At 67.8% G+C, this 56,372-nt stretch carries 54 protein-coding genes and 1 pseudogene (2 of these 55 running past the window's edge); 28 read left to right on the top strand and 27 right to left on the bottom strand.

Annotated elements, in window-relative coordinates; translation table 11 throughout:
* The 5 genes from tpiA to BBJ41_RS17670 all read right to left on the bottom strand — a co-directional run.
* Positions 1-269: the 5' portion of a triose-phosphate isomerase gene (gene tpiA / locus BBJ41_RS17690; protein WP_069747460.1), read on the bottom strand. The gene continues 487 nt to the left of window position 1, outside the view; only the first 269 of its 756 coding nucleotides appear in the window; the start codon lies at positions 267-269; the stop codon falls past the left edge of the window.
* A 141-nt stretch (positions 270-410) separates the two neighbouring features.
* Complete coding sequence (locus BBJ41_RS17685; protein ID WP_069747459.1) at positions 411-1,430, bottom strand: NAD(P)H-quinone oxidoreductase; 1,020 nt, start codon at positions 1,428-1,430, stop codon at positions 411-413.
* A 148-nt stretch (positions 1,431-1,578) separates the two neighbouring features.
* Positions 1,579-3,726: a polyribonucleotide nucleotidyltransferase gene (gene pnp, locus BBJ41_RS17680; RefSeq protein ID WP_069747458.1), complete on the bottom strand. Its 2,148-nt coding sequence runs from the start codon at positions 3,724-3,726 to the stop codon at positions 1,579-1,581.
* A 291-nt stretch (positions 3,727-4,017) separates the two neighbouring features.
* Positions 4,018-4,287: a 30S ribosomal protein S15 gene (rpsO, locus tag BBJ41_RS17675; protein ID WP_043188860.1), complete on the bottom strand. Its 270-nt coding sequence runs from the start codon at positions 4,285-4,287 to the stop codon at positions 4,018-4,020.
* Positions 4,288-4,394: 107 nt separating this feature from the next.
* Complete coding sequence (locus tag BBJ41_RS17670) at positions 4,395-5,654, bottom strand: branched-chain amino acid ABC transporter substrate-binding protein (RefSeq protein ID WP_069747457.1); 1,260 nt, start codon at positions 5,652-5,654, stop codon at positions 4,395-4,397.
* A gap of 169 nt (positions 5,655-5,823) precedes the next feature.
* On the opposite strand from BBJ41_RS17670, the gene BBJ41_RS17665 reads away from it, so the two are divergent.
* From BBJ41_RS17665 to BBJ41_RS17655, 3 genes are all read left to right on the top strand, one after another.
* Positions 5,824-6,336: a hypothetical protein gene (locus tag BBJ41_RS17665; protein WP_069747456.1), complete on the top strand. Its 513-nt coding sequence runs from the start codon at positions 5,824-5,826 to the stop codon at positions 6,334-6,336.
* Between the two features lie 382 nt (positions 6,337-6,718).
* The gene (locus tag BBJ41_RS42110) at positions 6,719-7,357 is read left to right on the top strand and encodes a carbonic anhydrase (protein ID WP_069747455.1); all 639 of its coding nucleotides are present in this window, start codon (positions 6,719-6,721) and stop codon (positions 7,355-7,357) included.
* 35 nt (positions 7,358-7,392) lie between these two features.
* Positions 7,393-8,943, top strand: coding sequence for a SulP family inorganic anion transporter (locus BBJ41_RS17655; RefSeq protein ID WP_069747454.1), 1,551 nt, complete (start codon positions 7,393-7,395; stop codon positions 8,941-8,943).
* A gap of 71 nt (positions 8,944-9,014) precedes the next feature.
* On the opposite strand, the gene BBJ41_RS17650 is transcribed toward BBJ41_RS17655, so the two are convergent.
* The 6 genes from BBJ41_RS17650 to BBJ41_RS17625 all read right to left on the bottom strand — a co-directional run bounded on the left by BBJ41_RS17650 (position 9,015) and on the right by BBJ41_RS17625 (position 16,019).
* Positions 9,015-10,559, bottom strand: coding sequence for a 2-isopropylmalate synthase (locus tag BBJ41_RS17650; protein WP_069747453.1), 1,545 nt, complete (start codon positions 10,557-10,559; stop codon positions 9,015-9,017).
* A 312-nt stretch (positions 10,560-10,871) separates the two neighbouring features.
* Positions 10,872-11,744, bottom strand: a complete 873-nt coding sequence (gene pssA, locus BBJ41_RS17645; RefSeq protein ID WP_069747452.1) for a CDP-diacylglycerol--serine O-phosphatidyltransferase — start codon at positions 11,742-11,744, stop codon at positions 10,872-10,874.
* Between the two features lie 14 nt (positions 11,745-11,758).
* Positions 11,759-12,403: a phosphatidylserine decarboxylase gene (locus BBJ41_RS17640; protein ID WP_031401923.1), complete on the bottom strand. Its 645-nt coding sequence runs from the start codon at positions 12,401-12,403 to the stop codon at positions 11,759-11,761.
* Positions 12,404-12,530: 127 nt separating this feature from the next.
* Positions 12,531-13,547, bottom strand: coding sequence for a ketol-acid reductoisomerase (gene ilvC, locus BBJ41_RS17635; RefSeq protein ID WP_047898620.1), 1,017 nt, complete (start codon positions 13,545-13,547; stop codon positions 12,531-12,533).
* 105 nt (positions 13,548-13,652) lie between these two features.
* A complete protein-coding gene (ilvN, locus tag BBJ41_RS17630; protein WP_006750445.1) occupies positions 13,653-14,144 on the bottom strand; it encodes an acetolactate synthase small subunit in 492 nt (163 codons plus the stop codon).
* A gap of 111 nt (positions 14,145-14,255) precedes the next feature.
* Positions 14,256-16,019 carry an acetolactate synthase 3 catalytic subunit gene (locus BBJ41_RS17625; protein ID WP_069747451.1) on the bottom strand — a complete coding sequence of 588 codons (1,764 nt, stop codon included), beginning with the start codon at positions 16,017-16,019 and terminating at the stop codon, positions 14,256-14,258.
* Between the two features lie 352 nt (positions 16,020-16,371).
* Here BBJ41_RS17625 and BBJ41_RS17620 point away from each other — a divergent pair, with 352 nt between their 5' ends.
* The 11 genes from BBJ41_RS17620 to BBJ41_RS17570 all read left to right on the top strand — a co-directional run bounded on the left by BBJ41_RS17620 (position 16,372) and on the right by BBJ41_RS17570 (position 25,861).
* Positions 16,372-16,935: an RNA polymerase sigma factor gene (locus tag BBJ41_RS17620; protein ID WP_069747450.1), complete on the top strand. Its 564-nt coding sequence runs from the start codon at positions 16,372-16,374 to the stop codon at positions 16,933-16,935.
* Positions 16,932-17,357 carry a DUF3619 family protein gene (locus tag BBJ41_RS17615; RefSeq protein ID WP_069747449.1) on the top strand — a complete coding sequence of 142 codons (426 nt, stop codon included), beginning with the start codon at positions 16,932-16,934 and terminating at the stop codon, positions 17,355-17,357. Before BBJ41_RS17620 ends, BBJ41_RS17615 begins: the two co-directional genes overlap by 4 nt.
* Positions 17,358-17,383: 26 nt before the next feature.
* A complete protein-coding gene (locus tag BBJ41_RS17610; RefSeq protein WP_069747448.1) occupies positions 17,384-18,145 on the top strand; it encodes a DUF3106 domain-containing protein in 762 nt (253 codons plus the stop codon).
* A gap of 6 nt (positions 18,146-18,151) precedes the next feature.
* On the top strand, positions 18,152-18,658 hold the full coding sequence (locus BBJ41_RS17605) for an RDD family protein (RefSeq protein ID WP_069747447.1): 507 nt from the start codon (positions 18,152-18,154) through the stop codon (positions 18,656-18,658).
* 224 nt (positions 18,659-18,882) lie between these two features.
* Positions 18,883-19,821 (top strand): UDP-2,3-diacylglucosamine diphosphatase, encoded by a 939-nt coding sequence (locus BBJ41_RS17600; protein ID WP_069747446.1) that lies wholly within the window; start codon positions 18,883-18,885, stop codon positions 19,819-19,821.
* 29 nt (positions 19,822-19,850) lie between these two features.
* Positions 19,851-20,885, top strand: a complete 1,035-nt coding sequence (locus BBJ41_RS17595) for a glycosyltransferase family 4 protein (protein WP_069747445.1) — start codon at positions 19,851-19,853, stop codon at positions 20,883-20,885.
* Complete coding sequence (locus tag BBJ41_RS17590) at positions 20,882-21,412, top strand: diacylglycerol kinase (protein WP_069747444.1); 531 nt, start codon at positions 20,882-20,884, stop codon at positions 21,410-21,412. The genes BBJ41_RS17595 and BBJ41_RS17590 overlap by 4 nt, the downstream gene beginning before the upstream one ends.
* Positions 21,413-21,618: 206 nt before the next feature.
* Positions 21,619-22,377 carry a TetR/AcrR family transcriptional regulator gene (locus BBJ41_RS17585; RefSeq protein WP_069747443.1) on the top strand — a complete coding sequence of 253 codons (759 nt, stop codon included), beginning with the start codon at positions 21,619-21,621 and terminating at the stop codon, positions 22,375-22,377.
* A complete protein-coding gene (locus BBJ41_RS17580; RefSeq protein WP_011352722.1) occupies positions 22,374-22,955 on the top strand; it encodes an LOG family protein in 582 nt (193 codons plus the stop codon). The genes BBJ41_RS17585 and BBJ41_RS17580 overlap by 4 nt, the downstream gene beginning before the upstream one ends.
* Before the next feature lie 23 nt (positions 22,956-22,978).
* Entirely contained in the window at positions 22,979-23,740 is a 762-nt protein-coding gene (locus BBJ41_RS17575; RefSeq protein WP_069747442.1) for an SDR family oxidoreductase, read from the top strand.
* A 228-nt stretch (positions 23,741-23,968) separates the two neighbouring features.
* On the top strand, positions 23,969-25,861 hold the full coding sequence (locus BBJ41_RS17570) for an ArnT family glycosyltransferase (RefSeq protein WP_069747441.1): 1,893 nt from the start codon (positions 23,969-23,971) through the stop codon (positions 25,859-25,861).
* A 169-nt stretch (positions 25,862-26,030) separates the two neighbouring features.
* Here the strand turns inward: BBJ41_RS17570 and BBJ41_RS17565 are convergent, their stop codons facing one another.
* The 16 genes and pseudogenes from BBJ41_RS17565 to BBJ41_RS17490 form a co-directional block, all read right to left on the bottom strand.
* Positions 26,031-26,648, bottom strand: coding sequence for a DUF924 family protein (locus BBJ41_RS17565; protein WP_069747440.1), 618 nt, complete (start codon positions 26,646-26,648; stop codon positions 26,031-26,033).
* Positions 26,645-27,375: pseudogene (locus tag BBJ41_RS17560) on the bottom strand (alanyl-tRNA editing protein). The gene BBJ41_RS17565 and the pseudogene BBJ41_RS17560 overlap by 4 nt, the downstream one beginning before the upstream one ends.
* Positions 27,376-27,479: 104 nt before the next feature.
* The gene (locus BBJ41_RS17555) at positions 27,480-27,890 is read right to left on the bottom strand and encodes a group II truncated hemoglobin (RefSeq protein ID WP_069747439.1); all 411 of its coding nucleotides are present in this window, start codon (positions 27,888-27,890) and stop codon (positions 27,480-27,482) included.
* Positions 27,891-27,932: 42 nt separating this feature from the next.
* Positions 27,933-30,548, bottom strand: coding sequence for an ABC transporter permease (locus BBJ41_RS17550; RefSeq protein WP_069747438.1), 2,616 nt, complete (start codon positions 30,546-30,548; stop codon positions 27,933-27,935).
* Positions 30,545-31,162, bottom strand: a complete 618-nt coding sequence (locus BBJ41_RS17545; RefSeq protein ID WP_069747750.1) for a DUF4126 domain-containing protein — start codon at positions 31,160-31,162, stop codon at positions 30,545-30,547. Before BBJ41_RS17545 ends, BBJ41_RS17550 begins: the two co-directional genes overlap by 4 nt.
* Positions 31,163-31,375: 213 nt before the next feature.
* Positions 31,376-31,696 carry a quaternary ammonium compound efflux SMR transporter SugE gene (sugE, locus tag BBJ41_RS17540; RefSeq protein ID WP_069747437.1) on the bottom strand — a complete coding sequence of 107 codons (321 nt, stop codon included), beginning with the start codon at positions 31,694-31,696 and terminating at the stop codon, positions 31,376-31,378.
* A 165-nt stretch (positions 31,697-31,861) separates the two neighbouring features.
* On the bottom strand, positions 31,862-32,143 hold the full coding sequence (locus BBJ41_RS17535) for a putative hemolysin (protein ID WP_069747436.1): 282 nt from the start codon (positions 32,141-32,143) through the stop codon (positions 31,862-31,864).
* Between the two features lie 158 nt (positions 32,144-32,301).
* On the bottom strand, positions 32,302-33,000 hold the full coding sequence (kdpE, locus tag BBJ41_RS17530; RefSeq protein ID WP_069747435.1) for a two-component system response regulator KdpE: 699 nt from the start codon (positions 32,998-33,000) through the stop codon (positions 32,302-32,304).
* A complete protein-coding gene (locus BBJ41_RS17525) occupies positions 32,993-35,833 on the bottom strand; it encodes a DUF4118 domain-containing protein (protein WP_069747434.1) in 2,841 nt (946 codons plus the stop codon). Before BBJ41_RS17525 ends, kdpE begins: the two co-directional genes overlap by 8 nt.
* 147 nt (positions 35,834-35,980) lie before the next feature.
* Positions 35,981-36,562, bottom strand: a complete 582-nt coding sequence (gene kdpC / locus BBJ41_RS17520; protein WP_069747433.1) for a potassium-transporting ATPase subunit KdpC — start codon at positions 36,560-36,562, stop codon at positions 35,981-35,983.
* Positions 36,563-36,580: 18 nt separating this feature from the next.
* Positions 36,581-38,665: a potassium-transporting ATPase subunit KdpB gene (kdpB, locus tag BBJ41_RS17515; RefSeq protein ID WP_069747432.1), complete on the bottom strand. Its 2,085-nt coding sequence runs from the start codon at positions 38,663-38,665 to the stop codon at positions 36,581-36,583.
* 54 nt (positions 38,666-38,719) lie between these two features.
* Positions 38,720-40,525 carry a potassium-transporting ATPase subunit KdpA gene (kdpA, locus tag BBJ41_RS17510; RefSeq protein ID WP_069747431.1) on the bottom strand — a complete coding sequence of 602 codons (1,806 nt, stop codon included), beginning with the start codon at positions 40,523-40,525 and terminating at the stop codon, positions 38,720-38,722.
* Complete coding sequence (kdpF, locus tag BBJ41_RS17505) at positions 40,522-40,614, bottom strand: K(+)-transporting ATPase subunit F (protein WP_006752209.1); 93 nt, start codon at positions 40,612-40,614, stop codon at positions 40,522-40,524. Before kdpF ends, kdpA begins: the two co-directional genes overlap by 4 nt.
* Before the next feature lie 309 nt (positions 40,615-40,923).
* Complete coding sequence (locus BBJ41_RS17500; RefSeq protein WP_069747430.1) at positions 40,924-41,898, bottom strand: quinone oxidoreductase family protein; 975 nt, start codon at positions 41,896-41,898, stop codon at positions 40,924-40,926.
* A 189-nt stretch (positions 41,899-42,087) separates the two neighbouring features.
* A complete protein-coding gene (locus tag BBJ41_RS17495) occupies positions 42,088-42,480 on the bottom strand; it encodes a methylglyoxal synthase (protein ID WP_042976092.1) in 393 nt (130 codons plus the stop codon).
* Between the two features lie 50 nt (positions 42,481-42,530).
* Positions 42,531-43,310: an SDR family oxidoreductase gene (locus tag BBJ41_RS17490; protein ID WP_069747749.1), complete on the bottom strand. Its 780-nt coding sequence runs from the start codon at positions 43,308-43,310 to the stop codon at positions 42,531-42,533.
* Between the two features lie 209 nt (positions 43,311-43,519).
* Here BBJ41_RS17490 and upp point away from each other — a divergent pair, with 209 nt between their 5' ends.
* The 14 genes from upp to BBJ41_RS17420 all read left to right on the top strand — a co-directional run.
* Positions 43,520-44,170 carry a uracil phosphoribosyltransferase gene (upp, locus tag BBJ41_RS17485; protein ID WP_006481871.1) on the top strand — a complete coding sequence of 217 codons (651 nt, stop codon included), beginning with the start codon at positions 43,520-43,522 and terminating at the stop codon, positions 44,168-44,170.
* A 187-nt stretch (positions 44,171-44,357) separates the two neighbouring features.
* A complete protein-coding gene (locus BBJ41_RS17480; RefSeq protein WP_006478227.1) occupies positions 44,358-45,086 on the top strand; it encodes a YebC/PmpR family DNA-binding transcriptional regulator in 729 nt (242 codons plus the stop codon).
* 104 nt (positions 45,087-45,190) lie between these two features.
* Positions 45,191-46,471, top strand: coding sequence for a phosphoribosylamine--glycine ligase (purD, locus tag BBJ41_RS17475; RefSeq protein WP_069747429.1), 1,281 nt, complete (start codon positions 45,191-45,193; stop codon positions 46,469-46,471).
* Between the two features lie 119 nt (positions 46,472-46,590).
* A complete protein-coding gene (gene hemF, locus BBJ41_RS17470) occupies positions 46,591-47,514 on the top strand; it encodes an oxygen-dependent coproporphyrinogen oxidase (protein ID WP_069747428.1) in 924 nt (307 codons plus the stop codon).
* A gap of 14 nt (positions 47,515-47,528) precedes the next feature.
* Entirely contained in the window at positions 47,529-48,254 is a 726-nt protein-coding gene (locus BBJ41_RS17465; RefSeq protein WP_175972723.1) for a nicotinate-nucleotide adenylyltransferase, read from the top strand.
* Positions 48,255-48,258: 4 nt separating this feature from the next.
* A complete protein-coding gene (rsfS, locus tag BBJ41_RS17460; RefSeq protein WP_069747427.1) occupies positions 48,259-48,705 on the top strand; it encodes a ribosome silencing factor in 447 nt (148 codons plus the stop codon).
* Between the two features lie 19 nt (positions 48,706-48,724).
* Complete coding sequence (gene rlmH, locus BBJ41_RS17455; RefSeq protein ID WP_059468149.1) at positions 48,725-49,195, top strand: 23S rRNA (pseudouridine(1915)-N(3))-methyltransferase RlmH; 471 nt, start codon at positions 48,725-48,727, stop codon at positions 49,193-49,195.
* 51 nt (positions 49,196-49,246) lie between these two features.
* Positions 49,247-49,879: a Maf family protein gene (locus BBJ41_RS17450; protein WP_069747426.1), complete on the top strand. Its 633-nt coding sequence runs from the start codon at positions 49,247-49,249 to the stop codon at positions 49,877-49,879.
* A gap of 8 nt (positions 49,880-49,887) precedes the next feature.
* Positions 49,888-51,357, top strand: a complete 1,470-nt coding sequence (gene rng / locus BBJ41_RS17445; protein WP_069747425.1) for a ribonuclease G — start codon at positions 49,888-49,890, stop codon at positions 51,355-51,357.
* Between the two features lie 126 nt (positions 51,358-51,483).
* Entirely contained in the window at positions 51,484-51,819 is a 336-nt protein-coding gene (locus tag BBJ41_RS17440) for a YggL 50S ribosome-binding family protein (protein WP_069747424.1), read from the top strand.
* Between the two features lie 478 nt (positions 51,820-52,297).
* Positions 52,298-53,566, top strand: coding sequence for a collagen-like triple helix repeat-containing protein (locus BBJ41_RS17435; protein ID WP_069747423.1), 1,269 nt, complete (start codon positions 52,298-52,300; stop codon positions 53,564-53,566).
* A 245-nt stretch (positions 53,567-53,811) separates the two neighbouring features.
* Positions 53,812-54,777: a PRC-barrel domain-containing protein gene (locus BBJ41_RS17430; protein WP_069747422.1), complete on the top strand. Its 966-nt coding sequence runs from the start codon at positions 53,812-53,814 to the stop codon at positions 54,775-54,777.
* Positions 54,774-56,042 carry an MFS transporter gene (locus tag BBJ41_RS17425; protein ID WP_069747421.1) on the top strand — a complete coding sequence of 423 codons (1,269 nt, stop codon included), beginning with the start codon at positions 54,774-54,776 and terminating at the stop codon, positions 56,040-56,042. Before BBJ41_RS17430 ends, BBJ41_RS17425 begins: the two co-directional genes overlap by 4 nt.
* Positions 56,043-56,087: 45 nt before the next feature.
* A protein-coding gene (locus BBJ41_RS17420; RefSeq protein ID WP_069747420.1) for an FUSC family protein crosses the window boundary here: on the top strand, positions 56,088-56,372 show its 5' portion. The gene runs 282 nt beyond the window's last position; the window shows 285 of its 567 coding nt (coding positions 1-285); the start codon lies at positions 56,088-56,090; the stop codon falls past the right edge of the window.

Raw genomic sequence — 56,372 nt, 5'->3', positions numbered from 1 at the left:
AACTCCGCAACCATCGCGGCCGCCACTTCGCCGGTGAACGCACCTTGTTCGTGCGCGGACACGTCCTGCGCGCCGAACGCGACACGGCCGCCGTCAAGCTGCGCCTGAACCTGCGCGAGATACGGGAACGGCACGCACACGCCGATCGACGTTTCGGCCGCCACCGCGCCCGCGCCCTGCACCACTTCGTTCAGCAACGCCTGGTTGCCGGCCAGCCGGCCGTGCATCTTCCAGTTGCCGATCACCCGCTTTGTTCTCTGTTTCGACATCGTGTCTGTCTCGTCACCGCTGTGTCATTAACGCGCCGGAAACCGGCCGTCAGGTTTGATCTGGCGAAGCAAACCCGCGATTTTACTGCGCACGGCTTGACCCGGTCAAACCGCGCATGTCAAGTCCGGCCGCACGGGCCGTCAGGCGTTCGTACCCCAATCGAGCACGATCTTGCCGGTATGCTCGCTGCTTTCCATCAGCGCGTGCGCCTGCGCAGCCTCCGCAGCCGGCAGCACGCGGTAGATCACCGGCTTGATGCGGCCGTCGGCGATCAGCGGCCACACGCGCGCCTTCAGCTGCGCAGCGATGCGCGCCTTGAACTCGACCGGGCGCGGCCGCAGCGTCGAACCGGTCACCGTCAGCCGGCGACGCAGGATCTCGCCCAGGTTGACCTCGGCCTTCGCGCCGCCGAGCAGCGCGATCAGCACGAGACGACCGCCGTCCGCGAGCGCGGACAGTTCGCGCGGCACGTACGAACCCGCCACCATGTCGAGGATCACGTCGACGCCGCGATCGTGCGTCAGCGACTTCACGACCTCGACGAAATCCTCGGTCTTGTAGTTGATCGCGCGTTCGGCGCCGAGCGCCTCGCACGCACGGCATTTGTCGGCAGTGCCGGCCGTCGCGAACACGCGAAAGCCGAGCGCATGCGCGATCTGGATCGCCGTCACGCCGATGCCGCTCGAGCCACCCTGCACGAGCAGCGTCTCCTGCTCGCCACCCTCGCCCGCGCCGAGTTGCGCACGGTCGAACACGTTGCTCCACACGGTGAAAAACGTTTCCGGCAGCGATGCGGCCTCGATATCGGTCAACCCGTCGGGCACCGGCAGGCACTGCGGCAGCGGCACGACCGCGTACTCGGCATAACCGCCACCCGCGAGCAACGCGCACACGCGATCGCCGAGCTTCAGGCCGAACGGGTTCAGCGCGGCATCGGACAGGTCGCCGCCGACGATCTCGCCCGCAACCTCGAGGCCCGGCAGATCCGACGCGCCCGGCGGCGGCGCATAGGCGCCCTTGCGCTGAAACACGTCGGGCCGGTTCACGCCGGAAGCCGCCACCTTGATCAGCACTTCGCCGCGCTTCGGTTCGGGGCGCGGACGCTCCGCAAGCTTCAGCACGTCGGGGGCGCCGAATTCGGTGATTTCGATGGCTTTCATGGTGAGGGTCGCTCCAGGATCGGAATCGGATGGCGCGCCCGCGCACGCGGCACGGGCGCCTCGCCGGCGCTGCTGCGCCGCACAACGATGCTACAGAAAAAACGGCCGGCACGCTTTCGCACTGCCGGCCGTTGGTCCGCCTACCCGCTTACTGCTGCGGCGGCGTGTCCGACTGCGACGCCGCCGCTGCTTCATTCAGCAGCGCCTTTGCCGACAGACGCACGCGACCCTTCTCGTCCGTCTGGATTACCTTGACCTTAACTTGCTGGCCTTCCTTCAGGTAGTCGTTGATGTCCTTCACGCGCTCGTTGACGATTTCCGAGATGTGCAGCAGGCCGTCCTTGCCCGGCAGCAGGTTCACGATCGCGCCGAAATCGAGCAGCTTGAGCACCGTACCTTCGTACACCTGGCCGACTTCGATCTCGGCCGTGATTTGCTCGATGCGCTTCTTCGCTTCGGCCATGCCGTCGCTGTTCGTGCTCGCGATCGTCACGACACCGTCATCCGAGATGTCGATGGTCGTGCCCGTTTCTTCCGTCAGCGCGCGGATCACCGAACCACCCTTGCCGATCACGTCGCGGATCTTTTCCGGGTTGATCTTGATCGTGATCATGCGCGGCGCGAATTCCGACAGTTGCGTGTTCGCACCCGAAACCGCCGACGTCATCTTGCCGAGGATGTGCATGCGGCCTTCCTTCGCCTGTGCGAGCGCGACCTGCATGATTTCCTTCGTGATGCCCTGGATCTTGATGTCCATCTGCAGCGCCGTCACGCCTTGCTCCGTGCCGGCCACCTTGAAGTCCATGTCGCCGAGGTGATCTTCGTCGCCGAGGATGTCGGTCAGCACCGCGAACTTGTTGCCTTCGAGGATCAGGCCCATCGCGATACCCGCGACGTGCGCCTTCATCGGCACGCCGGCGTCCATCAGCGCGAGGCAGCCGCCGCACACCGATGCCATCGACGACGAACCGTTCGACTCGGTGATTTCCGACACGACGCGGATCGAGTAGCCGAATTCGTCGGCGCTCGGCAGGCACTTGACCAGCGCGCGCTTCGCGAGGCGGCCGTGGCCGATTTCGCGGCGCTTCGGCGAGCCGACGCGACCCGTTTCACCGGTCGCGAACGGGGGCATGTTGTAGTGGAGCATGAAGCGCTCGCGGTATTCGCCTTCGAGCGCGTCGATGATCTGCTCGTCACCCTTCGTGCCGAGCGTCGCGACGACCAGCGCCTGCGTCTCGCCGCGCGTGAACAGCGCCGAGCCGTGGGTACGCGGCAGCACGCCGGTGCGGATTTCGATCGGGCGCACGGTGCGCGTGTCGCGACCGTCGATGCGCGGCTCGCCGTTCAGGATCTGCGAACGGACGATCTTCGCTTCGATGTCGAACAGGACGTTGCCGACGGTAGCCTTGTCGGCTGCTGCCGTACCGGCTGCCTGCGCGTCTTCCTCGAGCTTCGCCGAGGTCGCCGAGTAGACTTCCTTCAGCTTCGTCGAGCGAGCCTGCTTGTCGCGGAGCTGGTAAGCGGCGAGCAGGTCGTTCTGCGCCAGCTCGGTCACGCGCGCGATCAGCGGTTCGTTCTTCGGCGCCGGCTGCCAGTCCCACTCGGGCTTGCCGCCTTCGCGCACCAGTTCGTGGATCGCGTCGATCGCGACTTGCATCTGCTCGTGACCGAACACCACGGCGCCCAGCATCACTTCTTCCGACAGCTGATCGGCTTCCGATTCGACCATCAGCACGGCGCGCTCCGTACCGGCGACGACGAGATCGAGGCTCGATGCCTTGATCTGGTCACGCGTCGGGTTCAGCACGTATGCGTTGTCGATGTACGCGACGCGCGCGGCACCGACCGGACCGTTGAACGGCAGGCCCGACACGGCGAGCGCAGCCGATGCGCCGATCAGCGCGGGGATGTCCGCCGGGATTTCCGGGTTCACGGACAGCACGTGGATCACGACCTGGACTTCGTTGTAGAAGCCTTCCGGGAACAGCGGGCGCAGCGGACGGTCGATCAGGCGCGACGTCAGCGTCTCGTGTTCCGACGGACGGCCTTCGCGGCGGAAGAAGCCGCCCGGGATCTTGCCGGCCGAGTAGGTCTTTTCGAGGTAGTCGACGGTCAGCGGGAAGAAGTCCTGACCCGGCTTCGCCGACTTCGCACCGACGACGGTTGCCAGCACGACGGTATCTTCGACGTCGACGATCACGGCGCCGCTCGCCTGGCGAGCGACTTCACCGGTTTCGAGGCGCACCTTGTGCTGGCCCCACTGGAATTCCTTCACGACCTTGTTGAACATGGACATGGTTGCTCCTTTGTAATTCATGCATTTCATTCGCCGCGCCGGCCATCCCGCGCGGCGGCGTCCCGACCGAATCACCCGGAGCAAGGTGTGTTTTTTATGCCATTCCAGCGCGGCGCTCTTGCAGCGACGCGCTGGAATGACACAAATCCCGACCCCGGTATCAGCCGTGCGGCAGCCCCGCACCAACGTGCCGGACAGCCTGCGGTGCGTGTGACGCTACGCACCGCGCAAAAACAAAATGCCTGTATCAGCGGACTGACACAGGCATCTTGCTGGCGGCAATCGCCTCGATTACTTACGCAGACCCAGCTTCTCGATCAGTGCGCGGTAACGGTCGGCATCCTTGCCCTTGAGGTAGTCGAGCAGCTTGCGGCGGCGGCTCACCATGCGCAGCAGGCCGCGGCGGCTGTGGTGATCCTTCGCGTGGGTCTTGAAGTGACCCGTCAGTTCGACGATACGTGCGGTCAGCAGTGCGACCTGGACTTCGGGCGAACCCGTGTCGTTGGTAGCGCGGGCGAACTGAGCAACGACTTCCGACTTCTTGATATCTGCAACAGACATGTGATTTCCTTTCTAACTGAACAGGCGGACACGGAAGAATGGCCGTGCCGTGACTTACAACCGGCGGGCATTGTAGCACAACTCCCCACCGTTCTTACCGCCCCCTGTCACGGGCGCGTCATCGAGCATGCCGACGGCATCTCCGTGCGCGGCGCCGGCACCGCGAGCACCGTCCGGAAGCCGTAGCCCGAGCCTTCGTTGTCGAAGCGCACGCCCGGCGTGCCGGCCTTGTCCATCTCCATCACGTAAAGGGGCTGGATCAGTTGATGATCCTGCGCGCGCATTCGCGACGCATGGAAGCCGTCGTCGAACGACAAGCCTTCGAGCGCGCGCGCGACCGCGACCGGGTCGGCCAAACCCGCGCGGTTCATCGCGGCGGCCAGCATCTCGACCATCAGGCTCATCCGTCGCACCGGATAGTCGTCCTGCGCGGCCGGGAAACGGGACCGGAACGCGCGGTAGAACGCATCCGATTTTGCGCCGCCCGCGTTCGGATGCCAGTCCGCCACGGCCACGACCCGCCCGACGCCCGCATCGCCCAGCGCCGCCGGCGCACCGAGGCTGTTGCCGTAGAACGTATAGAACTTCGCATTCAGCCCCTGCTCGCGCGCCGCCTTCACGAGCAGCGTGAGGTCGTTGCCCCAGTTGCCGGTCACGACAGCGTCCGCGCCACTCGCGCGGATCTTCGCGATGTATGGCGAGAAATCCTTGATCCGCCCGATCGGGTGGAATTCATCGCCCGCGATCGTCACGTCCGGGCGCCGCGCCGCCAGCGCCTGTCGCGCGAGCGCGCTGACGTCGTGGCCGAAGCTGTAGTCCTGGTTCAGCAGGTAGACCTTGCGCAGCGCGCGGTCGCGCGCCATCACATCCGCGAGCGCAGCCATCCGCATCCCCGCATGCGCGTCGAAGCGGAAGTGCCAGAAGCTGCAGCGCGCGCCCGTCAGCGCCGGATCGTCGGCCGAATAGTTGAGGAACAGCATCCGGTTGTCCGGATCGCGCGCGTTCAGCTTGTCGAGCGCCGCGACGAGCGCCGCCGCGACGGCCGAGCTGTTGCCCTGCGCGACGAAACCGATATGCCGGTCCGCGGCCGCGCGCAACTGCACGAGCGCCTCTTCCGGGCTGCCCTTGCTGTCGAGCACGACGAGTTCGAGCGGATGCGCGCCGTCGCGCAATTTCACGCCGCCCGCCGCGTTGACCTGCTCGACGCCGAAGCGCAGGTTGCGCTCGACCGCCGCACCCGCGTTCGCGAACGGGCCCGACATCCCTTCGATCAGCGCGATCCGCACCGGCTCGCCGCCGGCAAACGCGGACGACGCCAGCATCCACCCCGCGCTCAACGCGAGCGCATACCGCTTCCACCCCTGCATCGGCCACCTGCCCTTCAATCCGCCCGAGAAGCGCGGATCATAGGCCGGCGCCCCTGCCGGCTGCAAGCGCGGCAGCACCGGTGATCCGCACCGATTTTTTCCACGCGATGCACCGCCGCGCGCCGTCCGTGATACAACGGGAAATGTTTCCGCATTCTGGAGAATCCCCATGCGCATTCGCATTCCCGCGCGCCTGCCGGTGCTGTTCGCCTGCGCCGCCGCGCTGCTGGCCGGTTGCGCGCAACCGTGGCAGCAATACCAGGCCGGCCAGGACGAGTCGGCGATCGTCGCGCGCATGGGCCCGCCGCGCGAGATCTACGACCTGCCCGGCGGCGGCAAGCGCCTGATGTGGCCGACCCAGCCGATGGGCGAGGTCACCGTCGCGGCCGACGTCGACGCGGCCCACAAGATCGTCAACGTACGCCAGGTGCTGCAGCCGAGCGAGTTCTATCGCGCGGAGATCGGCAAGTGGACGAAGACCGACGTTCTCGTCAATTTCGGCCGCCCGGTCGAGACGTCCTATTTCCCGCTGATGAAGCGCGAGGTGTGGACGTACCGCTACCTCGAGGACAACGTCTGGTACATGATGTACAGCTTCTACTTCGATCCTCAGGGCATCCTGCGCATCACGCAGAAAACGCCGGACCCGCTGCACGATCCCGACCGCCGCAGCATGTTCTGACCGATTACGCATTTACGCGCAATTTTCACAATGGCCATTCACGAATTATTGCGTGAATGGCCATTTCCTTTTTTCCGTCACATTATTTAATTCACGGAATATGGCGGAAAACTTTTCCGATCGATGACATTCCGAGGGCAATCCGCTGAACGCCCCGTCATGCGGGCCGTTGCGCCGAAACAGGCATACCCGATGCATGTCATGCGTTGGGTTGGTGCATGCAATGCACTGCGCCAAATCAATTTGAAACAATTTGTTTCAATGCACCCGGAGTGCTAGGGCATACCCCTAATATCAGTCGAAACCAAACCTTTCAATTTAGAAAGATTGCAATTGCGTCATTTCGTCGATATTTATTTGCCCTTATCAGAAAGGAATCCTTATGAATCGCCCCAAGAGCATGCTGGTTGCCAACATTGCCTGGGCCCGCGAGACGCGTGAACACACGCCCGGTTTCTTCGACGCGCTCGCGCGCGGCCAGAACCCGCGCGTGCTGTGGATCGGCTGCGCGGACAGCCGCGTGCCGGCCGAAACCATCACGCACAGCGCGCCCGGAGAACTGTTCGTCCATCGCAACATCGCGAACCTGTTCCACCCCGACGACGACAACTCGGCGAGCGTGCTCGAATACGCAGTGCGCGTGCTCCAGGTCGATCACGTGATCGTATGCGGGCACTACGGCTGCGGCGGCGTACGCGCCTCGCTACTGCCGCCGCCATCGGACCTGCCGCACGTCGCACGCCGCATCGCGCCGCTCTGCGCGCTCGCACGGCGTCATCGCGATGCGCTCGACGGGCTCGACGACACGGCCGCCGCCGATCGTCTCGCGGAACTGAACGTGCTCGAACAGGTGCGGCTGCTGCGCGCGTCGCCGATCGTGCGCGGCCGCGAACGGCCGCCGCTCGTGCACGGCTGGATCTTCTCGCTCGCCGACGGCCGCCTGAAGGTGCTCGACTCCGGTTACGACACACCGCCCGTGCAAGCAGAATCCGCGCAGATTACCGCCGCCGCGCTCGGTTGATCCCCCGTCCCTACGCCAATGAAATCGCCCCGACCATGAAATTCAACGAGCGTTTGTCCACCCTGCCGCGCGACATCGTCGCCGGCATCGTCGTTTTCCTCGTCGCGCTGCCGCTCTGTCTCGGCATCGCGAACGCCTCCGGCGTCGAACCGTTCGCCGGGCTCGTGTCCGGCATCGTCGGCGGTATCGTCGTCGCGCTGCTGAGCGGCTCGTCGCTGTCCGTCAGCGGGCCGGCTGCCGGCCTCGTCGTGATCGTCGTCGAAGGCATCGCGCAACTCGGCAGTTTCTCCGCGTTCCTGCTGGCCGTGCTGCTGTCCGGCGTGCTGCAGTTCGGGTTCGGCATGCTGCGCGCCGGCCGCTTCGCCGCCTACGTGCCGTCGCCCGTCATCAAGGGCATGCTCGCCGCGATCGGCCTCTTGCTGATCGTGAAGCAGATTCCGTTCGCGTTCGGCATCGGCGGCGCGGCCGCGCAATCGTTTGCTTCATGGCCCAGCCTGCCGATCGCGTGGGCCGCCACGGGCGTCGCGCTCGTGTCGCTTGCGCTGCTGATCGCATGGGACACGCCCGCGCTGCGCCGCTTCGCGCTGGTGCGCTCGGTACCCGCGCCGCTCGCGGTCGTCGTGCTGGGCATCGGCGCCACGCTCGTGCTGGGCGTCGTCGCGCCGTCGGTCGCGCCGGGCGCCACCCATCGCGTGACGCTGCCGGAGCTCGGGTCGTTCGCCGCCTTCGCGGCATCGCTCAAGCATGCGGAGCTCGGTCCCAACTTCGCGCAGCTCGTCAATCCGGACGTGTGGCGCGTCGCGATCACGCTCGCGGTCGTCGCCAGCCTCGAGACCCTGCTGAGCCTCGAGGCGGTCGAACAGATCGATCCGAAGCGCCGGCCGACCCAGCCCGATCGCGAGCTGAAGGCACAAGGCGTCGGCAACCTCGTCGCAGGCGCGGTCGGCGGCCTGCCGATCACATCGGTGATCGTGCGCAGCTCGGTCAACGTCAATGCGGGCGCGCAAAGCCGGATGTCGGCGATCGTCCACGGGATGCTGCTGCTCGCGAGCGTGTTCGCGCTCACCGGCCTGATCAACCTGATCCCGCTCGCGAGCCTTGCCGCGATCCTGATCCACACGGGCTTCAAGCTCGCGAAACCGGCACTGTTCCGCTCGGTGATGAAACAGGGGCCGGCCGCATTCGTGCCGTTCGCCGCGACGATTGCCGGCGTGCTCGCGGTCGACCTGCTGTTCGGCATCGCGCTCGGCCTCGCGTGCAGCGTGCTGGCGGTCGCCGTCGCGAACCTGAAGAGCCCCGTCACGCTCGCGCAGCACGACGACCACTTCCTGCTGTCGTTCCGCAAGGACGTGTCGTTCCTCGGCAAGGTGCAGGTCAAGCACCACCTGCGGCACATTCCGGATCACGCAGCGGTGATCATCGATGCGACGCGCGCCGACTACATCGATCACGACGTGCTCGAGCTGCTCGACGCGTTCGTTGCCGATGCGCCGCGGCGCGGGATCGCGGTCGAGTTCCGCAGGCGCAGCCCGGCGCCCCGCCCGGCCGCACGCCGCTGGCTGTTCCGCACGCCGGCCGCGGAATGAGCCGCGCATGAAAAACGCCCCGGCGGCACAAGGCCGCACGGGGCGTTTCGGCAAGGCGCAGCGCGCGGCGCTTACGAGCGCTGCGGGTTGACCTTGTCGTCCTTCGAATGCAGCTTGTTCAGCGCGGAGATGTACGCCTTGGCCGACGCCGCGACGATGTCCGGATCGGTGCCGACGCCATTGACGATCCGCCCGCTCCGCGACAGCCGGACGGTCACTTCGCCCTGCGCCTGCGTGCCGGTCGTGATCGCGTTCACCGAGTACAGCAGCAGCTCGGAACCGCTGCCGACTTCGCCTTCGATCGCGTTGAACGTCGCGTCGACCGGGCCGTTGCCGCGCGCCTCGCCGGTCACTTCCTTGCCTTCGACCGCGAACACGATCTTCGCCTGCGGCTGCTCGCCCGTTTCCGAGCGCTGCGACAGCGATACGAACTTGAAGTGCTCGTGCTCGTGCGCGAGCGCCGATTCCTCGGACACGATCGCGATGATGTCCTCGTCGAAGATCTCGGCCTTGCGGTCGGCCAGATCCTTGAAGCGCATGAACGCGGCATTGAGTTCGGTTTCGCTGTCGAGCGACACGCCGAGCTCCTGCAGGCGCTGCTTGAACGCGTTACGGCCCGACAGCTTGCCGAGCACGATCTTGTTCGCGGTCCAGCCCACGTCTTCCGCGCGCATGATCTCGTAGGTGTCGCGCGCCTTCAGCACGCCGTCCTGGTGGATGCCCGACGCGTGCGCGAACGCATTCGCGCCGACCACCGCCTTGTTCGGCTGCACGACGAAGCCGGTGATCTGCGACACGAGCTTCGACGTCGGCACGATTTGCGTCGTGTCGATGCCGACGTCGAGGCCGAAGTAGTCCTTGCGGGTCTTCACGGCCATCACGATTTCCTCGAGCGACGTGTTGCCCGCGCGCTCGCCGAGACCGTTGATCGTGCACTCGATCTGACGCGCGCCGCCGATCTTCACGCCCGCGAGCGAGTTCGCGACGGCCATCCCGAGATCGTTGTGGCAGTGCACGGAGAAGATCGCCTTGTCCGAGTTCGGAATGCGCTCGCGCAGCGTCTTCACGAGGTTGCCGTACAGTTCCGGCACGCCGTAGCCGACCGTGTCGGCGATGTTGATCGTCGTCGCGCCTTCGGCGATCACGGCTTCCAGCACGCGGCAGAGGAAATCCAGGTCGGAACGGCTGCCGTCTTCCGGCGAGAACTCGACGTTGTCGGTGAACTTGCGCGCGAAACGCACCGCGAGACGCGCCTGCTCGAACACCTGGTCGGGCGTCATCCGCAGCTTCTTCTCCATGTGCAGCGGCGACGTCGCGATGAACGTGTGGATCCGGAAGCTGTTGGCCGGCTTCAGCGCGTCGGCCGCGCGCTGGATGTCCTTGTCGTTGGCCCGCGCCAGCGAGCAGATCGTGCTGTCCTTCACGAGACCGGCAATCGTGTGGATCGCGTCGAAGTCGCCGTTCGAGCTGGCCGCGAAGCCGGCTTCGATCACGTCGACCTTCATCCGCTCGAGATGCTTCGCGATGCGGATTTTCTCTTCCTTCGTCATCGACGCGCCGGGCGATTGCTCGCCGTCACGCAACGTCGTATCGAAAATGATCAGCTTGTCTGTCATGGGGGGCTCCAGGGCTCTTTATACGGAAGTCAAACGTAACGAGATCGCGCCACCGCTGGCGACGCTCAACAACAGACGAGGCTTGACGGAGGGCGGGAACGGTCAGCGCGGCAGGCGCGCCGAAGCTAGCGCGCGTAGCGGCGCACCGGCTAGAAGGAGGGAGAGGCGGGAAAATGCAGTCATGCCGAAGACTATAGCGACATTCCGTTGGGCGCGCAATCGGACGGCACCCCGGAATTCCGGCGGTTCGGCTCGAAAAAGGGGCAAATGAAAACGGCGGCCCGAGGCCGCCGTTTCCGGGCAAATCGCGCGTCAGTGATCGCGCTGCGACGAGCGCGCCGGATTCGCGCGCCCGCGGATGGCCATATAGGCCCAGAACACGTAGCCGGACAGCCCGTACAGCACGAACAGGCAGAACAGCATCAGCGGCGGATCGGACGACACGAGCACGAACGCGACGACGACGAGCAGGATCGCCGCGAACGGCACGCGATGCCGCACGTCGAGCGCCTTGCCGCTGTAGAACGGCGCGTTCGACACCATCGTCACGCCCGCGTAGATCGTCAGCACGAATGCGACCCACGGCAACCAGCCGAGCTTCATCGGCACGCGGTTGTCGGTCGCGAGCCACACGAAGCCGGCGATCAGCGCGGCGGCGGCCGGGCTCGGCAGCCCCTGGAAGAAACGCTTGTCCACCACGCCGATGTTCGTATTGAAGCGCGCGAGGCGCAACGCCGCACCCGAGCAGTAGACGAACGCAGCCAGCCAGCCCCAGCGGCCCAGATCCTTCAGCACCCACTCGTACATCACGAGCGCGGGCGCGACGCCGAACGACACCATGTCCGACAGGCTGTCGAACTGCTCGCCGAATGCGCTCTGCGTATGCGTCATGCGCGCCACGCGGCCATCCATCCCGTCGAGCACCATCGCGACGAAAATCGCGATCGCGGCGATCTCGAAGCGCACGTTCATCGCCTGCACGACCGCGAAGAAGCCGCAGAATAGCGCGGCGGTCGTGAACGCGTTCGGCAGCAGGTAGATGCCGCGCGTCTTGAGGAAGCGCTGGCGCGCAGCCCGACGGCTCTCGATCGGCACCGGATCGGCTGCCATCCCCTTGTTGCGTCGGAACGGTCGCGGCGTCTGGCCGGAGCCGTTGCGCGGCCGGCGCGGTTTGAATGCGGCCATCGTGCGCCCGCCGCTTACTGTTCGAGCTCGGCGAGGATCGTCGACGACGCGTAGACCTTCTCGCCGATCGACACCTTCGCGCGGCTGCCGAGCGGCAGGTACACGTCGACGCGCGAACCGAAGCGGATGAAACCATAGCGCTGGCCGCGCGAAAGCGGCTCGCCGGCGCGCACGTAGCAGAGAATCCGGCGTGCGACGAGGCCGGCGATCTGCACGGCGGTAACGGTCTTGCCGCTCGCCGTCTGGATCACGACCGCGTTGCGCTCGTTCTCGGTCGATGCCTTGTCGATCGCCGCATTCAGGAACGCGCCCGGGAAGTACTCGACCTTGGTGATCGCGCCATCGACCGGCGAACGCTGCGAATGGACGTTGAAGACATTCATGAACACGCTGATCTTCAGCGCTTCGCGGTTCGCGTAAGGATCCTGTGCGGTCTCGACCGCGACGATGCGGCCATCCGCCGGGCACAGCACCGCGTTCGGCTGCGCCGGGATCGGGCGCTGCGGATCGCGGAAGAACTGGACGACGAAGACGAGCAGCAGCCAGAACGGCCACGCGAAGCCGAAGCCCCCGACGGCGTGGATCAACAGCGCGATGACGGCAGCAATCGCGATGAACGGCCAGCCTTCGCGCGCGATGATCGGATGAGGATAGTTCATGGATTCGTTCTGTGTTCGGTGAATTGCAAAGCCCGTAGCATAACAAAAGCCGCCCGGGGCACTGCTGCCTTCGGACGGCTTTTTGATGCCGGCCCTCCACTCGAAGGGCCGGAACAGCACGCGGTGCTTAGTTCTTCGTCTGGTCGACGAGCTTGTTCTTCGCGATCCACGGCATCATCGCGCGCAGCTTCGCGCCGACCTGCTCGATCTGGTGCTCGGCCGTCAGGCGGCGGCGCGATTGCAGCGTCGGAGCGCCTGCCTTGTTCTCGAGAATGAAGCTCTTTGCGTACTCGCCCGTCTGGATGTCGGTCAGGCACTGCTTCATCGCCTTCTTCGTCTCTTCCGTGACGACGCGCGGGCCCGTCACGTACTCACCGTACTCGGCGTTGTTCGAGATCGAGTAGTTCATGTTCGCGATGCCGCCTTCGTAGATCAGGTCGACGATCAGCTTCAGTTCGTGCAGGCACTCGAAGTACGCCATTTCCGGCGCGTAGCCTGCTTCGACCAGCGTCTCGAAACCCGCCTTGATCAGCTCGACGGTACCGCCGCACAGCACGGCCTGCTCGCCGAACAGGTCGGTTTCGGTTTCTTCACGGAAGTTCGTCTCGATGATGCCTGCACGGCCGCCGCCGTTCGCTGCCGCGTACGACAGTGCGATGTCACGTGCCGCGCCCGACTTGTTCTGCGCAACCGCGATCAGGTGCGGCACGCCGCCACCTTGCGAGTACGTGCCGCGCACGGTGTGGCCCGGTGCCTTCGGCGCGATCATGATCACGTCGAGGTCGGCGCGCGGGATCACCTGGCCGTAGTGGACGTTGAAGCCGTGCGCGAATGCGAGCGCTGCGCCCTGCTTGATGTTCGCGTGCACTTCCTTCGCGTACACGTCGGCGATCTGCTCGTCCGGCAGCAGCATCATCACGACGTCCGCGCCCTTCACCGCTTCCGCGACTTCCTTGACCGACAGGCCTGCGTTTTCGGCCTTGCTCCACGACGCGCCGCCCTTGCGCAGGCCGACCGTCACGTTCACGCCGCTTTCCTTCAGGTTCAGCGCGTGTGCATGGCCTTGCGAGCCGTAGCCGATGATCGTGACTTGCTTGCCCTTGATGAGGGAGAGGTCAGCGTCTTTGTCGTAGAAAACGTTCATGATGGGTTCCTTCGCTAATTCAAAAATTCAACAATTCGTTCAGATGGAGTACTGCGGGCCGGGACATGACGGCGCACCCGGCGGGCCTATTTGGCATTTTCGGCATCACACCTTCAGGATGCGCTCGCCGCGTCCGATGCCGGAGCTGCCGGTGCGCACGGTCTCGAGGATCGCGCTCGCGTCCAGCCCCTGGATGAATGCGTCGAGCTTGTCGCTCGCGCCCGTCAATTCGATCGTGTAGGTCTTTTCGGTCACGTCGATGATGCGGCCGCGGAAAATGTCCGACATCCGCTTCATTTCTTCGCGCTCCTTGCCCACTGCACGTACCTTGATCAGCATCAGCTCGCGTTCGATGTGTGCACCGTCGGTCAGGTCCACCACTTTCACCACCTCGATCAGGCGGTTCAGATGCTTCGTGATCTGTTCGATCACGTCGTCGGAGCCAATGGAAACGATGGTGAGCCGCGACAGCGATTGGTCTTCGGTCGGCGCCACCGTCAAGGTTTCGATGTTGTAGCCGCGTGCGGAAAACAGGCCGACCACGCGCGACAGCGCGCCCGGTTCGTTCTCCAGCAGGACGGAAATGATGTGTCTCATGTTCGCTTCTTCCAGAATGTACCGTGTCGATTCACTCGCGCCGCGCGCCGCCGCGTGCCGCACCGCCCTTCGTGAAGGCGGCCGCATCGGGCCGGCGCGCGCGTCGCGCCGTTACAGATCTTCCGATCCGAGCAGCATCTCGGTGATGCCCTTGCCGGCCTGTACCATCGGCCAGACGTTTTCGGTCGGATCGGTCTGGAAGTCGAGAAACACGGTGCGGTCCTTCAGGCGCAGCGCTTCCTTCAGCGCCGGTTCCACATCGGAGGTCTTTTCGATCCGCATGCCGACATGGCCGTACGCTTCGGCGAGCTTCACGAAATCGGGCAGCGCATCCATGTACGAATGCGAATAGCGCTGGCTGTATTCGATCTGCTGCCACTGGCGAACCATGCCGAGGTAGCGGTTGTTCAGCGAAATGATCTTCACGGGCGTGTCGTACTGCAGGCAGGTCGACAGTTCCTGGATGCACATCTGGATCGAGCCTTCGCCCGTGATGCACAGCACGTCGTCGTCCGGGTGCGCCATCTTGACGCCCATCGCTGCCGGCAGGCCGAAGCCCATCGTGCCGAGGCCGCCGGAGTTGATCCAGCGACGCGGCTTGTTGAAACGGTAGAACTGCGCGGCCCACATCTGGTGCTGGCCGACGTCCGAGCACACGAACGCGTTGCCGTCCGTCAGCTCCCACGCCTTCTCGACCACGTACTGCGGCTTGATGATCTCGCTTTCGCGGTCGAACTTCAGGCAGTCCTTCGAGCGCCAGCCCTCGATGTCCTTCCACCACTGCGCGAGCGCTTCGGTGTCGGGGCCATGCTCGGCCGTCTGCAGTTGCTCGATCAGCTCCTTCAGCACTTCCTTCACGTCGCCGACGATCGGGATGTCGACCTTCACGCGCTTCGAGATCGACGACGGGTCGATGTCGATGTGGATGATCTTGCGCGGACGCGACGCGAAGTGCGCCGGGTCGCCGATCACGCGGTCGTCGAAGCGCGCACCGATCGCGATCAGCACGTCGCAGTGCTGCATCGCCATGTTCGCTTCGTAGGTGCCGTGCATGCCGAGCATGCCGAGGAATTTCTTGTCCGACGCGCGATAGCCGCCGAGGCCCATCAGCGTGTTCGTGACCGGGTAGCCGAGCAGGTCGGCGAACTGGTTCAGCTCACGCGACGCATCGGCGAGGATGATGCCGCCACCCGTATAGATGTAAGGACGCTTCGCCGTCAGCAGCAGCGACACGGCCTTGCGGATCTGGCCCGAATGGCCTTTCGTGACGGGGTTGTACGAACGCAGCGACACGCTCTTGACCGGCTCGTACTGGCACGGCGTCTTCGAGATGTCTTTCGGGATGTCGATCAGCACCGGGCCCGGACGGCCCGTGCGGGCGATGTAGAACGCCTTCTTGACGGTTTCCGCGAGGTCGCGCACGTCCTTCACGAGGAAGTTGTGCTTCACGCACGGACGCGTGATGCCGACCGTGTCGCATTCCTGGAATGCGTCCTGGCCGATCGCGGCAGTCGGCACCTGGCCGCTGATCACGACCATCGGGATCGAATCCATGTACGCCGTCGCGATGCCGGTCACCGCATTGGTGACACCGGGGCCGGACGTCACGAGACAGACGCCGACATTGCCGGTGGAGCGCGCATACGCATCGGCTGCGTGCACGGCCGCCTGTTCGTGGCGCACCAGCACGTGCTGAATCTTGTCCTGCTTGTAAAGCTCGTCGTAGATGTAGAGAACCGAGCCGCCGGGGTAGCCCCAGATGAATTCGACGTTTTCGTCGGCCAGTGCCTTCATGAGCACGGTGGCGCCGATGGAGTCGCTATCGGGAGGGGAAAGGGGTTCCGACGTGGAGAATTCCGCGCTGGGCATGTTCATTTTGACCTTTCGAATTTTCGGCAAAAAATTGATCGGGTGCTCTCTGCCGGGCTTGTGGCTCGGGTTCAAGCGGCGCGTCCAGTTTGAAGGGCGGGCTTCTTGGGCCAGCCTCAAATGAGACCATCACTTCATGTTGCGAATCATTGACGATAGCGGGTCATGAATGGGTCGTCAAGCAAAATATCCCGCAGCGCATCATGGGCACCGCCCGGCACCCCGCCGCCGCGGCTCGCGCGCAACGCACGGCGCCCAACCCGGTGCCACGGGGCGCGAAAATTTGTTAGCATCCGCGGGTTTTACGAAATTTTTCGACCTTTCACACGCCGCAGTCCGCAGCGCATACCTTTACGGAATGGCATCAGACAAGGAACTCGCCGACTTTCTGGCGGGCGTCGAGAGGCGCGCGTTCAAGCAGGCTGCGTACGCCGTGCGTGACGACGATTCGTCGCTCGACATCGTGCAGGACGCGATGATCAAGCTGGCGGAAAAGTACGGCGACCGGCCGGCGGCCGAGCTGCCGCTGCTTTTTCAGCGGATCCTTCAGAACGCGATCCACGACTGGTTCCGCCGGCAGAAAGTCCGCAACACCTGGGTTACGCTCTTCTCGTCGCTGAACAACACCGACGACGACGACTTCGACCCGCTCGAAACACTCGAATCCGCGGACGACAACGCGGGCGTCGAGAGCAGCGAGCACCGCCTCGAACGAGAGCAGGTTCTGGCCCTGATCGACGAAGAAATCCAGAAACTTCCGGCGCGTCAACGGGAAGCGTTCCTGATGCGTTATTGGGAAGATATGGATGTCGCCGAGACTGCCGCCGCAATGGGGTGCTCCGAGGGCAGCGTCAAGACGCACTGCTCACGAGCCACCCATACCCTGGCGCAAGCGCTCAAGGCCAAAGGAATCACGCTATGAGCTCCGCTCCCGCAAACCGAGAACACGAATTCGCGCTGAAGGTGCGCCGCGCGCTGGACGAGCGCGCGTCGGCACTTCCTGCCGCGACCACTGACCGGCTGGCCGTCGCCCGTCGGGCTGCGCTCGCGCGCAAGAAGCCCGAACCCGCGACCGCGCCGGTGTTCGTACCGGCCTTCGCGGGCGCGGGCGGCGCCTACGCGCCGGCGCCCACGAGCCGCCCGCAGGCGTCGTTCGCGCGCCGCCTGCTGCGCGCGTGGCCGCTCGCGCTGCTGCTCGCGGGGCTCGTCGGCATCGCTTACTGGGAAGACATGCAGCGCACCGCCGAACTGGCCGATATCGACGCGGCAATGCTCAGCGACGACCTGCCGCTCAACGCGTATCTTGACCACGGGTTCAACGCGTATCTTTCGCGCGCTCACTAACAGACAATAACGAGGGGATCGCACGGGTGAGTCAGAAGCGCGGCCTGGCCGTATTTTTCGGATGCGTGATCGCGATCGCCGTTTCCTACGTCGCCACGTACTCGCGATTCCACCCGCCCCCCGCGACGACCTCCGCCGCGGCCAGCAGTCCTGCCGCGCCCGCCTCGGCCGCGACCGGGCCCGCCACCGACCTCCCCGCGCTGCCCCTGCCGCTGCCGGCCGCTACCGGCCCGCTGTCGTGGGCGCGACTCACGCCGGCGCAGCGCGCGGCGCTCGCACCGTTCGCCGACCAATGGGACGGCTTCAGCGACGCCCGCAAGCGCAAATGGCTGAAGATCGCATCGCGTTTCGCGAAGTTGACGCCGGATGACCAGAAACGCCTGCAGGACAGGATGTCCGAATGGGCGCGGATGACCCCCGAGCAACGCCGCGTCGCGCGCGAGAACTACCAGAGCGCGAAGGAGCTTTCCGCACAGGCACGCGAACGCGCGTGGAAGGCCTACCAGCAACTCCCCGAAGAGCAGAAGGAACGGCTCGCAGCGGCCGAGCGCCGCCGCCGGCCGAGCGTCGTCAGCGCGCCGCCGACCGTCGCCGACCGTGACGTCCGCCGCCTCGTCAATTCGCACGAGCACGCGGCCAGCGGCACGACCGCCGCACCGGCACCCGCTTCGGCCGGCGCCGCCGCGCAACCGGTGCCCGCGTCGTCGACGTCCGGCACCGCATCCGCGCCGGCCGCCGTGGCGCCGGTGTCGCCCGCCGACGCGCCGTCGCTGTTCAAGGGCTCCTGAGCGGCCGTGGCCGACGCCCGCGCACCCGGAATTCCGGCCGCCGCGCCGTCCGTGCGGCGGCGCCTCGCCGCGCTGCTCTACGAAGGCGTGCTGCTGTTCGGCGTCGTGTTCTTCGCCGGGCTCGCATTCGGCCTCGCGACGCAGCAACGCAACGGCCTCGTCCATCACAACCTGCTCGCCGCCTGGATCGCGCTCGTCGTCGGCGCGTACTTCGTGTGGTTCTGGACGCACGGCGGCCAGACGCTGCCGATGAAGACCTGGCGGCTGCGGCTCGAATCGTCGAGCGGCCGGCCGCTGAGCGCCGGCCACGCGCTCGTCCGCTATGCGCTCGGCTGGCTGTGGTTCCTGCCGCCGCTCGCGCTGCATCCGCTCCTCGGCCTGTCGGTACCCGTCACGCTCGCGCTCGCCGCCGCGTGGATCGCCCTGTGGGCCGGCGCCGCCCGGCTGCATGCCGGCCGCCAGTTCCCGCACGACCGGATCGCACGCACGCGCGTCGTCGCCATACCGCGCTGACGCGCCGCATTCGCCAGACGAAAACCACGCGCCCAGGCCCTTTCCGCCCGGCCTGACGGCTTGCCGGACCCGCGCCGCACGTTCGGTTCGGCAGGCTACACAACGCCCCTTCATTCACTGCTAAACACCTTGCAACAGTCGTAATAAGAACGTCTCGTGACTGTCACGGCACAGTCACGCCCGCATGGCGCAATGCCGGTAATGTCAACCGGCGCGAGTCATGCATGGGCCAGAAAACGTCCGCGACCTCCCTGTTCCGTCACCCGATCGGCGCCCGCGCCGCCACTGCCTTCCTGTCCGGCTCGGCCGCAACCGATGCCCTTTCGTCAGAAGAACCGCCCGCCGAGCACGTCACGCAGCACGACGATCCGGAGCCGTCCGCCCATCGCTACCGCACCATCTGGCTGTCCGACATCCATCTCGGCTCGAGCGGCTGCCAGGCGCCGTACCTGCTCGACTTCCTGCGCCACAACGATTCGGAATACCTGTACCTCGTCGGCGACATCATCGACGGCTGGCAACTGAAGAAAGGCTGGTACTGGCCGCAGGCACACAACGACGTCGTGCAGAAGATCCTGCGCAAGGCGCGCAAGGGCACGCAGGTCGTCTACATCCCCGGCAATCACGACGAAGGCGCGCGGCAGTTCTGCGATCTCGCGTTCGGCGACATCCAGGTGCGCGGCGAGGCGTTCCACACGACGCTCGCAGGCAAACGTTTGTGGATCGTGCACGGCGACCTGTTCGACGGCGTGATCCAGCACGCGAAATGGCTCGCGTACCTCGGCGACACGCTCTACACGCTGATCCTCGTGCTGAACCGCTGGTTCAACCGGATCCGCAGCCGGCTCGGCTTCCAGTACTGGTCGCTGTCGCAGTACCTGAAGCACCAGGTGAAGAACGCGGTCAACTTCATTTCGCAGTTCGAAACCGTGATGACCGACGAGGCGCGTCGCCGCGGCTGTGACGGCGTCGTGTGCGGGCACATCCACAAGGCGGAGATCCGCGACATCGACGGCGTGCTGTATTGCAACGACGGCGACTGGGTCGAAAGCCTGTCCGCACTCGTCGAAACGATGGAAGGCGAACTGAAGATCGTCTACTGGACGGTGATGCGCAGCGCACCGTCGGAGACCACGTCGCGCAAGGCCAAGGCCACTGCCTGACATAACCCTACTTACAGGACAATGCCGCGATGAAGATCATGATCGTCACCGACGCGTGGGAACCGCAGGTCAACGGCGTCGTGCGCACGCTGAAGAGCACGTCGCGCGAACTCACGGCGCTCGGCCACCGCGTCGAGCTGCTGACGCCGCTGGAATTCCGCACGGTGCCCTGCCCGACCTACCCCGAGATCCGCCTGTCGATCCTGCCGTACCGCAAGCTGCGCGCGCGGATCGACGCGTTCGCGCCCGATGCGCTGCACATCGCGACCGAAGGCCCGCTCGGCCTCGCCGCGCGACGCTACGCACGCTCGCGCAAGCTGCCGTACACGACCGCGTATCACACGCGCTTTCCGGAATACGTGCAGGCGCGCTTCGGCATCCCGCTCGCCGCGACCTACCGCTTCCTGCACTGGTTCCACGGCCCGTCGCTCGCGGTGATGGCGCCGACGCCGGTCGTCAAGGAGGATCTCGAGAAATTCGGCTTCACGAACGTCGTGCTGTGGACCCGCGGCGTCGACCTCGACGTGTTCCGGCCGATGGAATCGAAAGTGCTCAATACCGCACGGCCGATCTTCCTGTACGTGGGCCGCGTCGCGATCGAGAAGAACGTCGAGGCCTTCCTGCGTCTCGACCTGCCCGGCTCGAAGTGGGTCGCGGGCGAAGGCCCCGCGCTCGCGGAGCTGAAGTCGCGCTATCCGGAGGCGAACTATCTCGGCGTGCTGTCACAGGCCGAGCTCGCGAAGGTGTATGCTGCGGCCGACGTGTTCGTGTTCCCGAGTCGCACCGACACGTTCGGCCTCGTGCTGCTCGAGGCGCTCGCCTGCGGCACGCCGGTTGCCGCGTATCCCGTCACGGGCCCGATCGACGTGCTCAGCGGCGGTGATGCGGGCTCGATGCACGAGGACCTGCAGGAAGCCTGCCTCGAGGCGCTGAAGATCGAACGCACGACTGCGCGCGCGTGGGCGGAACGCTTCTCGTGGCGCGCGGCATCCGAGCAGTTCGCGTCGCATCTGAAGCCGCTGCCGAAGACCGCGTACTCGCCAGCAGAAGGTGCCGCCGTTTGAAACGAGACCTGAACGACAAGACCCCGCCCCCCGCCGCGACGCCGCAACGGCACCGCCCGTTCGACGAGGAAGAGCCGCACGCCGAAGCGGACGCGCACGAACCGCTCGGCCCCGACGATCAACTGACGCCGCTGCCGCCGAACCCGTACAAGCGCCACCGCGGCATCACGCGCGCGTGGTACGCGCTCAAGCATTCGCTGAACGGCTTTCGCGTCGCGATCCGCGAGGAGAGCGCGTTTCGGCAGGAGCTCACGCTCGCCGCGCTGATGCTGCCGATCGGCGCGTTCGCGCCGGTGCCGGCCGCATCGCGCGCGCTGCTGATCGGCTCGGTGCTACTGGTGCTGATCGTCGAGCTGCTGAACTCGAGCGTCGAGGCCGCGATCGACCGCATCTCGCTCGAGCGCCACGAACTCTCCAAGCGCGCGAAAGACCTCGGCAGCGCGGCCGTGACGGTCGCGCTGTTCGCGTGCGTGACGACGTGGGGCTTCGTGCTCGGCCCGGTGGTCGCACACTGGCTCGGCTTCTAGACGGCTGCCCGACGGGCGCCCTGCACCCCGCCCGTGTGCGGCGGTGCACCATGCGCCGCGCGGGGCCGCGATCACGAAATGCGCCCGATGTGGCGAAACCCCGGTTTATAATCGTCCGCTAGACATAGAACAGCAACCCGCGCCGGACGAATCTCGCAGCATCGATTGCAGCGCCCGCCAGTCCGGCACACACAGGGCCGGACGACATGGAAGCGAAACCTCCCCGCCGCACGCGCGAACGGATTCTCGAGTTGTCGTTGAAACTCTTCAACGAGATCGGCGAGCCGAACGTCACGACCACGACGATCGCCGAGGAAATGGAAATCAGTCCAGGCAACCTGTACTACCATTTCCGCAACAAGGACGACATCATCAACAGCATCTTCGCGCAGTTCGAGCAGCAGATCGAACGGCGGCTGCGCTTCCCCGAAGATCATCGTCCCACGATCGATGAAACCTGGTCGTACCTGCAGTACATGGCCGATTTCATGTGGACCTACCGGTTCCTGTATCGCGACCTCAACGACCTGCTTGCCCGCAACCGTACGCTCGAGACGCACTTCAAGCAGATCATCAGCCACAAGGTGCGCTTCGCGCGCGAGATGTGCGAGCTGCTCGTGTCCGACGCGGAGATGGTCGCCACGCCCGCCGAGATCGAAGTCATCGCCACCAACATGGCCGTTATTTCGACGTACTGGCTGTCGTATCAGTACGTGATGCATCCGCGCAAATACAACGACCAGGACGCGATCCGCGAAGAGCTGCACCAGGTCAGCATGCACGTGATCTCCGTGATGGCCCCGTACCTGCGCGGCCGGTCGCGCCAGCTGTTCGACGATCTCGTCTCCGGCAAGCTGCCCAAGCGCCAGTTCACCGACTACCTGCCGCCGCGCGACGGTTCGCCGCGCCCCGCCGGCAGTCCGGTCGTGAGCGGGCAGGCTCCCGCGAAGGACGCGAAGCAATGAAGGCAGTCTGCGTTTACTGCGGCTCGTCGTCCGGCGTGCGGCCCGTCTATGCCGACGCCGCGCGCGCATTCGGCCGTGCGCTCGTCGATGCAGGCCTCACGCTCGTCTACGGCGGCGGCCGCGTCGGCCTGATGGGCGTGATCGCCGACGAAGTGATGGCGGCCGGCGGCCGCGCGGTCGGCGTGATCCCCGAACTGCTCGTCGACAAGGAAGTCGGCCATACGGGGCTGTCGGAACTGCACGTCGTGCCCGACATGCATCACCGCAAGAAAATGATGGCCGACCTCTCCGACGCGTTCGTCGCGATGCCCGGCGGCGCCGGCACGCTCGAGGAGCTCTTCGAGGTCTACACGTGGGCGCAGCTCGGTTATCACCGCAAGCCCGTCGCGCTCTACAACATCGATTCGTTCTACGATCCGCTGATCGCGCTCCTGCGCCATACGGTCGACGAGGGCTTCATGCGTCCGGCCTATTTCGACGCACTGTGCGTCGAGTCGGAACCCGTCGAACTGATCGAGCGGCTGCGCCGCTACCAGCCGCCCGTCCACGACAAGTGGGCGCCCGACGCGGCGAAGTAAACGTCACCAGGAAACCGCACGCGATGACCGCTCCGTCCGACCGCAAGACCGTTCTCATCACCGGCGCGAGCCGCGGCATCGGCCGCGCGACCGCCGTGCTCGCGGCCGAACGCGGCTGGGACGTCGGCATCAACTACGCGCGCGACGCGGCAGCCGCAGAACTCACCGCACAGGCCGTCCGCGACGCGGGCGGCCGTGCGTGCGTCGTCGCGGGCGATGTCGCGAACGAAGCCGACGTCGTCGCGATGTTCGACGCCGTCACGACCGCGTTCGGGCGCCTCGATGCGCTCGTGAACAATGCAGGCATCGTCGCACCGTCGATGCCGCTCGCCGACATGCCGGCCGACCGGCTGCGGCGGATGTTCGACACCAACGTGCTCGGCGCGTACCTGTGCGCGCGCGAGGCCGCACGCCGGCTGTCCACTGACCGCGGCGGCCGCGGCGGCGCGATCGTCAACGTGTCGTCGATCGCGTCCCGGCTCGGTTCGCCGAACGAATACGTCGATTACGCGGGCTCGAAAGGCGCGGTCGATTCGCTGACGATCGGCCTCGCGAAGGAACTCGGCCCGCACGGCGTGCGCGTGAATGCGGTGCGCCCGGGCCTGATCGAGACCGAAATCCACGCGAGCGGCGGCCAGCCGGGCCGTGCGGCCCGCCTCGGCGCGCAAACGCCGCTCGGCCGCGCGGGCGAAGCGCACGAGATCGCCGAAGCGATCGTCTGGCTGCTCGGCGACGCGGCGTCGTACACGACGGGCGCCCTGCTCGACGTCGGCGGCGGTCGCTAATCGCACGCGCGACGCATCCAGATCGCCGCCTGAAACAATCTGTCGTCACGACACCACAAATCTCCACAATTTCGTGACGGTTTCAGTAAACATTCGTAATAGATCCATGCTCTACTAGCGGGCATTCAGACAGGCGCCGTAAACGCCTGTTCCGCGCCGCCCTGATGTGGCCCTTATCGGTCCGACCCATGTCGCCGGACCGGCTCGATCAGACCCGAGATCTTTTCCATGCCTGGAACCGCAGCGCCCAGCCGGCGACGCACGCCCGTGCCCGCCCCGGCCGCGCACACCCGCACGACCGCTGACGCCAACCTCGCCGCGACGCTCGACGCCGCCGGCACGCCCGTGATGGCCGCGACCGCTGCGGCCACCACCGCCCGCGATCGCACGCTCCTGCTCGGCTGGCGGGCCTGGCTGCTCGTCGCGGCACTGGTCTGCGCGTATGTGCTGCCCGGCGTGCTCGGCCACGATCCGTGGAAACAGGACGAAACCTACACGTTCGGCATCATCCAGCACATGCTCGAGACCGGCGACTTCGTCGTGCCGACCAATGCCGGCCTGCCGTTCATGGAAAAGCCGCCGCTTTACGCGTGGGTCGCGACCAGCCTCGCCTGGCTGCTGCAGCGCGTGATGCCGCTGCACGACGCGGCACGGCTCGCGAGCGCGCTGTTCGCCGCGCTCGCGTTCGGCTTCATCGCACGCGCGGCGCGGGTTGCCAGCCGCGCGGACGGCTGGCTCGACCTGCGCGTGATCGGCCCGGTCGTGCTGAGCGCAGGCACGCTCATCGTCATCAAGCACATGCACGACATGATGACGGACGTCGCGCTGTTCGCCGGTACCGCGATGGGCTTCTGCGGATTGCTCGAACTCGTCACGCAGCACGTCGCGCGCGCGCAGCAGATGCGCCACGGGCTGCCGGTCCGGCCGTCGAGCCGCTGGGCCGCGCCGATCTTCGGCGCGGGCGTCGGCATCACGCTGATGACGAAAGGACTGTTCGTGCCGCTCGTGTTCGCGGCAACGCTCACGGGCACGCTGGTGCTCTACCCGGCCTGCCGCACCCGCGCGTTCGCGCGCTCGCTCGGCATCGCCGCGCTCGTGTTCGCGCCGTTCGCGCTCATCTGGCCGATCGCGCTGTTCATGCGCTCCGAGACGCTGTTCATGACGTGGTTCTGGGACAACAACGTCGGCCGCTTCTTCGGCTTCTCCGTCCCCGAACTCGGCGCGGAAAACGACAAGCCGTTCTTCATCCTGCGCGCCTTCCTGCTCGTCGGCTTCCCGGTCGCGCCGCTCGCGATCGTCGCGCTCGCGCTCGGCGCATGGCGCGACTGGCGCACGCCGCGCATCGCGCTGCCCGTGCTGTTCGCCGGCATCGGGCTCGTGGTGCTGCAAGTGTCCGCGACGTCGCGCCAGCTCTATATCCTGCCGTTCTTCGCGCCGCTCGCACTGGTCGCCGCGCAGGCGATCGAACGCCTTCCGCGCCGGCTGCATCTTGCGTGGGATTACCTGAGCCGCATCCTGTTCGGCGCGACCGTCGCGCTCGCATGGGCAATCTGGGCGGTGATGGCCGATCCGGCCGCGTCGCGCGCGGATCTCGCGCCGCTCGGCCGCTGGCTGCCGCTCGACTGGACGATGCCGATCGAGCCCGCGCTCGTGACCGGCGCGCTCGTGCTGACGATCGGCTGGCTGTCGCTGCTGCCGAAGCTGCGCACGGCCGGCCTCTGGCGCGGCGCGCTGTCGTGGGGCGCCGGCGCACTCGTCGCATGGGGGCTCATCTATACGCTGCTGCTGCCGTGGCTCGACGTTGCGAAGAGCTACCGGTCCGTGTTCGACGACCTGAACGCGCATCTCGCGCTCGAATGGAACGACGGCGACTGCATGGCGAGCCTGCACGGGCTCGGCGAATCGGAAGCGCCGATGCTGTACTACTTCTCCGGTATCCAGCACACGCCGATCGACGATGCGCGGACCACGCGCTGCACGTGGATGATCGTCCAGGGCGTGCGGGCCGTCGATCCGGCGCCCGGCAACGAATGGAAACTGTTCTGGACGGGCGCACGCCCGGGTGACAACGAGGAACTGCTGCGCGTCTACGTGCGCACGCCCGAACAGCACCTGCAGTGACGCGGGACGGCGCACCGCGCCGTCTTGCCTGCCCTCATCCGCGGCGAAGATTGACACCGGCCGCCCGCGCAGCGCGCACCCTCCGGCAATGCGCGCGGCAGCCCCCTACCCGACCGCCCATGCGCCCGCACGAATCCGCGAGCGCACCCTCTCCGCCCGTCACGCAGCGTCAGAACGACGAACCGGGCTCGCGAAGAAACGCCGTCTCCTCGTCGGTCGATACACGACCGAGAATCGTATTCCGGTGCGGAAAGCGGCCGAAACGCTCGACGACGGCCGCATGCCGTAGCGCGAAGCCGTGATAACGCTCGCACCCGGCCTCGTCGCGAATGCCCGCGCACAGGCGCACGGCCTCGCGCTGGCTTTCGGGCGACTCGTCGTGCTCGAACGGCAGATACGCGAACGCGCGGTGATGCCCGCTCGGCAGTTGCGCGTCCCAGCCGGCCGCGACGACGCGGCGCGCGAGCGCAAGCGCCTTCGGATCGGCGGCGAACGCACGCGGCGTGCCGCGGTGAATGTTGCGCGAAAACTGGTCGAGCACGACGATCAACGCAAGCGCGCCGAGCGGCGAGCCGGCCCAGTGATCGCATGCGCCGTCGCACGCGGCATCGAGCAGCGCGCCGTAGCGCGTGCGCAGAATGTCGTCGAATGCCGCACCGCCGTTGAACCAGACCTTGCGTTCCTGCCCGAGCTCGGCCGAACCGGGCTCGCCGAACCAGAAATCCAGAATCTCCCGTGCTTGCGGGTCCAGCGCCGCCGCGCCCGCGTTTCCGGTGTCGATCGTCATGCAAACTCCAGTACGAGGCGCCGTGTGCGCGCGCTCTTCTTTTCAAGTTTCGCGACGCGCAACCCGCCGATTTCCGACGTGTTGCGCACGTGCGTGCCGCCGCACGGCTGCAGGTCGACATTCTCGATGCGCAGCAGCCGCACGCGACCGAGACCCATCGGGGCTTCACGCTCATCGTGCGCACGAGTTCGGGCCGTTCGGCCATCTCGTCGTCGGTGATCCATTCGGTCGTGACCGGATGCGCGCCGACCACCAGGCCAGCGAGGCGCCGCTCGACATCGTCGCGGTCGATCGCTTCGGACGTCGCGAAATCGAGCCGCACGTAGTCGGCCGTCACGCTGCAGCCGTCGACCGCGTACGGCAGCACCGCGCACATCAGGTGCGCGGCCGTATGCAGCCGCATGTGGCGGTAGCGGCGCAGCCAGTCGATCTCCGCGACCACGCGCGTGCCGGGCATGAGCGACGCGATGCGCGCCTCCTGCCCGGGCGCCGGCACATGCACGGCGTCGTCGGGCGTCGCGCCGTCGAACTTCGCCTTGCGCGTGTCGGCGATGTCGATCGTGCTGCCGTCGGGCAGCGTCAGCGTGCCGGCATCGCCGGCCTGACCGCCGCCGAGCGGATAGAACACGGTGCGGTCGAGCCGGATGCCGTCGTCGCCGACGGCCTGAACGATCGCGTCGCATTGCGTGAGGTACGCGTCTTCGCGAAACAGCGCTTGTGTCGTCATCGGGCGAGCCTCGTATCAGTGGGGGAAACGGCCAGTGTCGCGCCGCGCGGTGCGCGCGCCCAGACGCAGATCGTCCCGCGCGCAGGCAGCGGCGTATCGGTCGATCAACCGGGCCGGTTGCGCATCCAGTCGGCCGTGTCGTAGAACGAATGCATCAGCCGCTCGCGCAGCGGTTCGGGCAGCCCGGTGTCCTCCATCGCCCACGCCATGCAGCGCAGCCACTGGTCGCGCTCCACCGACGCAATCGGGAACGGCAGGTGCCGCGCGCGCAGCCGCGGATGGCCGAACCGGCTGATGTAGTGGTCGGGCCCGCCGAGCCAGCCGCACAGGAACCAGAACAGCTTGTCGCGCGAGCCGTCGAGCGATGCCGGGTGCAGCGCGCGAATCTGCGCGAACTCGGGCTCGAGGTCCATCAGGTCGTAGAAGCGGTCCACCATTTCGCGCACGCGGGCTTCGCCGCCCACGAGCTCGAACGCCGTCGGCTGCGACGGCGCATCGTCATTCACATCGGTCATACGGATAGTCGGAAAACGGGATCTTCGGGGCCGCGGCGACGCTCATGCATCGCGCAGCGACTGCAGCGCAGGGCGCCGCAACACATTATGCAGGCTCAGCCAGCCGGCCGCACCCGCGCACGCGACGCCGGCCGCGATGCCGGCCGGCACGAGCCACGGATCGACGGCGAGCTGGAAGTCGAACACGCGCGACGCGAGCACCCAGCCGACCGCGATCGCACCCGCCGACGCCAGCGCGCCGGCGAGCGCGCCGACCACGACGAATTCCGCGCGCTGCACCGCATTGACCTGCGCGCGCGACGCGCCGAGCGCGCGCAGCAGCGCGGCCTCGCGCACGCGCTCGTCACGCGAGCCGGCAAGCGCCGTGTACAGCACGAGCACGCCGGCCGCGAGCGTGAACGCAAACAGGAACTGCACCGCGCCGACCACCTGCAGCATCATCCGCTGCAACTGCGCGAGGATCGGCGCGACGTCGATCGCGGTCAGGTTCGGGTAGCGCGCGATCAACGGATCGAGCAGCGCGGCGTTCGACGCCGGCAGGTGGAAGCTCGTCAGATAGACGGCCGGGAAATCCTTCAGCACCGGCGGCGGCATCAGCACGAAGAAGTTGACGCGGAACGAGCCCCAGTCGAGCTTGCGCACGCTCGTGATCGGCGCGTCGACCGTCAGCCCCGTCACGTCGAAGCGCAGCACGTCGCCCGGCTTCACGTTCAGCGTCTTCGCGAGGCCGGCCTCGATCGAGATCTGCGGCGTGGCCGCGGTGCCGAACCAGTCGCCTTCGACGATCCGGTTGTCGGACGGCAGCTCGGTCGTATACGACAGGTTGAACTCGCGGTCGACGAGCCGGCGCGCCTCGTCGGATGGGTACGCGTCCGGATTCACCGGCTTGCCGTTGATCGCGACGAGACGGCCGCGCACCATCGGCGCGGGCGCCGCGTCGCGCACGCCGTGCGCGGTCAGATAAGCCGCAACGTCGTCGCGCTGGTCGGGCTGGATGTCGATCAGGAACTGGTTCGGCGCATCGGGCGGCGTCGACTGCCGCCAGCCCGCGACGAGATCGTTGCGCGTGATCGCGATCAGCAGCAGGCACATCAGGCCGAGCGCGAGCGCGGTGATCTGCAGCGCGCTGGCCGTGCCGCGCCGGTGCAGCGACGCGAGCGCATAGCGCCAGCCGACGCCCGCGGCCACGCGCGCGTTGCGCACCGCGCGGGCGGCGGCGAACAGCACGAGCCGCGCGATTAACGCGAAACCGACCAGCGCGCCGGCGAACCCGCCCGAGACGATCAAGCCGAGCTTCAGGTCGCCCGCGGCCACGATCAGCAGCCCCGCGAACAGCGCGACGCCGATCGCGTACGCGGCCCACGCGGTGCGAGACGCATCGCCCCATTCGCGCCGCAGCACGCGCACCGGCGGCACGCGCGTGAGCGGTACGAGCGGCGGCAACGCGAAACCGAGCAGCAACACGAGTGCGGCCCCCACGCCGATCAGCGCCGGCCACAGCGTGGGCGGCGGCAGCACGACGTCGATCAGGCCGCCGAGCGCGGCCAGCAACGCCCAGTGGCCGCCGTAACCGAGCACCGCGCCCGCGGCGCCCGACACGATCCCGATGCCGGCGAATTCGAGCGCGAACAGCGCGCCGAGCGTGCGGCGGCTCACGCCGAGGCAGCGCATCGTCGCGCAGCCGTCCAGATGGCGCCGCATGTAGCGCTGCGCGGCCATCGCGATCGCGACCGCCGCGAGCAGCGCGGTCAGCAGCGCGACGAGCGTCAGGAAATGGCGCGCGCGATCCAGCGTCTGCCGCACCTGCGGCTGCCCTTCCTGCAGCGATTCGAGCCCGACGCCGCGCAGTTTCCCGCCGTCGACGCGCGTGTGCGCATACGCTTCGAAGCGTTCGACGGCCGGCTGGTCGCCGGCGACCAGCAACCGGTACGTGACGCGGCTGCCGTAGCCCGTGAGCCCGGTCGCGGCGAGTTCGTCCGCGCGCATCATCAGCCGCGGCGAAAAATTGACGAATGAAAAACCGCGATCGAGTTCACGGGAAATCGACGCGGCGACCGTGAACGTGCGCAGCCCGACGCGCACGGTGTCGCCCGTCTTCAGGTGCAGCGCATCGAGCAGCGCGGGATCGGCCCATACGGTGCCGGGAGCCGGAATCGCCGTCGCCTTGTGCGCGGCGGCGGCGCCGGCCGGCAGGATCTCGACCGCGCCGCGCAGCGGATATCCGGGTGACACGGCCTTCACGGCCGCGAGGCGCGAGGGCGCCGCATCGCCCGCCTGCCCGCCCGCAGCGGACGCAATCATGCTCGGGAAGATCGCGGTCGTCGCGGTACGCAGGCCGAGCGCGCGGGCCTGCAGGTCGAACGAAGGATCGACGGGACGATCGGCGCGCACGACGAAATCGGCGCCGAGCATCTGGCGTGCATCGCGCTCGAGCCCCTGGCGCAGCCGGTCGGCGAGAAAGCCGACGCTCGTCAGCGCCGCGACCGCGAGCACCAGCGCGAGCACCAGCAGCGTGAGCTCGCCCGCGCGCCAGTCGCGCGCGGTCATCCGTGCGGCCTGGCGGATCAGGTCGCGCAGGCCGAAGCGGCCGGCATGCGCGGGCGTGTCATGGCCGGGTTGCCCGGCCGGCGGCTGCGCCGCGTGTTGCTGCCCCTTCAATCCCGCTTGCCCCCGATCGAGTTGAGTCGCGACACCATGTGGTTCGCCATCCCGCGAAAACCGCCCGACACGCCGCGCCAGAGGCGCGGCAGCGCCCACGCCGACGCCGCGATGAACGCGGCGAGCAGCACGAGGAACGCGAGCGGGACGAAGAACGCGAGCACGAGCCCGCCGACCACGAGGCCATCCTCGGTCGACGACGCGACCCAGTTCGAAATCGGTTCGGGAGACAGGTTGATCAGCGCGCGCGTGCCGGCTTTCGCCACGTGCGCGGCGCCGGCGAGCGAACCGCCGGCGAGCCCCGCGACCGCCAGCACGGTCGGGTCGGCATGGCCGAGCGCGCCGGCCGCGAGCACGGCGCCGGCCGGAATGCGGATGAAGGTGTGCACGGCATCCCACAGCGAGTCGAACGCGGGGATCTTGTCGGCAAGGAATTCGGTCAGGGCAAGCACGGCCGCGGCGCCGATGACCCACGGCGACATCAGGACGGCCAGCGTGTCGGGCAGATGGAGCCAGCCGACGCGCGCCAGCAGGCCGGCGATCAGCACCGTCAGGTACAGGCGCAGCCCGCTCGCCCACGCGAGCCCCGCGCCGAGCGAAATGGCTTCGATCATGGCCCTCTCCTTGCACTTTCCGTGCGATTTGCCGATTGACCGGATCGGGTCGGTCTGGCCGGCCGCGCGGCGCGTGGCGACCGGCGCCGCATGCCGCGAACGGCACGACAGCATTCAGGCCCGAATGCGTTCCATTATAGACAGGCTATCCGGGAGGCCGACGCAATTCCGCAGTGCGGCAGCCGGGCGCATGCACGCCCGGCTGCCGTGTCGTCAGGCGGCTGACGACAGCTTGAGGCCGATCAGCCCGGCGACGATCAGCGCAGCGCTCGCGACGCGCGCGACGGTCAGCGCCTCGCCCATCATCACGATGCCGAACACGAACGCGCCGACCGCGCCGATGCCCGTCCACACCGCGTACGCGGTGCCGAGCGGCAACTGGCGCATCGCGACCGCGAGCAGGCCGAAGCTGGCCAGCGCCGTCACGATCGTAAACACCGACGGACCGAGCCTCGTGAAGCCGTCCGACGATTTCATGCCGGCCGCCCAGGCCACCTCCAGCAAACCGGCAATCAACAACAATACCCACGCCATCTCGACGTACTCCGTATCGGATGGGGTCGTCCCCGTTGAAGCGAATGACCCGGGGTCGTCCCCGGGCGGCGCCGAGTATAACAAGATGCTTACGGGCACGCCGGGTGCGGTGCATGGCCAGCGGCCGATCCGGGGCAGGATCGGCCGGGCCCGGTCAGCCCGATATCAGTTCGATACGCGCTTGGGCGCGACGCCGCCGACGCAGCGGTCGTCGCGATACAACGTCCACTCCTCGCACACACGGCCATCCTTGAACATGCACATCCCGACCTGCCCGCGCGGCAGGCTGCGGACCACGTGGCGACCGCCGAGCTTCTCGCAGTTGACCGACGCGGGATTGGCCATCGACGGCTGGGCGGACGGCTGCTGCCCCTGCGGCAGCGGTTGGGCGAACGCGCCGGGCGCAGCAAGCGCCAGCGCACAGATGACGGTCAGACGGACGGACATTGCACGCTCCTGGTTCTTGTTCGCGGAACGGTCAGCATAACGGGGAATCTGCGGCCGGTGTGCAAGGGCGACGCCAGTCGCGAGACTGTCGCGCCGCCGCAACCCTGCCGGCACGCGGCGTCACGCCGATGCGTGTCGCCGCTGCCCGGCAAAACCGGTCATGCGGCGCCGACGAGCCGGTAGCCGACCCCCGTCTCGGTGACGATGTACTCGGGTTGCGCCGGATCGCGCTCGAGCTTCTGGCGCAGGTGCGCCATGTAGATGCGCAGGTAGTGATGACTCTCGACGTGCGACGGCCCCCACACGTCGCGCAGCAGCTGGCGGTGCGTGAGCACGCGCCCCGCGTGACGCACGAGCGTCGCGAGCAGCCGGTATTCGAGCGGCGTCAGGTGCACGATCTCGCCGTCGCGCCACACCTGGCGCAGCGCGAGATCGACGGTCACGGTGCCGAAGCTCACCTTCGGCGATTCGTTCGCGCCGCCCTGGTTGCGCCGGCGCAGCTGCGCGCGAATCCGTGCGCGCAGCTCGGACACGCCGAACGGCTTGGTCAGGTAGTCGTCGGCGCCCGCGTCGAGCGCCGCGACCTTCTCTTCTTCCTGCGTGCGCGCGGACAGCACGATCACCGGCACCTCGGTCCAGCCGCGCAGTTCGCGGATCACGTCGAGGCCGTCGGTATCGGGCAGGCCGAGGTCGACGATCACGAGATCGGGCTTGCGCGTCGCCGCGTCGATCAGCCCCTGCTTGCCCGTCTCGGCCTCGAACACGGCGATGTCCTCCTCTTCGAGCGCGGCGCGCACGAAACGGCGGATCTGCTTTTCGTCCTCGATCAGGACAACGGTCAGGCTCGGTTCACTCATGGTCTGGCAATGGCTCGGATGGGGACGATGCGCCCGGCTCGTCGGTTTCGTCGTCGGGCACGGCAGGCGCGGCGGGCGGCGTCTCGACCGGCAGCGTGAACCAGAAGCGCGCGCCCGTCACGCGGCCGTCGGGCGCGGTGCGGTTGAGCGCGCCGATTCTACCGCCGTGCGCCTCGACGATCGCGCGACAGATCGCGAGGCCGAGCCCGATGCCCGGCGTCGCCGATTCCTTCTCGCCGCGCGTGAACTTGTCGAAGATCCGCGTTTCCATGCCGGCCGGCAAACCCGGGCCGTGATCGTCGATGCGCACGCGCACGAACGGCAGCCCGTCGTCGGTCACGCGCTCCGCGCCGATGTCGATCGGCGTGTCCGGCGGCGTGTACTTCGCCGCGTTCTCGAACAGGTTGGTGAAAAGCCGCTCCATCAGCACCGCGTCCATCTGCAGCAGCGGCAGGTCCGCCGGCAGCGACACGCGCGCGGGATGGCGCACGAGCACGCGCTTGCAGGCGGCGAGCGCGGCGCCGACGGTTTCCTCGAGCAGCGACCACTGGCGCTTGAGCTGCAGGCTGCCGGCCTGCAGCCGCGCCATGTCGAGCAGGTTCGTGACGATGCCGGTCATGCGCAGCGCTTCGTCGTGGATCGCGTCGACCAGCTCGCCCTCGCGCTGCGCGAATCGTTCGGCCGCGGCGTCGCCGCCCGGCGCGGTCGCGCGCCCGTTCGCGAGCATCGACGAGAAGCCGACGATCGTCGTGAGCGGCGTGCGCAGATCGTGCGAAATCGCCGACAGCAGCGAGTTGCGCAGCCGCTCCGACTCCATGTTGACGAGCGCGTCGCGCGCAATCTCGACGTAGTGCACGCGTTCGAGCGCCAGCGCGATCTGCGCGGCGAATGCGTCGAGCATCCGCTGCTGCTCGGGCACTTCCAGCTCGCGCGGCTCGCGCGACGCGACCGCGAGCACGCCGCGCGTGCGCATCGGCGCCTTCAGCGGCAGGTACAGCGCGGCCGTCGCGGGCAACGTGTCGGTGCCGCGGCCGGCCGGTTTCTGCTGGTCGTACACCCACTGGCCGACGTCGGTATCGAGATCGGCGCCCGTCAGCGTGACGGCCGCGTCGGGCTCCTCGATCTTCTGCCGCACCTTGTCCGCGCTGTCGGGCAGCAGGAACGCGACGCGCGCGCGAAACACCTCGCCCACGTGGCGGCTGCCGATCTCGACGATCTGCTCGGTGGTGAGCGCCGCGCCCAGCTCGCGCGCCATCGCGTAAATCGCGCCGGTGCGACGCTCGCGGCGCTGCGCGACGCTCGCCTGGCGCGTCAGCGTCGATGTGAGGTGGCTGATCACGAGCGACGTCAGCAACATGCCGAAGAAGGTCAGCAGATATTGCGTGTCGCTGACCGAGAACGACATGCGCGGCGGCACGAAGAAGAAATCGAACGCGGCCACCGACAGGAACGATTGCAGCACGCCCGGGCCGCGCCCGAGCCGCACGGCCGAGAACACGACGCCGAGCAGGTACAGCATCACGAGGTTCGTGAGGTCGAGCCGCGTGGACACGACGCTCGCGACGACCGTGATCGCCGCGCAGATCGCGGCCGCATACACGTAGTGACGCGGCGGTGAACGGCGCGTGCCGAACTGCGCGAACGCATCGCGCCAGTCGCGCGCCCGTGCGTCGAGCGGCACGGCGCGCACCTCGTCGCTCGCGGACGCGCGCAGCAGCATCAGGTCGACGTCGCCCGCGCGTTCGGCCAGCTTCTCGCCGAACGGCCGCGCGAAACGGCGCACGAGCCCGGCCTTCGGCGAGCCGCCCGCGACCACCTTCGACACGTTGCGCACCTTCGCATAGCCGATCAGCGCGGCGACCGCGTCGGCGCCCGCGAGCGTCGCCGTCTCCGCGCCGAGCTCGGCCGCGAGCTTCAGCGCGTCGAGCGTGCGCTGCCGCTGCGCGTCGGGCAGCCGCTGCAGGCGCGGCGTCTCGACGTACACGGCAATCCAGTCGGCCTTCAGGCTCGCGGCGAGCCGCGCGGCCGCGCGCACGAGCGTCGGCGCCTCGGGGCCGGGCCCGACGCACACGAGCAGCCGCTCGCGCGCCTGCCAGATACGCTGGATCGAGCGGTCGGCGCGGTATTCGCGCATCTGCGCATCGACGCGATCGGCCGTGCGGCGCAGCGCCAGTTCGCGCAGCGCGATCAGGTTGCCCTTGCGGAAGAAATTGCGCACCGCGCGCTCGGCCTGCTGCGCGAGATAGACCTTGCCGTCGCGCATCCGCTCGAGCAGTTCCTCGGCCGGCAGATCGACGAGCGTGACTTCGTCGGCTGCGTCGAACACGCGGTCGGGCACCGTCTCCCACACGCGGATGCCGGTGATCGCGCCGACCACGTCGTTCAGGCTTTCGAGGTGCTGGACGTTGACGGTCGTATACACGTCGATGCCCGCGTCGAGCAGCTCGTAGACGTCCTGCCAGCGCTTCAGGTGCCGCGCGCCCTGCACGTTCGAATGCGCGAGCTCGTCGACGAGGATCAGTTGCGGCTGGCGCGCCAGCGCGCCGTCGAGATCGAATTCGGCGAGCGTGCGGCCGCGATAGTCGATGCGCGCGGGCGGCAGCACGTCGAGGCCGTCGAGCAGCGCGACGGTTTCGCTGCGGCCGTGGGTCTCGACGACGCCGATGACGACGTCGACGCCGTCCTGCAGGCGCTGGCGCGCGGCCTGCAGCATCGCATAGGTCTTGCCGACGCCGGCCGATGCGCCGAAGAAGATCTTGAGCTGGCCGCGCCGTTGCTTTTCTTCGTCGCGCTGCAGCTTGTCGAGGAGTTGGTCTGGATCGGGACGGTTCATGCGTGAGGAAAGCGGAGCGCCCGGATGCGCGCGAGTACGAGCATTGTTGTTCCAAATCGCCGCAAAAGGCAAAGACGGCGCATGCGCCGTCGGGAAAAAGTGCGCGCGGCGCGGATCGAACCGCGCCGCACGCCGGTTACCTCGCGATCAGTGCGCGGCCTGCGCCGCGTCGAGCGCGAGGTTCAGCTTCAGCACGTTCACGCGCGGCTCGCCGAGCACGCCGAACTGGCGGCCCGCCGTGTTCGCGGCAACGAGCTGCGCGACCGCATCGGGCGCCAGGTTGCGCGCCTTCGCGACGCGCTCGACCTGGTACGCGGCGGCGGCCGGCGTGATCTCCGGATCGAGACCGCTCGCCGACGCCGTCACGAGGTCGACCGGCACGGGCTTCGACATGTCGGTGCCGGCGTCGTGCAGCGCGGCGATGCGCCCCTTCACCTGGTCGGCGAGCGACGGGTTCAGCGGGCCGAGGTTCGAGCCGCCGGAGCCGGTCGCGTTGTACGGCATCGGCGACGTGGCCGACAGCCGGCCCCAGAAGTATTTCGGCGCGTCGAACTGCTGGCCGATCAGCGCGGAGCCGACTGCCTTGCCGTCCTTCTCGATCAGGCTGCCGTTCGCCTGCGACGGGAACACGGCCTGGCCGAACACGGTCATCACGGCCGGGTAAGCGAGCCCCGTTACCGCGACCAGCACGGCAAAGATCACGACGAGCGGACGAATCAACGTTTTCATGATGTTTCCTTCGATACCTCAAGCCCAGCCGAGCGCGGCGAGCGTCATGTCGATCAGCTTGATGAACGGGAACGGCAGCAGCACGCCGCCGAGGCCGTACACCAGCAGGTTGCGGCGCAGTAGCGACGCGGCGCCGAGCGGCCGGTACGTGACGCCCTTCAGCGCGAGCGGGATCAGCGCGACGATGATCAGCGCGTTGAAGATCACCGCCGACAGGATCGCCGACGCCGGCGACGTCAGATGCATGATGTCGAGCACGCGCAGCTGCGGGTACGTCGTCACGAACGCGGCCGGGATGATCGCGAAGTACTTCGCGATGTCGTTCGCGATCGAGAACGTCGTCAGCGAGCCGCGCGTCATCAGCATCTGCTTGCCGATCTCGACGATCTCGATCAGCTTCGTCGGGTTCGAATCGAGGTCGACCATGTTGCCGGCTTCCTTCGCAGCCTGCGTGCCGGTGTTCATCGCGACCGCGACGTCGGCCTGCGCGAGCGCCGGCGCGTCGTTGGTGCCGTCGCCCGTCATCGCGACGAGGCGCCCCGCCGCCTGGTGCTCGCGGATCGTCGCGAGCTTGGTTTCCGGCGTCGCTTCCGCGAGGAAATCGTCGACGCCCGCTTCCGCCGCGATCGCCGCGGCCGTCAGCCGGTTGTCGCCCGTCACCATCACGGTCTTGATGCCCATCTTGCGCAGTTCCGCGAAGCGCTCCTTGATGCCGCCCTTCACGATGTCCTTCAGCTCGATCACGCCGAGCACGCGCGCCGCACCCTCATGCAGGTCGGCCACGACGAGCGGCGTGCTGCCGCGGCGCGCGACCTCGTCGACCGCGCGGCGCACTTCTTCCGGGAAGCGGCTGCCGTGCGTCTCGACGTAGCGACGGATCGCGTCGGCCGCGCCCTTGCGGATTTCTCGGCCGGGCAGATCGACGCCGCTCATCCGCGTCTGCGCGGAGAAGCCGAGGAACGTCGCGTGCAGTTGCGCCATGTCGCGCTGGCGAATGTTGAAGCGCTCCTTCGCGAGCACGACGATGCTGCGGCCTTCCGGGGTTTCGTCGGCGAGCGACGACAGTTGCGCGGCGTCGGCCAGCGCTTCCTCGGTCACACCCGGCGCGGGCACGAACGTCGATGCCTGGCGGTTGCCGAGCGTGATCGTGCCGGTCTTGTCGAGCAGCAGCACGTCGACGTCGCCGGCCGCTTCCACCGCGCGGCCCGACGTCGCGATCACGTTCGCCTGCATCATCCGGCTCATCCCCGCCACGCCGATCGCGGACAGCAGCCCGCCGATCGTCGTCGGGATCAGGCACACGAGCAGCGCGACGAGCGCGGTGATCGTCACCACGTGGCCGGCCTTCATCGCTTCCACCGAGAACATCGAGAACGGCAGCAGCGTCGCGGTGGCGAGCAGCATCACGATCGTCAGCGCGACGAGCAGGATCGTCAGCGCGATCTCGTTCGGCGTCTTCTTGCGCTTCGCGCCTTCGACCATCGCGATCATCCGGTCGAGGAACGCCTCGCCGGGGTTCGCGGTGACCTGCACGACGATCCAGTCGGACAGCACGCGCGTGCCGCCCGTCACCGACGAGAAGTCGCCGCCCGATTCACGGATCACCGGCGCGGATTCGCCGGTGATCGCCGATTCGTCGACCGATGCGACGCCGTCGATCACTTCGCCGTCGGCCGGGATCACGTCGCCGGCCTCGACGAGCACGACGTCGCCTTTGCGCAGGTCGCTCGCGGTCGTGATGCGGATCGGCGACTTCGGATGCGGCTCGTTGAGCTTCTTCGCCATCACGTCCTTCTTCGCACTGCGCAGCGATGCGGCCTGCGCCTTCGAGCGCCCTTCGGCGAGCGCCTCGGCGAAGTTCGCGAACAGCACCGTGAACCACAGCCACAGCGCGATCGCGAGGATGAAGCCCGACGGCGCCTCGGCCTGGCCGGCGAGCGCGGCGATCCACAGGATCGTGGTCAGGATGCTGCCGACGTACACGCAGAACATCACCGGGTTGCGGAACTGCGTGCGCGGCGTGAGTTTCTTGAACGAGTCCACGATCGCCGGGCGCAGCAGCGCCGGATCGAACATGGACCGTGTTGCGGAATGTTGAGTCATTGCGATCTCTTCAATCTCTTCAGTCTTTTCAATGTGTGACCGTGCGGGCGCGCATCACGCGCCCAGCCACATCATCAGGTGCTCGACGCCAGGGCCGAGCGCAAGCGCCGGCACGTAGGTCAGCGCGCCCACCAGCAGCACGGTGCCGAGCAGCAGCACGACGAACAGCGGGCCATGGGTCGGCAGCGTGCCGCTCGTCACCGCGATGCGCTTCTTCGCGGCGAGCGAGCCGGCGATCGCCAGCACCGGCACGATCGTGCCGAAGCGGCCGAACCACATCGCGATCGCGGTCATCCAGTTGTAGAACGGCGTGCCGACCGTCAGGCCCGCGAACGCGCTGCCGTTGTTGTTCGCGGCCGAGCTGAACGCGTACAGGATTTCCGAGAAGCCGTGCGGGCCCGGGTTCGCGATGCCGGCCTTGCCCGCATCGGCGAGCACGGCGATCGACGTGCCGAGCAACACGAGCAGCGGCGTGAGCAGCACGACGATCGACACCATCTTCATCTCGTACGATTCGATCTTCTTGCCGACGTATTCCGGCGTGCGGCCGATCATCAGGCCGGCGACGAACACCGCGAGCAGCGCGAACACGAGCATCCCGTAGAGGCCCGAGCCGACCCCGCCGTAGACCACCTCGCCGAGCTGCATCAGCAGCATCGGCACGAGGCCGCCGAGCGGCGTCAGCGAATCGTGCATCGTGTCGACCGCGCCGCACGACGCGGCCGTCGTCGCGACCGTGAAGATGCCGGTCTGCGCGATCCCGAAGCGCGTTTCCTTGCCTTCCATGTTGCCGCCCGGCTGCAGCGCGCTCGCCGACTGGTCGACGTGCAGCGCGGCAAGCGTCGGATTGCCGGCCTGCTCGGCGCTCACCTCGACGCCGATCGCGATCACGAACGCGACCGTCATCGCCGCGAGCACCGCAATGCCCTGCCGGCGGTCGCCGATCACGCGGCCGAACACGAGGCACAGCGCGGCCGGGATGATCAGGATCGCGAAGATCTGGATGAAGTTCGCGAACGGCGTCGGGTTCTCGTACGGATGCGCGGAGTTCGCGTTGAAGAAGCCGCCGCCGTTGGTGCCGAGCATCTTGATCGCTTCCTGCGACGCGACCGGGCCCATTGCGAGCGTCTGCTTCGTAAGCGGCGTCTGGACCGTCACCGGGTTGCCCTTGTCATCCTTCACCGGGCTGCCCTGCGCGTCGAGCTTCGGCGCCGCGTAGGTGCTCGCCTGCAGCACCGGCACGTCCTCGTACGCCTTCATGTTCTGGATCACGCCCTGGCTCATCAGCAGCGCGGCGATGATCATCGACATCGGCACGAGCACGTACATCGTCACGCGCGTGAGGTCGACCCAGAAGTTGCCGATCGTCTGCGCGGTGTGACGCGCGAAACCGCGCACCAGCGCGATCACGACGACGATGCCGGTCGCCGCCGACAGGAAGTTCTGCACGGTCAGGCCGAGCATCTGCGTCAGGTAGCTGACGGTCTGCTCGGGCGTGTAGTCCTGCCAGTTCGTGTTGGTGACGAAGCTGACGGCCGTGTTGAACGCGCCGTCGACCGTCATCGCGCCGAACTGCTGCGGGTTGCCGGGCAGCCAGCCCTGCAGGCGCAGCAGGCCATAAAGGAACAGCGCGCCGAGCGCATTGAACGCGATCGTCGCAACCGCGTACTGCTTCCAGTTCATTTCGGTGCCGGCGTCGACGCCGGCGATGCGGTACAGCGCGCGTTCGAGCGGCCCGAACACGCGCACGACGCGCGAGCTGCCGTCCATCACCGCCGTCAGGTAGCGCGCGACCGGAACGGCCGCCGCCAGCAGCACGACGATGAAGATGAGCGTCTGCAACAGGTTGTTCGCGTTCATTCGATGTCCTCCGCGCGCAGCAGCGCAAAGACGAGATACGCGAACAGCAGGGCCGTCGATGCGCCCGCCAGCCAAAGCATCCAGGTCATGCCCGCCCCCGCGGCCGTATTGCGCGAGCTTCTCGCAACCGGCAACCAAACCGAGGATCAGCGCGGTGAAGAGCACCAGTACGCCGATAAAAACCCCATCCATTTTTTGTTCTCCATCGTCGGAATCAGACGACTAGAACCTTATGGGAACGCACGTAAAGGACGGGTCAAAGGTATCGGGGCGGATATAAAAAACGCGTAAACGTGCGAACAGGCGTGGACGGGCGCAACCCGGGAGGCGGGACGGACGGCGCAGCGGCGCCGTCCGCGAAGACGCGTACCGGCATGGCGCCGGCACGACAGGCAGGGTCAGGGAACGAGGATCGTCGAGCCGGTGGTCTTGCGCGCTTCGAGATCCGCATGCGCGCGACCGACTTCGGCGAGCGGATAGCGCTGGTTGATGCTCGTCTTCACCTTGCCCGACAGGATCACGTCGAACAGCTCGGCGGCAGCCGCTTCGAGATCGGCGCGCTTCGCGATGTACGAGAACAGCGTCGGCCGCGTGAAGAACAGCGAACCGCGCGACGAGAACTCCTTCGAGTCGATCGGCGGCAGCGGGCCCGACGCATTGCCGAAGCTGATGAAGTAGCCGAGCGGCGCGAGGCTGTCGAGCGAGCCGATGTAGGTGTCCTTGCCGATCGAGTCGTAGACGACCGGCACGCCGGCGCCGTTCGTGATTTCCTTCACGCGCTGCGTGAAGTTCTCGCGCGTGTAGACGATCGGATGATCGCAGCCGTGCGCCTGCGCGAGCGCGGCCTTTTCGTCGGAGCCGACCGTGCCGATCACGGTCGCGCCGAGCGCCTTCGCCCACTGGCACACGAGCAGGCCGACGCCGCCGGCCGCCGCGTGAATCAGGATCGTGTCGCCGGCCTTCACCGGGTACGTGCGGCGCAGCAGGTAATGCGCGGTCAGGCCCTGCAGCATCACCGACGCCGCATCGTCGTAGCTGATGCCGTCCGGCAGTTTGACGAGCTTCTCGGCCGGCATCACGCGCTCCTGCGCGTAAGCGCCCGGCGGTTGCCCGACGTACGCGACGCGATCGCCGGCCTTGAGCGCGGTCACGCCGTCGCCGACCGCCGTCACCTCGCCCGCCGCTTCCATCCCGAGGCCGCCGGGCAGCGGCTGCGGATAGAGGCCCGTGCGGAAATACACGTCGATGTAGTTGAGCCCGACCGCGTGCTGCCGGATGCGGACTTCGCCCGCCTTCGGCTCGCCGACCTCGACATCGACCCACTTCATCACGTCCGGGCCGCCCGGCTGGTCGTATCGGATTGCTTTCGGCATCGTTTCGCTCCTCGTCTGTCAATCGGTCAGGAAATGGTCGTGCCGCCGATGCGCGGGCCGACCGATGCATGCGGAACCGGAAGACCGATACCGGACGGCCGGTGCGCGTCGCGACGCACGATTCTCGCGCGTGGCGCCGATCCGTGCATGGCCCTGCCACCGGCAGGGACAATCGGACGCGGCACGCGCCTAGCAGACGTCCTGCATGTTCCGCGCCAGATCGTCGAGCAGCATCCGCGCCGTCGCGACGTTGGTCGCGACCGGCACGTCGTGCACATCGCATGCGCGCACGAGCGCGGTGATGTCGGGGTCGTGCGGCTGCGCGGTCATCGGGTCGCGCAGGAACACGACGATGTCGACGCGGCCGTCGGCCAGTTCCGCGCCGATCTGCAGGTCGCCGCCGAGCGGCCCCGACAGCTTGCGCTCGACTTCCAGCCCGTGCGCGTCCGCGATGCGGCCGCCCGTCGTGCCGGTCGCGACCAGCCGGCATTGCGCGAGCGTCGCGCGGTATTCGCCCGCGAGCGCGACGATCTCGTCCTTCTTCGCGTCGTGCGCAATCAATGCGATGCGGGGTTTGCTCATCTCCAGTTCCTTCGTCGTTCGGTTGTTGTCGTGATCGTGAATCGGGGGCGTCAGAACGTGCCCGGATACGCGCCGCCGTCGAGCAGCCAGTTCTGCCCGGTGATGTAGCCGGCATGCACGCTGCACAAGAACGCGCATGCCGCGCCGAATTCGGCGCGGGTGCCGAGACGGCCGGCCGGGATGTCCTTCGTGCGCCGCCCGCGCATCTCGTCGACCGTCACGCCCTGCGCCTTCGCCGACGCGGCGAGCGTCGTCGCGATCCGGTCGGTGTCGAACAGCCCTGGCAGCAGGTTGTTGATCGTCACGCCCTGGCCGGCGACCTTGCGCGAGAGCCCCGCGACGAAGCCGGTCAGCCCCGAGCGCGCGCCGTTCGACAGCGCGAGCACGTCGATCGGCGCCTTCACGGCCGAGCTCGTGATGTTGACGACCCGGCCGAACCCGCGCGCGATCATCCCGTCGATCGTCGCGCGGATCAACTCGATCGGCGTCAGCATGTTCGACTCGAGCGCGCGGATCCAGTCGTCGTGGGAGAAATCGCGGAAGTCGCCGGGCGGCGGGCCGCCGGCATTGTTCACAAGAATGTCCGGCTGCGGGCACGCGGCGAGCGCGGCCGCGCGGCCTTCCGGCGTCGTGATGTCGCAGGCGACCGCGGTGATCGACACGTTCGACGCCGCGCGGATCTCCTCCGCGGTTTCCTCCAGCGTGTCGCGCGTGCGCGCGACGATCACGAGGTTCACGCCCTCGGCGGCCAGCGCTTCCGCGCAGCCGCGACCGAGCCCCTTGCTTGCCGCGCAGACGAGCGCGGTCTTTCCTTCGATGCCGAGATCCATCGTCGATTCCCTGGTGGCGACGCGCGCCGGCGCGGCGTCGCCCTGCCGCACCGGCGGGCGGGCGAACGGGCGTGCACGGCACGCGGATTGTCGTGAGACGTCGATAATATCCGGATCATGCGGCGCGCCTTGGTAAAATTGCGGCCATAAGCGGCGGCCGGCATGGCGCCGCCGCCCCGATCCCCTTTTGCCGCCAAGGCGCCCCCGTCATGAAACAGGACAGCCGTTTCCCGAATCTCTTCATCACCGATCACCCGCTGATCCAGCACAAGCTCACCCACATGCGCGACAAGGACACGTCGACGCGCACGTTCCGCGAGCTGCTGCGCGAGATCACTCTGCTGATGGGCTACGAGATCACCCGCAACCTGCCGATCACGACCAAGCGGGTCGAAACCCCGCTGGTGGCGGTCGACGCTCCCGTGATCGCGGGCAAGAAGCTCGCGATCGTGCCCGTGCTGCGCGCGGGCATCGGGATGTCGGACGGCCTGCTCGATCTGGTCCCGTCCGCACGCGTCGGCCACATCGGCGTGTACCGCGCCGACGACCACCGCCCGGTCGAATACCTGGTGCGCCTGCCGGACCTCGAAGACCGCATCTTCATCCTGTGCGACCCGATGGTCGCGACCGGCTATTCGGCCGTGCATGCGGTCGACGTGCTCAAGCGCCGCAACGTGCCGGCCGCGAACATCATGTTCGTCGCGCTCGTCGCCGCGCCCGAGGGCGTGCAGGTATTCCAGGACGCACACCCGGACGTCAAGCTGTTCGTCGCGTCGCTGGATTCGCACCTGAACGAGCACGCGTACATCGTGCCGGGCCTCGGCGACGCGGGCGACCGCCTGTTCGGCACCAAGAACTGACGCGCCCGGCGGCCGCCCCGGCCGTTCGGCCATGCGCGGCGGCCCCGATCCGGCGGTCGCCGCGTGATAAAATCTCGATCCACTCGACACGCGCGGCCCCGCGGCTTCATGCCCGCCGAAACGGCCGCCGATTCAACGACACATTGAAACAATCGCCCGCGCAGCGCGCCCGGGCACGGAGAAAGGTATGGCTGGTCATTCGAAATGGGCCAACATCAAGCATAAGAAGGCAGCGGCCGACGCGAAGCGCGGCAAGATCTGGACTCGCCTGATCAAGGAAATCCAGGTCGCGGCGCGCCTCGGCGGCGGCGACGTCAACTCGAACCCGCGCCTGCGTCTCGCGGTCGACAAGGCGGCCGACGCGAACATGCCGAAGGACAACGTCAAGCGCGCGATCGATCGCGGCGTCGGCGGCGCAGATGGCGCGAACTACGAAGAAATCCGTTACGAAGGCTACGGCATCAGCGGCGCGGCGATCATCGTCGACACGCTGACCGACAACCGCACCCGCACGGTCGCGGAAGTCCGCCACGCATTCTCGAAGTTCGGCGGCAACATGGGCACCGACGGCTCGGTCGCGTTCATGTTCGATCACGTCGGCCAGTTCCTGTTCGCACCCGGCACGTCGGAAGACGCGCTGATGGAAGCCGCGCTCGAAGCCGGCGCGAACGACGTGAACACGAACGACGACGGCTCGATCGAAGTGCTGTGCGACTGGCAGGCATTCTCGGCGGTGAAGGACGCGCTCGAAGCCGCGGGCTTCAAGGCCGAACTCGCCGAAGTGACGATGAAGCCGCAGAACGAAGTCGAATTCACCGGCGACGACGCGGCGAAGATGCAGAAGCTCCTGGACGCGCTCGAAAACCTCGACGACGTGCAGGACGTGTATACGAACGCCGTCATCGTCGAGGAATGAAATGCCGGCCGCCATGCGCCTGTCGCGGCGGCGGCCCGATCGATTCCGCGGCCGGCGCGCCTGAGCGTGCCGGCCGCCCTGTTTTCTAGTCTGCGGGGAATCCCATGAAACTACTCGTCGTCGGCTCCGGCGGCCGCGAACATGCGCTGGCGTGGAAGCTCGCGCAATCGCCGCGCGTCCAGATGGTCTACGTCGCGCCCGGCAATGGCGGCACGGCGCAGGACGAGCGCCTGAAGAACGTCGACATCACGTCGCTCGACGAACTCGCCGATTTCGCCGAACGCGAAGGCGTCGCGTTCACGCTCGTCGGGCCGGAAGCGCCGCTCGCGGCCGGCATCGTCAACCTGTTCCGCGCACGCGGCCTGAAGGTGTTCGGCCCGACCCGCGAAGCCGCGCAGCTCGAGAGCTCGAAGGATTTCGCGAAGGCGTTCATGAAGCGTCACGGCATCCCGACGGCCGACTACGAAACCTTCTCCGATGCCGCCGCCGCACATGCGTACATCGATGCGAAGGGCGCGCCGATCGTCGTGAAGGCCGACGGCCTCGCGGCCGGCAAGGGCGTCGTCGTCGCGATGACGCTGGAAGAAGCGCATGCGGCCGTCGACATGATGCTGTCGGGCAACAAGCTGGGTGACGCCGGCGCGCGCGTCGTGATCGAGGAATTCCTCGACGGCGAGGAAGCGAGCTTCATCGTGATGGTCGACGGCAAGCACGCGCTCGCGCTGGCTTCCAGCCAGGACCACAAGCGCCTGCTCGACGAGGACCGCGGCCCGAACACCGGCGGCATGGGCGCGTATTCGCCCGCGCCGATCGTCACGCCGCAGATGCACGCACGCGTGATGCGCGAGATCATCATGCCGACCGTGCGCGGGATGGAGAAGGACGGCATCCGCTTCACGGGCTTCCTGTACGCGGGCCTGATGATCGACAAGGAAGGCAATCCGCGCACGCTCGAGTTCAACTGCCGGATGGGCGACCCGGAAACGCAGCCGATCATGGCGCGCCTGAAGAGCGATTTCTCGAAGATCGTCGAGCAGGCGATCGCGGGCACGCTCGACACGGTCGAGCTCGACTGGGACCGCCGCACCGCGCTCGGCGTCGTGTTGGCCGCGCACGGTTATCCGGACGCGCCGCGCAAGGGCGACCGCATCAACGGCATTCCGGCCGAGACCGAACAGGCCGTCACGTTCCATGCGGGCACGACGCTCGCCGAAGGTGACAAGCTCGTCACGTCGGGCGGCCGCGTGCTGTGCGTGGTCGGCCTCGCCGATTCGGTGCGCGAAGCGCAGCAGCATGCGTACGACACGATCAACCAGATCAATTTCGAAGGCATGCAGTACCGCCGCGACATCGGCTTCCGCGCGCTCAACCGCAAGAGCGCGTGACGTTCGCTTCGGACGCACCCGCAAGGCTGCGCGCCCGCTCCTCTGCCGGGGTTCGATAGAATGCCCGGCAGATGCCTTTTTTACGGCCCCCGCTTCGGGCGGGGGCACCCAGTCCAGACATGACCGATTCGACCTACGACGTGGCACGCGTGCGCACGTACCTCCAGGGCCTTCAGGCACGCATCGCCGACGCGCTCGGCGCGCTCGACGGCACGCCGCTCGCGACCGACGCGTGGCAGCGCGGGCCGGCCGAGCGCCTGCGCGGCGGCGGCTGCACGCGGATTCTCGAAGGCGGCCGCGTGTTCGAACGCGCGGGAATCGGCTTTTCCGACGTCGCGGGCGACGCGCTGCCGCCGTCGGCGAGCGCGGCGCGCCCGCAGCTCGCGGGCCGCGGCTTCGAGGCGCTCGGCGTGTCGCTCGTGCTGCACCCGCGCAATCCGTACTGCCCGACCGTGCACATGAACGTGCGGATGCTGATCGCGACGAAACCCGGCGAGGAGCCCGTGTTCTGGTTCGGCGGCGGCATGGATCTGACACCGGTTTACGGTTTCGAGGACGACGCGCGGCATTTCCACCAGACCTGCAAGGACGCGCTCGACCCGTTCGGCGCCGAGCTCTACCCGCGCTTCAAGAAATGGTGCGACGAGTATTTCTTCCTGAAGCACCGCAACGAGATGCGCGGCATCGGCGGGATCTTCTTCGACGATTTCTCCGAGCCCGGTTTCGAACGCTCGTTTGACATGATGCAAAGTGTCGGCGATGCGTTCCTGCAGGCTTACCTGCCGATCGTCGAGCGCCGCGCCGACCTGCCGTACGGCGAACGCGAACGCGATTTCCAGGCGTATCGCCGCGGCCGCTACGTCGAATTCAACCTCGTGTTCGACCGCGGCACGCTGTTCGGCCTGCAAAGCGGCGGCCGGACCGAGTCGATCCTGATGTCGATGCCGCCGGTCGCGAACTGGCGCTACAACTGGCAGCCCGAGCCGGGCACGCCCGAAGCACGCCTGTACAGCGACTTCATCGTGCCGCGCGACTGGGTCTGAGCCCGCGCGCCCCGCTGCCACAAGAAAAGGACGCGTTTCTGGACACCACCGCCCGCCCCGCCCCGCTGCCGCGTCGTATCGGCTTGCTGGGCGGCACCTTCGACCCGATCCACGACGGCCATCTCGCGCTCGCGCGCCGGTTCGCCGAGCTGCTCGGCCTGACCGAGCTCGTGCTGCTGCCCGCCGGGCAGCCGTACCAGAAACGCGACGTGTCGGCCGCCGAGCACCGGCTCGCGATGACCCGCGCAGCCGCGGATTCGCTCGTGCTGCCGGGCGTGACCGTGACCGTCGCGACCGACGAAATCGAGCACGAAGGCCCGACCTACACGGTCGACACGCTGGCGCGCTGGCGCGAGCGGGTCGGCCCGGACGCGTCGCTGTCGCTGCTGATCGGCGCCGACCAGCTCGTGCGCCTCGACACGTGGCGCGACTGGCGCAAGCTGTTCGATTACGCGCACATCTGTGTGTCGACGCGCCCGGGCTTCGAGCTCGGCGCGGCGCCGCCGGACGTCGCGCGGGAAATCGCCGCGCGGCAGGCCGGCGCCGACGTGCTGAAGGCCACGCCGGCAGGCCACCTGCTGATCGATACGACCCTCGCGTTCGACATTGCCGCGACCGACATCCGCGCGCACCTGCGCGAATGCATCGCGCGCCATGCGCAAATGCCCGATGCGTCGGCCGAGCATGTGCCGGCCGCCGTATGGGCCTATATTCTTCAACATCGCCTCTACCACACCTGATTCCATGGATATTCGCAAACTGCAGCGCGTGATCGTCGACGCCCTCGAAGACGTCAAGGCGCAAGACATCAAGGTGTTCAACACCAGCCACCTGACCGAACTGTTCGACCGCGTGGTCGTCGCCTCGGGCACCTCCAACCGCCAGACCAAGGCCCTCGCGTCGAACGTGCGCGACAAGGTCAAGGAAGCCGGCGGCGACATCGTCAGCTCCGAGGGCGAAGACACCGGCGAATGGGTGCTCGTCGACTGCGGCGACGCGGTCGTGCACATCCTGCAGCCGGCCCTGCGCCAGTACTACAACCTCGAGGAAATCTGGGGCGACAAGCCCGTGCGGATGAAGCTCGGCGGCGGCAAGGGCCCGAACGGCTTCGCGACCGCCAGCGAAGGCGAGGACGACGAGGAAGAAGCACCGGCCCGCCCGGCGCGCAAGACGGCCGCCCGCCGCCGCTGAATCGCGACGAATCGTCCCGATGAAGCTTTTCATCCTCGCGGTCGGCCACAAGATGCCGGGCTGGATCGCATCCGGCTTCGACGAGTACACGAAGCGGATGCCGCCCGAGCTGCGTATCGAGCTGCGCGAGATCAAGCCTGAACTGCGTTCGGGCGGCCGCAGCGCCGAAAGCGTGATGGCGGCCGAGCGGCAGAAGATCGAGGCCGCGCTGCCGAAGGGCGCGCGCATCGTCGCGCTCGACGAGCGCGGCCGCGACTGGACCACGATGCAGCTCGCGCAGGCGCTGCCCGGCTGGCAGCAGGACGGCCGCGACGTCGCGTTCGTGATCGGCGGCGCCGACGGGCTCGATCCGGAGCTGAAAGCGCGCGCCGACGTGCTGCTGCGCATCTCGAGCATGACGCTGCCGCACGGGATGGTCCGCGTGTTGCTTGCCGAACAGCTTTACCGGGCGTGGAGCATCACGCAGAATCACCCCTACCACCGCGCATGACGTGTCGTCCTCGAGACGCGCGCCGCGCGCGCTCACCGAGATAACGACACCATGCCGTCCAGCACGTCCCCCGCGCTTTTCCCGACCCTTTACCTCGCTTCGCAAAGCCCGCGCCGCCAGGAGCTGCTGCAACAGATCGGCGTGCGTTTCGAACTGCTGCTGCCGCGCCCCGACGAGGATGCCGAGGCGCTGGAGGCCGAACTGCCCGGCGAAACCGCCGATACCTACGTGCAGCGCGTGACCGTCGCGAAGGCCGAAGCCGCGCGTGCGCGCCTCGTCGCGAGCGGCAAGCCGGCCGCGCCGGTGCTGGTCGCCGACACGACCGTGACGATCGACGGCGCGATCCTCGGCAAGCCGGCCGATGCCGACGACGCGCTCGCGATGCTCACGCGCCTCGCGGGCCGCGAACACGCGGTGCTGACCGCCGTCGCGGTGATCGACGCCCGCGGCGAACTGCTGCCGCCCGCGCTGTCGCGCTCATCGGTGCGCTTCGCCGCCGCGTCGCGCGACGCCTACGCACGCTACGTCGAGACGGGCGAGCCGTTCGGCAAGGCCGGCGCGTACGCGATCCAGGGGCGCGCCGCCGAATTCATCGAACGGATCGACGGTTCCCATTCGGGTATCATGGGTCTGCCCCTTTTTGAGACCGCTGCGCTGTTGCGCGCCGCGCGTGTCGCCTTCTGAATCCCACCATGAACGAAGAAATCCTGATCAACCTCACGCCGCAGGAAACGCGGGTCGCACTCGTCCAGCAAGGCTCGGTGCAGGAGCTTCACGTCGAGCGCACGCTGTCGCGCGGGCGGGTCGGCAACATCTATCTCGGCAAGGTCGTACGCGTGCTGCCGGGCATGCAATCGGCGTTCATCGACATCGGCCTCGAACGTGCAGCATTCCTGCACGTCGCCGACATCTGGCAACCGCGCCTCGCGGGCGAGCCGCAGTCGAACACGCCGCACCAGCCGATCGAGAAGACCGTGTTCGAAGGCCAGACGCTGATGGTCCAGGTGATCAAGGATCCGATCGGCACGAAGGGCGCGCGGCTGTCCACGCAGGTCAGCATCGCGGGCCGCACGCTCGTGTACCTGCCGCAGGAGCCGCACATCGGCATCTCGCAGAAGATCGAGAGCGAGGCCGAGCGTGAGGCCGTGCGTGCGCGCCTGACGGCCGTGATCCCGCCGGACGAGAAAGGCGGCTACATCGTGCGCACGATCGCCGAGGATGCGACCTCCGACGAGCTGGCCGGCGACGTCACGTACCTGCGCAAGACGTGGGCGACGATCGTCGCGCAGGCGCAGCGGCTGCCCGCGACGAGCCTGCTGTACCAGGATCTGGATCTCGCGCAGCGCGTGCTGCGCGATTTCGCGAACGACGACACGACGCGCATCCAGGTCGATTCGCGCGAGACGTACCAGCGCCTGTCGGAATTCGCGTCCGAGTTCACGCCGGCCGTGAGCCCGAAGCTGCATCACTACACGGGCGAGCGGCCGCTGTTCGACCTGTACAACATCGAGACGGAGATCCAGCGCGCGCTGTCGCGCCGCGTCGACCTGAAGTCGGGCGGCTACCTGATGATCGACCAGACCGAGGCGATGACGACGATCGACGTGAACACCGGCGGTTACGTCGGCGCGCGCAACTTCGACGATACGATCTTCAAGACCAACCTCGAGGCCGCGCACACGATCGCGCGGCAGCTGCGTCTGCGCAATCTCGGCGGGATCATCATTATCGACTTCATCGACATGGAGAACGCCGAGCATCGCGACGCGGTGCTGTCCGAGCTGAAGAAGGCGCTGTCGCGCGACCGCACGCGCGTGACGGTCAACGGCTTCTCGCAGCTCGGGCTCGTCGAGATGACGCGCAAGCGCACGCGCGAATCGCTCGCACACGTGCTCTGCGAGCCCTGCCCGACCTGCCAGGGCAAGGGCCAGGTGAAGACGTCGCGCACCGTGTGCTACGACGTCCTGCGCGAGATCCTGCGCGAATCGCGCCAGTTCAACCCGCGTGAATTCCGTGTGATCGCCGCGCAGCAGGTGATCGACCTGTTCCTCGACGAGGAGTCGCAGCATCTCGCGATGCTGATCGACTTCATCGGCAAGCCGGTGTCGCTGCAGGTCGAATCGAATCTGAGCCAGGAGCAGTACGATATCGTGCTGATGTAACGTTCCGCCCAACCGCCGCCGGCCTCGCCGTGCGGCGCCCCGACGCGGCGCCCGGGCCGCCCGCGCATCGTGCGCCAACGCCCGCCGCCGCCCTTTCACTGACCCTTTTCGTATTCATCACCCACCATGAGCCAAGGCCACAACCGCCGCCAGCGCAAGAAACTCCACATCGGCGAATTCCAGGAACTCGCGTTCAACGCGACCGCGCATTACCGCAACGAGCTGACCGACCTCGAACGCGGCCAGCTGATCGACGCGTTCATCGACTTCGTCGAAGCGAACGGCCTGCTGACCGTCGCGTCCGCGGACGAAGGCATCGGCGCCTACGTGATCTCCGGCGCGCCGCGCGGCACGACGACCGACGCCGATCGCGAGCTCGTCCGCGGATGGCTCGCCGCACGCTCCGAACTGACCAACGTTCAGGTCAGCGAATTCACCGACGCGTGGTATCCGGACGCCTGACCTTCCGGTTCTCCCTGCATCGGGCAACGCCCGCGCCTGACCGCCGTAAAGGCGGGCCAGGCGCGGTGCCTGCGTGCCCCGCCCCCCTCCGCCCCGTCCTCCCCCGTCTCCCGCCCCCCTGCGTCACCGGCAGCAACTCACACCGATCGTGCCGTGTCGACCGTGATTACCCCGATTTCGGCAGTGAATCGGACGCTTACTTCAATTTAACGATCATTAAAAGACGGCTCGCACCGGCGGACCTACTCTGATCGCCAGGAATCCGGCGTTTTCCGGTGCGATCGGCAAGCAAGACGAAAGAATGCGAGCCGCTCTCCCGACAGGTGTTCCGGATTCCCGTACGGGCGAAAACGCGACACGGCGACAGGCCAATCAGGGAGACAACAATCGATGCGCCAGCCGCTTCCCCATCGTAGCGACGACACATCGGCGCACGCGAAGGCCGCCTGACCCAACCTTCAATCGAGACGAGGACGACATGACCAAGCCGACCACCCATCAAGCAGGATTCCGAATGATTACGATCGCGGCCGGTATCGCCGTGCTGATGTCGCTGTCCGCGTGTGGCGGTTCAGGCTCGCTGAGCCAGGGCACCGGCGGCGGCGGCTCCGGATCGGGCGACACGACGGCCACGACCGGCGGCACGGGCAACGGCTCAGGTAGCGGATCAGGCAGCGGGTCGGGGAACGGCTCGACCGTCGGCAGCACGAGCGGCGGCGCCGGCGGCAGCTCGGGAACCGGCTCCTCAGGGACCGGCACGGCCGGCAGCGGCACGTCGGCGAATGCGCTCGGCCAGACGATCGATGCGTCGAGCAACATCGTGACGGCCGGCGGCGGCGCCGTGTCAGGCGTCGGTACGACGATCGCGGGCCAGTCGCTGCCCGGCACGAACGCGGCGACCACGCAGGGGCTCGGCACCGTCGCGCAGGACGCCGGCGCCGCCGTGACCACGCTCGGCAACGGCCTCGGGTCGGGACTCGGCCAGCTCGGCGCATCGTCGAATCCGGTCGGCACGACGGTCGCGAGCTCCGGCGGCGTGGTCACGAACCTCGGCAACGCGGTCGCCGCGACAGGCGGCGTCGTGTCGAGTCTCGGCGCAAGCGGTTCGGCACTGGCGCCGCTCGCGCCGGTCACGTCGCCCGTCGGCGGTGCGATCACGATGCTCGGCAATACGATCGCCGGCGGCGGCGCGACGCTCGGCACGCAGTTGTCGACCGGCCCCGTCGCGCAGATCACCGGCGCCGCCAGCTCGGCGATCACGCCGATCACGTCGACTCTCGGGTCGGTCACGCAGACCGTTGCGTCGAGCACGCCACTCGGCGCGCCGCTCACGAATCTCGTGACGACGGTCGGCAACGGTGTCGCGAACGCCGGCACGACGATCACGAAGGCCGGCGGCAACCCGGTGACGACCGGCGTCGGCAACGTCGTGACGGCAACCGGCAACACGGTGGCCACCGCCGGCACGACGCTGCTCGGCGGCGGTGGCGCCGCGACGAATCCGCTCGCGCCGGTCACGGGGCTCCTGTCGCCAGCCGCACTCGGCAGCGCGACCGGCGGTAGCAACCCGGCGGGTGCGCTCACGTCGGCGGTCGGCGCCGTAACGGGGGCCGTGTCAGGCGCGGCCGGCGGCTCGCCCGTTGCGGGGCTGACGGGCGGCAGCGGCAGCGGCAGCGGCGCGATCTCGAAGACCGGCGGTGGCTTGCTCGCGCCCGTCACGACGACGCTCGGCGCGCTGGTCAAATAAACGGCAGGCGCGGCGCCCGCATCGTCGCCGACGATCGGGCGCCGCAGCCTTGCCCGGCATCCCGCATCGCCCGCCCTTCCCCGATCCCTTCCTTTTACCGACAGTTCGCCTCCAAACGGCCATCGAAATCGGTCCTGAAAGCAAGACACGTTAAACTCTCACCTCGCGTGGTGCGCCGCCCGCACCCGCCATCCATCGCCAGCCGCGTGCCCTCGGGCCGCCCCCGACCCATGGAGTGAGTGTCAATGAGCGGCGGACTTCCGTTTCCCGCATCCCGCAAGTCGTTTCCGTCCTCGACGGTCTTCCTGTTTCTCGCCGCCGCCGCGCTGCTGTCCGGCTGCGGGCTGCTGCCGGTCCAGAACCCGCCCGCGCCGATCAGCGAGGCGCTCGTCGAGCCCGTCGAGGAGACGGCCGGCGAGCCGCTGACGATGCCGCCCGTTCCGCCGCCGGTGCGGCCGGAAGAACCGGAAGCGCCGAAGAAGCCGCACCGCGAGGTGACGCGGCCGAAGTCCGTGCAGCGCCCCGAATCGCCGACACCGCCGCCTCCGCCGCCCGCACCGCTCGTCGCGACGCGCCCGATGGACCGCACCCAGATCCATGCGCTGCTCGACAGTGAAGTCGCGCGCCGCAACGGCAAGGTGATCGGCCGCTCGGTCGACATGGTCGTCGACGCGACCGGCAAGCCGCGCGAGATGATCGTCAACCTGCAGGGCTTCATGGGCGTCGGCGACCGCAAGGTCATCTTCCCGTGGAGCGTGTTCCGCTTCACGCCGGGCGGCAAACAGGAGCCGATCGTGCTCGACGTGCCGTCGGGCGACCTGCCGCCGGCCGCACGGCCGAAGGCGGTGCCGCTGTCGGGGTCGGCCGCGGCCTCGCCCGCGACGCGGCTGCCGATGCTCGACAGCGACGTCGAGCGCCCGAACGGCACGAAGATCGGCCGCGTCGTCGACGTGCTGATCGACCGCGGCGCCCAGCCGCAGGCCGTCGTGCTCGACCTCGGCGGGCTCGTGAATACCGAGCGCCGCTCGATCGCCGCGAGCTGGGGCGCGCTGCGCTTCGTCACGCGCGACAAGGCGTTGCATCCGCAGCTCGACCTGAACGACGCGCAGATCAAGGCGTCGCCGCCGTACCTGGCCGACAAGCCGATCGTCGTGGTCTCGCCGCCCCTCGCCGCCCCCGTGCCGGCTTCGTCTGCGAGTGCCGCCCGATGACGATCAAGCATTCCGTCAGCGTTCGCAGTCTGCGCTCCCTCGACTGGCTCAACTTCTTCGTTGCAAACGTTCAAACCGGGTTCGGTCCGTTCATCGCGTCCTACCTCGCGTCGCACAAGTGGACGCAGGGCGAGATCGGCATGGTGCTGTCGATCGGCACGATCAGCGCGATGGTCAGCCAGGTGCCGGGCGGCGCGGCCGTCGATGCGCTGAAGAACAAGAAAGGCGCGGCCGCGTGGGCGATCGTGGCCATCATCCTGTCCGCGGTGCTGCTCGCGTCAAGCCCGACGATCGTGCCGGTGATCGCCGCGGAAGTCTTCCACGGGTTCGCGAGCTGCATGCTCGTGCCGGCCATGGCCGCGATCTCGTTCTCGCTGGTCGGCCGAGCCGACCTCGGCGACCGGCTCGGCCGCAACGCGCGCTGGGCGTCGATCGGCAGCGCGGTCGCGGCGGGCCTGATGGGGCTCACCGGCGAATACTTCTCCGCGCGCGCGGTGTTCTGGCTGACCGCCGTGCTGGCGCTGCCCGCGCTGTTCGCGCTCGCGATGATCCAGCCGACGCACGAGGTGATCCCGCAGTCGTCGAAGCCCGACGAACACGGCGACCATGACGAAGCCGGCGAACGCGAAACGCTGTTCGAGCTGCTGCGCGATCGCCGGATGCTGATCTTCGCGGCGTGCGTGGTGCTGTTCCACCTGTCGAACGCGGCGATGCTCAACCTCGCGGCCGGCGAAGTCACGGCCGGGATGGGCGAGAACGTGCAGCTCGTGATCGCCGCGTGCATCATCGTGCCGCAGGCGATCGTCGCGATGCTGTCGCCGTGGGTCGGCCGCTCCGCGCAACGCTGGGGGCGCCGGCCGATCCTGCTGCTCGGCTTCTCCGCGCTGCCGATACGCGCGCTGCTGTTCGCCGGCGTGAGCAGCCCGTACCTGCTCGTGCCCGTGCAGATGCTCGACGGCATCAGCGCGGCCGTGTTCGGCGTGATGCTGCCGCTGATCGCGGCCGACGTCGCGGGCGGCAAGGGCCGCTATAACCTGTGTATCGGGCTCTTCGGGCTCGCGGCCGGGATCGGCGCGACGCTCAGCACGGCCGCGGCCGGCTACGTCGCCGATCACTTCGGCAATGCGGTCAGCTTCTTCGGGCTCGCCGGCGCAGGTGCGCTCGCGGTGCTGCTGGTCTGGCTCGTGATGCCCGAAACACGCGTCGAAAACGGCGACGCAGCGGCCGACGAACCGGCCGCCGCATCACCCGGACAGGCGCACTGAGGGCGGCACACCGCCGTCATACGCTAGCTACTTGGCCGATTCACGATGGATACGATCAGGACACTCAACGAAGCCCGCCAGCAGATCCAGCAGTCGATCTTCGATCTGTTCAAGGGGCTGACCTTCGGCGAGCGGCTCACGCAAGGCGTGCTGATGGCCCTCCAGGCCGTCTGCGGCGCGTGCCTCGCCTTCACGATCGGCCGCGCGCTGCACACCGAGCAGGCCGTGTGGGCGGCGGTCACTGCAATCGCCGTCACGCAGCACAACTACTCGGACACGATGTCGCTGTCGCGCGACCAGTTCATCGGCGCGATGATCGGCGGCGTGCTC

This window comes from Burkholderia stabilis, from assembly GCF_001742165.1.
In the GTDB taxonomy this organism is placed as follows: Bacteria; Pseudomonadota; Gammaproteobacteria; order Burkholderiales; family Burkholderiaceae; genus Burkholderia; species Burkholderia stabilis.
Note: the sequence above shows the minus strand (reverse complement) of the source record. Positions and strands in the feature narration are given on the sequence as shown.

What these genes read in the sequence shown, in the direction of transcription:
- BBJ41_RS17430 (WP_069747422.1), top strand. Translation starts at nt 53,812, where the DNA reads ATGAGCGGCGGACTTCCGTTTCCCGCATCCCGCAAGTCGTTTCCGTCC.
- BBJ41_RS17575 (WP_069747442.1), top strand. Translation starts at nt 22,979, where the DNA reads ATGACCGCTCCGTCCGACCGCAAGACCGTTCTCATCACCGGCGCGAGC.
- ilvN (WP_006750445.1), bottom strand. Translation starts at nt 14,144, where the DNA reads ATGAGACACATCATTTCCGTCCTGCTGGAGAACGAACCGGGCGCGCTG.
- rpsO (WP_043188860.1), bottom strand. Translation starts at nt 4,287, where the DNA reads ATGTCTGTTGCAGATATCAAGAAGTCGGAAGTCGTTGCTCAGTTCGCC.
- BBJ41_RS17650 (WP_069747453.1), bottom strand. Translation starts at nt 10,559, where the DNA reads ATGACAGACAAGCTGATCATTTTCGATACGACGTTGCGTGACGGCGAG.
- BBJ41_RS17685 (WP_069747459.1), bottom strand. Translation starts at nt 1,430, where the DNA reads ATGAAAGCCATCGAAATCACCGAATTCGGCGCCCCCGACGTGCTGAAG.
- BBJ41_RS17625 (WP_069747451.1), bottom strand. Translation starts at nt 16,019, where the DNA reads ATGAACATGCCCAGCGCGGAATTCTCCACGTCGGAACCCCTTTCCCCT.
- upp (WP_006481871.1), top strand. Translation starts at nt 43,520, where the DNA reads ATGAAACAGGACAGCCGTTTCCCGAATCTCTTCATCACCGATCACCCG.
- kdpB (WP_069747432.1), bottom strand. Translation starts at nt 38,665, where the DNA reads ATGACTCAACATTCCGCAACACGGTCCATGTTCGATCCGGCGCTGCTG.
- BBJ41_RS17615 (WP_069747449.1), top strand. Translation starts at nt 16,932, where the DNA reads ATGAGCTCCGCTCCCGCAAACCGAGAACACGAATTCGCGCTGAAGGTG.
- BBJ41_RS17490 (WP_069747749.1), bottom strand. Translation starts at nt 43,310, where the DNA reads ATGGATCTCGGCATCGAAGGAAAGACCGCGCTCGTCTGCGCGGCAAGC.
- BBJ41_RS42110 (WP_069747455.1), top strand. Translation starts at nt 6,719, where the DNA reads ATGAATCGCCCCAAGAGCATGCTGGTTGCCAACATTGCCTGGGCCCGC.
- BBJ41_RS17580 (WP_011352722.1), top strand. Translation starts at nt 22,374, where the DNA reads ATGAAGGCAGTCTGCGTTTACTGCGGCTCGTCGTCCGGCGTGCGGCCC.
- BBJ41_RS17655 (WP_069747454.1), top strand. Translation starts at nt 7,393, where the DNA reads ATGAAATTCAACGAGCGTTTGTCCACCCTGCCGCGCGACATCGTCGCC.
- BBJ41_RS17495 (WP_042976092.1), bottom strand. Translation starts at nt 42,480, where the DNA reads ATGAGCAAACCCCGCATCGCATTGATTGCGCACGACGCGAAGAAGGAC.
- rng (WP_069747425.1), top strand. Translation starts at nt 49,888, where the DNA reads ATGAACGAAGAAATCCTGATCAACCTCACGCCGCAGGAAACGCGGGTC.
- BBJ41_RS17595 (WP_069747445.1), top strand. Translation starts at nt 19,851, where the DNA reads ATGAAGATCATGATCGTCACCGACGCGTGGGAACCGCAGGTCAACGGC.
- BBJ41_RS17435 (WP_069747423.1), top strand. Translation starts at nt 52,298, where the DNA reads ATGACCAAGCCGACCACCCATCAAGCAGGATTCCGAATGATTACGATC.
- purD (WP_069747429.1), top strand. Translation starts at nt 45,191, where the DNA reads ATGAAACTACTCGTCGTCGGCTCCGGCGGCCGCGAACATGCGCTGGCG.
- BBJ41_RS17525 (WP_069747434.1), bottom strand. Translation starts at nt 35,833, where the DNA reads ATGAACCGTCCCGATCCAGACCAACTCCTCGACAAGCTGCAGCGCGAC.
- hemF (WP_069747428.1), top strand. Translation starts at nt 46,591, where the DNA reads ATGACCGATTCGACCTACGACGTGGCACGCGTGCGCACGTACCTCCAG.
- BBJ41_RS17480 (WP_006478227.1), top strand. Translation starts at nt 44,358, where the DNA reads ATGGCTGGTCATTCGAAATGGGCCAACATCAAGCATAAGAAGGCAGCG.
- BBJ41_RS17665 (WP_069747456.1), top strand. Translation starts at nt 5,824, where the DNA reads ATGCGCATTCGCATTCCCGCGCGCCTGCCGGTGCTGTTCGCCTGCGCC.
- kdpF (WP_006752209.1), bottom strand. Translation starts at nt 40,614, where the DNA reads ATGACCTGGATGCTTTGGCTGGCGGGCGCATCGACGGCCCTGCTGTTC.
- BBJ41_RS17600 (WP_069747446.1), top strand. Translation starts at nt 18,883, where the DNA reads ATGGGCCAGAAAACGTCCGCGACCTCCCTGTTCCGTCACCCGATCGGC.
- kdpE (WP_069747435.1), bottom strand. Translation starts at nt 33,000, where the DNA reads ATGAGTGAACCGAGCCTGACCGTTGTCCTGATCGAGGACGAAAAGCAG.
- kdpC (WP_069747433.1), bottom strand. Translation starts at nt 36,562, where the DNA reads ATGAAAACGTTGATTCGTCCGCTCGTCGTGATCTTTGCCGTGCTGGTC.
- BBJ41_RS17620 (WP_069747450.1), top strand. Translation starts at nt 16,372, where the DNA reads ATGGCATCAGACAAGGAACTCGCCGACTTTCTGGCGGGCGTCGAGAGG.
- BBJ41_RS17565 (WP_069747440.1), bottom strand. Translation starts at nt 26,648, where the DNA reads ATGACGATCGACACCGGAAACGCGGGCGCGGCGGCGCTGGACCCGCAA.
- sugE (WP_069747437.1), bottom strand. Translation starts at nt 31,696, where the DNA reads ATGGCGTGGGTATTGTTGTTGATTGCCGGTTTGCTGGAGGTGGCCTGG.
- pssA (WP_069747452.1), bottom strand. Translation starts at nt 11,744, where the DNA reads ATGGCCGCATTCAAACCGCGCCGGCCGCGCAACGGCTCCGGCCAGACG.
- BBJ41_RS17640 (WP_031401923.1), bottom strand. Translation starts at nt 12,403, where the DNA reads ATGAACTATCCTCATCCGATCATCGCGCGCGAAGGCTGGCCGTTCATC.
- ilvC (WP_047898620.1), bottom strand. Translation starts at nt 13,547, where the DNA reads ATGAACGTTTTCTACGACAAAGACGCTGACCTCTCCCTCATCAAGGGC.
- rlmH (WP_059468149.1), top strand. Translation starts at nt 48,725, where the DNA reads ATGAAGCTTTTCATCCTCGCGGTCGGCCACAAGATGCCGGGCTGGATC.
- BBJ41_RS17425 (WP_069747421.1), top strand. Translation starts at nt 54,774, where the DNA reads ATGACGATCAAGCATTCCGTCAGCGTTCGCAGTCTGCGCTCCCTCGAC.
- rsfS (WP_069747427.1), top strand. Translation starts at nt 48,259, where the DNA reads ATGGATATTCGCAAACTGCAGCGCGTGATCGTCGACGCCCTCGAAGAC.
- BBJ41_RS17440 (WP_069747424.1), top strand. Translation starts at nt 51,484, where the DNA reads ATGAGCCAAGGCCACAACCGCCGCCAGCGCAAGAAACTCCACATCGGC.
- BBJ41_RS17585 (WP_069747443.1), top strand. Translation starts at nt 21,619, where the DNA reads ATGGAAGCGAAACCTCCCCGCCGCACGCGCGAACGGATTCTCGAGTTG.
- BBJ41_RS17570 (WP_069747441.1), top strand. Translation starts at nt 23,969, where the DNA reads ATGCCTGGAACCGCAGCGCCCAGCCGGCGACGCACGCCCGTGCCCGCC.
- BBJ41_RS17555 (WP_069747439.1), bottom strand. Translation starts at nt 27,890, where the DNA reads ATGACCGATGTGAATGACGATGCGCCGTCGCAGCCGACGGCGTTCGAG.
- BBJ41_RS17535 (WP_069747436.1), bottom strand. Translation starts at nt 32,143, where the DNA reads ATGTCCGTCCGTCTGACCGTCATCTGTGCGCTGGCGCTTGCTGCGCCC.
- BBJ41_RS17545 (WP_069747750.1), bottom strand. Translation starts at nt 31,162, where the DNA reads ATGATCGAAGCCATTTCGCTCGGCGCGGGGCTCGCGTGGGCGAGCGGG.
- kdpA (WP_069747431.1), bottom strand. Translation starts at nt 40,525, where the DNA reads ATGAACGCGAACAACCTGTTGCAGACGCTCATCTTCATCGTCGTGCTG.
- BBJ41_RS17670 (WP_069747457.1), bottom strand. Translation starts at nt 5,654, where the DNA reads ATGCAGGGGTGGAAGCGGTATGCGCTCGCGTTGAGCGCGGGGTGGATG.
- BBJ41_RS17500 (WP_069747430.1), bottom strand. Translation starts at nt 41,898, where the DNA reads ATGCCGAAAGCAATCCGATACGACCAGCCGGGCGGCCCGGACGTGATG.
- pnp (WP_069747458.1), bottom strand. Translation starts at nt 3,726, where the DNA reads ATGTCCATGTTCAACAAGGTCGTGAAGGAATTCCAGTGGGGCCAGCAC.
- BBJ41_RS17450 (WP_069747426.1), top strand. Translation starts at nt 49,247, where the DNA reads ATGCCGTCCAGCACGTCCCCCGCGCTTTTCCCGACCCTTTACCTCGCT.